The 56,427-nt window shown below is 43.8% G+C and carries 61 protein-coding genes and 1 pseudogene (2 of these 62 running past the window's edge); 47 read left to right on the top strand and 15 right to left on the bottom strand.

The genetic code is table 11. The features are described from left to right. A protein-coding gene (locus C6Y45_RS07035; RefSeq protein ID WP_107584520.1) for a tripartite tricarboxylate transporter TctB family protein crosses the window boundary here: on the bottom strand, window positions 1-971 show its 5' portion. 733 nt of this gene lie to the left of the window's left edge; the window shows 971 of its 1,704 coding nt (coding positions 1-971); its start codon is at window positions 969-971; the stop codon falls past the left edge of the window. A 112-nt stretch (window positions 972-1,083) separates the two neighbouring features. Between C6Y45_RS07035 and C6Y45_RS07030 the strand changes: the two are divergent. From C6Y45_RS07030 to C6Y45_RS17785, 5 genes and pseudogenes are all read left to right on the top strand, one after another. Next, window positions 1,084-2,487 (top strand): annotated as a pseudogene (locus C6Y45_RS07030) (ABC-F family ATP-binding cassette domain-containing protein); the annotation flags it as partial. Between the two features lie 153 nt (window positions 2,488-2,640). Next, a complete protein-coding gene (locus C6Y45_RS18180; protein ID WP_425427861.1) occupies window positions 2,641-2,967 on the top strand; it encodes a hypothetical protein in 327 nt (108 codons plus the stop codon). Window positions 2,968-3,331: 364 nt separating this feature from the next. Next, complete coding sequence (megL, locus tag C6Y45_RS07025; RefSeq protein WP_107584518.1) at window positions 3,332-4,528, top strand: methionine gamma-lyase; 1,197 nt, start codon at window positions 3,332-3,334, stop codon at window positions 4,526-4,528. Between the two features lie 436 nt (window positions 4,529-4,964). Then, window positions 4,965-5,723, top strand: a complete 759-nt coding sequence (locus tag C6Y45_RS07020; protein WP_107584517.1) for a TspO/MBR family protein — start codon at window positions 4,965-4,967, stop codon at window positions 5,721-5,723. Between the two features lie 55 nt (window positions 5,724-5,778). Continuing rightward, window positions 5,779-5,931 carry a hypothetical protein gene (locus C6Y45_RS17785; RefSeq protein ID WP_170098724.1) on the top strand — a complete coding sequence of 51 codons (153 nt, stop codon included), beginning with the start codon at window positions 5,779-5,781 and terminating at the stop codon, window positions 5,929-5,931. A gap of 151 nt (window positions 5,932-6,082) precedes the next feature. Here the strand turns inward: C6Y45_RS17785 and ytvI are convergent, their stop codons facing one another. Then, the gene (gene ytvI, locus C6Y45_RS07015; RefSeq protein WP_107584516.1) at window positions 6,083-7,237 is read right to left on the bottom strand and encodes a sporulation integral membrane protein YtvI; all 1,155 of its coding nucleotides are present in this window, start codon (window positions 7,235-7,237) and stop codon (window positions 6,083-6,085) included. A gap of 72 nt (window positions 7,238-7,309) precedes the next feature. Further along, entirely contained in the window at window positions 7,310-8,428 is a 1,119-nt protein-coding gene (locus tag C6Y45_RS07010) for a glycosyltransferase family 2 protein (RefSeq protein WP_107584515.1), read from the bottom strand. A gap of 124 nt (window positions 8,429-8,552) precedes the next feature. Between C6Y45_RS07010 and C6Y45_RS07005 the strand changes: the two genes are divergently transcribed. The 3 genes from C6Y45_RS07005 (at window position 8,553) to C6Y45_RS06995 (ending at window position 10,301) form a co-directional block, all read left to right on the top strand. Beyond that, entirely contained in the window at window positions 8,553-9,452 is a 900-nt protein-coding gene (locus C6Y45_RS07005; protein ID WP_160058190.1) for a diacylglycerol/lipid kinase family protein, read from the top strand. Between the two features lie 72 nt (window positions 9,453-9,524). Continuing rightward, on the top strand, window positions 9,525-9,668 hold the full coding sequence (locus C6Y45_RS07000; protein WP_107584513.1) for a lmo0937 family membrane protein: 144 nt from the start codon (window positions 9,525-9,527) through the stop codon (window positions 9,666-9,668). A gap of 78 nt (window positions 9,669-9,746) precedes the next feature. After that, window positions 9,747-10,301, top strand: a complete 555-nt coding sequence (locus C6Y45_RS06995; RefSeq protein ID WP_107584512.1) for a carbonic anhydrase — start codon at window positions 9,747-9,749, stop codon at window positions 10,299-10,301. Between the two features lie 141 nt (window positions 10,302-10,442). On the opposite strand, the gene C6Y45_RS06990 is transcribed toward C6Y45_RS06995, so the two are convergent. Continuing rightward, window positions 10,443-11,444 (bottom strand): rod shape-determining protein, encoded by a 1,002-nt coding sequence (locus C6Y45_RS06990; protein WP_107584511.1) that lies wholly within the window; start codon window positions 11,442-11,444, stop codon window positions 10,443-10,445. Window positions 11,445-12,017: 573 nt separating this feature from the next. Here C6Y45_RS06990 and C6Y45_RS06985 point away from each other — a divergent pair. Continuing rightward, a complete protein-coding gene (locus C6Y45_RS06985; protein WP_160058189.1) occupies window positions 12,018-13,298 on the top strand; it encodes a helix-turn-helix domain-containing protein in 1,281 nt (426 codons plus the stop codon). Between the two features lie 368 nt (window positions 13,299-13,666). Here the strand turns inward: C6Y45_RS06985 and C6Y45_RS06980 are convergent, their stop codons facing one another. Next, on the bottom strand, window positions 13,667-14,146 hold the full coding sequence (locus C6Y45_RS06980; protein ID WP_245922603.1) for a small multi-drug export protein: 480 nt from the start codon (window positions 14,144-14,146) through the stop codon (window positions 13,667-13,669). Window positions 14,147-14,512: 366 nt separating this feature from the next. Between C6Y45_RS06980 and C6Y45_RS06975 the strand changes: the two genes are divergently transcribed. Next, window positions 14,513-15,886 carry an aldehyde dehydrogenase gene (locus C6Y45_RS06975; protein ID WP_107584509.1) on the top strand — a complete coding sequence of 458 codons (1,374 nt, stop codon included), beginning with the start codon at window positions 14,513-14,515 and terminating at the stop codon, window positions 15,884-15,886. A 22-nt stretch (window positions 15,887-15,908) separates the two neighbouring features. On the opposite strand, the gene C6Y45_RS06970 is transcribed toward C6Y45_RS06975, so the two are convergent. Together C6Y45_RS06970 and C6Y45_RS06965 are read right to left on the bottom strand one after the other, a co-directional pair. Beyond that, on the bottom strand, window positions 15,909-16,118 hold the full coding sequence (locus C6Y45_RS06970) for a hypothetical protein (protein ID WP_107584508.1): 210 nt from the start codon (window positions 16,116-16,118) through the stop codon (window positions 15,909-15,911). A 211-nt stretch (window positions 16,119-16,329) separates the two neighbouring features. Further along, a complete protein-coding gene (locus C6Y45_RS06965; protein ID WP_107584507.1) occupies window positions 16,330-17,520 on the bottom strand; it encodes a GNAT family N-acetyltransferase in 1,191 nt (396 codons plus the stop codon). 180 nt (window positions 17,521-17,700) lie between these two features. On the opposite strand from C6Y45_RS06965, the gene C6Y45_RS06960 reads away from it, so the two are divergent. Continuing rightward, on the top strand, window positions 17,701-18,699 hold the full coding sequence (locus tag C6Y45_RS06960) for an LLM class flavin-dependent oxidoreductase (protein WP_107584506.1): 999 nt from the start codon (window positions 17,701-17,703) through the stop codon (window positions 18,697-18,699). A gap of 183 nt (window positions 18,700-18,882) precedes the next feature. Here C6Y45_RS06960 and C6Y45_RS06955 read toward each other — a convergent pair whose 3' ends face one another. Next, window positions 18,883-19,155 carry an acylphosphatase gene (locus C6Y45_RS06955; protein WP_107584505.1) on the bottom strand — a complete coding sequence of 91 codons (273 nt, stop codon included), beginning with the start codon at window positions 19,153-19,155 and terminating at the stop codon, window positions 18,883-18,885. Between the two features lie 603 nt (window positions 19,156-19,758). Between C6Y45_RS06955 and C6Y45_RS06945 the strand changes: the two genes are divergently transcribed. After that, window positions 19,759-20,469: a lysophospholipid acyltransferase family protein gene (locus tag C6Y45_RS06945; protein ID WP_107584503.1), complete on the top strand. Its 711-nt coding sequence runs from the start codon at window positions 19,759-19,761 to the stop codon at window positions 20,467-20,469. A gap of 272 nt (window positions 20,470-20,741) precedes the next feature. On the opposite strand, the gene C6Y45_RS06940 is transcribed toward C6Y45_RS06945, so the two are convergent. Next, the gene (locus tag C6Y45_RS06940) at window positions 20,742-21,353 is read right to left on the bottom strand and encodes a YczE/YyaS/YitT family protein (protein ID WP_107584502.1); all 612 of its coding nucleotides are present in this window, start codon (window positions 21,351-21,353) and stop codon (window positions 20,742-20,744) included. Between the two features lie 114 nt (window positions 21,354-21,467). Between C6Y45_RS06940 and C6Y45_RS06935 the strand changes: the two genes are divergently transcribed. Next, window positions 21,468-21,827: a YidH family protein gene (locus C6Y45_RS06935; RefSeq protein WP_160058188.1), complete on the top strand. Its 360-nt coding sequence runs from the start codon at window positions 21,468-21,470 to the stop codon at window positions 21,825-21,827. An 83-nt stretch (window positions 21,828-21,910) separates the two neighbouring features. After that, window positions 21,911-22,243 (top strand): SCP2 sterol-binding domain-containing protein, encoded by a 333-nt coding sequence (locus tag C6Y45_RS06930; RefSeq protein ID WP_107584500.1) that lies wholly within the window; start codon window positions 21,911-21,913, stop codon window positions 22,241-22,243. Window positions 22,244-22,407: 164 nt separating this feature from the next. Here the strand turns inward: C6Y45_RS06930 and C6Y45_RS06925 are convergent, their stop codons facing one another. Then, window positions 22,408-22,551 (bottom strand): FbpB family small basic protein, encoded by a 144-nt coding sequence (locus tag C6Y45_RS06925; protein WP_107584499.1) that lies wholly within the window; start codon window positions 22,549-22,551, stop codon window positions 22,408-22,410. Between the two features lie 449 nt (window positions 22,552-23,000). On the opposite strand from C6Y45_RS06925, the gene C6Y45_RS06915 reads away from it, so the two are divergent. Next, a complete protein-coding gene (locus tag C6Y45_RS06915; RefSeq protein WP_107584497.1) occupies window positions 23,001-23,966 on the top strand; it encodes an MBL fold metallo-hydrolase in 966 nt (321 codons plus the stop codon). 287 nt (window positions 23,967-24,253) lie between these two features. On the opposite strand, the gene C6Y45_RS17425 is transcribed toward C6Y45_RS06915, so the two are convergent. Beyond that, window positions 24,254-24,439: a hypothetical protein gene (locus C6Y45_RS17425; protein ID WP_160058187.1), complete on the bottom strand. Its 186-nt coding sequence runs from the start codon at window positions 24,437-24,439 to the stop codon at window positions 24,254-24,256. Window positions 24,440-24,509: 70 nt separating this feature from the next. Continuing rightward, window positions 24,510-26,012: a BCCT family transporter gene (locus C6Y45_RS06910; protein WP_107584526.1), complete on the bottom strand. Its 1,503-nt coding sequence runs from the start codon at window positions 26,010-26,012 to the stop codon at window positions 24,510-24,512. A gap of 235 nt (window positions 26,013-26,247) precedes the next feature. Between C6Y45_RS06910 and C6Y45_RS06905 the strand changes: the two genes are divergently transcribed. After that, window positions 26,248-26,688, top strand: a complete 441-nt coding sequence (locus tag C6Y45_RS06905; RefSeq protein ID WP_107584496.1) for a hypothetical protein — start codon at window positions 26,248-26,250, stop codon at window positions 26,686-26,688. 383 nt (window positions 26,689-27,071) lie between these two features. Beyond that, entirely contained in the window at window positions 27,072-27,866 is a 795-nt protein-coding gene (locus C6Y45_RS06900; RefSeq protein WP_107584495.1) for a VLRF1 family aeRF1-type release factor, read from the top strand. A 190-nt stretch (window positions 27,867-28,056) separates the two neighbouring features. Here the strand turns inward: C6Y45_RS06900 and C6Y45_RS06895 are convergent, their stop codons facing one another. After that, complete coding sequence (locus C6Y45_RS06895) at window positions 28,057-29,265, bottom strand: MFS transporter (protein ID WP_107584494.1); 1,209 nt, start codon at window positions 29,263-29,265, stop codon at window positions 28,057-28,059. Between the two features lie 150 nt (window positions 29,266-29,415). On the opposite strand from C6Y45_RS06895, the gene C6Y45_RS06890 reads away from it, so the two are divergent. From C6Y45_RS06890 to C6Y45_RS06880, 3 genes are all read left to right on the top strand, one after another. Beyond that, a complete protein-coding gene (locus C6Y45_RS06890) occupies window positions 29,416-29,802 on the top strand; it encodes an OsmC family protein (protein ID WP_107584493.1) in 387 nt (128 codons plus the stop codon). Window positions 29,803-29,937: 135 nt separating this feature from the next. Beyond that, the gene (locus tag C6Y45_RS06885; protein WP_107584492.1) at window positions 29,938-31,287 is read left to right on the top strand and encodes an MATE family efflux transporter; all 1,350 of its coding nucleotides are present in this window, start codon (window positions 29,938-29,940) and stop codon (window positions 31,285-31,287) included. Window positions 31,288-31,370: 83 nt separating this feature from the next. Continuing rightward, window positions 31,371-33,545, top strand: coding sequence for a tetratricopeptide repeat protein (locus C6Y45_RS06880; RefSeq protein WP_107584491.1), 2,175 nt, complete (start codon window positions 31,371-31,373; stop codon window positions 33,543-33,545). A 186-nt stretch (window positions 33,546-33,731) separates the two neighbouring features. On the opposite strand, the gene yfkAB is transcribed toward C6Y45_RS06880, so the two are convergent. Then, window positions 33,732-34,871: a radical SAM/CxCxxxxC motif protein YfkAB gene (yfkAB, locus tag C6Y45_RS06875; RefSeq protein ID WP_107584490.1), complete on the bottom strand. Its 1,140-nt coding sequence runs from the start codon at window positions 34,869-34,871 to the stop codon at window positions 33,732-33,734. A gap of 136 nt (window positions 34,872-35,007) precedes the next feature. On the opposite strand from yfkAB, the gene C6Y45_RS17780 reads away from it, so the two are divergent. Further along, window positions 35,008-35,184, top strand: coding sequence for an SE1561 family protein (locus tag C6Y45_RS17780; protein WP_170098722.1), 177 nt, complete (start codon window positions 35,008-35,010; stop codon window positions 35,182-35,184). Window positions 35,185-35,198: 14 nt separating this feature from the next. Beyond that, window positions 35,199-35,813, top strand: a complete 615-nt coding sequence (locus tag C6Y45_RS06870; protein WP_107584489.1) for a histidine phosphatase family protein — start codon at window positions 35,199-35,201, stop codon at window positions 35,811-35,813. Window positions 35,814-36,045: 232 nt separating this feature from the next. Here the strand turns inward: C6Y45_RS06870 and C6Y45_RS06865 are convergent, their stop codons facing one another. Continuing rightward, the gene (locus C6Y45_RS06865; protein WP_107584488.1) at window positions 36,046-36,396 is read right to left on the bottom strand and encodes a hypothetical protein; all 351 of its coding nucleotides are present in this window, start codon (window positions 36,394-36,396) and stop codon (window positions 36,046-36,048) included. Window positions 36,397-36,627: 231 nt separating this feature from the next. Between C6Y45_RS06865 and rlmD the strand changes: the two genes are divergently transcribed. From rlmD to C6Y45_RS06735, 25 genes are all read left to right on the top strand, one after another. Further along, window positions 36,628-38,022, top strand: coding sequence for a 23S rRNA (uracil(1939)-C(5))-methyltransferase RlmD (rlmD, locus tag C6Y45_RS06860; protein ID WP_107584487.1), 1,395 nt, complete (start codon window positions 36,628-36,630; stop codon window positions 38,020-38,022). A gap of 162 nt (window positions 38,023-38,184) precedes the next feature. Continuing rightward, complete coding sequence (locus C6Y45_RS17420; protein ID WP_160058186.1) at window positions 38,185-38,355, top strand: hypothetical protein; 171 nt, start codon at window positions 38,185-38,187, stop codon at window positions 38,353-38,355. Window positions 38,356-38,746: 391 nt separating this feature from the next. Continuing rightward, window positions 38,747-39,259 (top strand): hypothetical protein, encoded by a 513-nt coding sequence (locus C6Y45_RS06855; RefSeq protein WP_107584486.1) that lies wholly within the window; start codon window positions 38,747-38,749, stop codon window positions 39,257-39,259. A gap of 29 nt (window positions 39,260-39,288) precedes the next feature. Continuing rightward, a complete protein-coding gene (gvpT, locus tag C6Y45_RS06845) occupies window positions 39,289-40,053 on the top strand; it encodes a YtxH domain-containing protein (protein ID WP_170098720.1) in 765 nt (254 codons plus the stop codon). A gap of 33 nt (window positions 40,054-40,086) precedes the next feature. After that, on the top strand, window positions 40,087-40,476 hold the full coding sequence (gvpU, locus tag C6Y45_RS06840) for a gas vesicle accessory protein GvpU (RefSeq protein ID WP_107584483.1): 390 nt from the start codon (window positions 40,087-40,089) through the stop codon (window positions 40,474-40,476). A gap of 20 nt (window positions 40,477-40,496) precedes the next feature. After that, the gene (locus C6Y45_RS06835; RefSeq protein ID WP_107584482.1) at window positions 40,497-40,949 is read left to right on the top strand and encodes a YtxH domain-containing protein; all 453 of its coding nucleotides are present in this window, start codon (window positions 40,497-40,499) and stop codon (window positions 40,947-40,949) included. A 24-nt stretch (window positions 40,950-40,973) separates the two neighbouring features. Further along, entirely contained in the window at window positions 40,974-41,237 is a 264-nt protein-coding gene (gene gvpA, locus C6Y45_RS06830; protein WP_107584481.1) for a gas vesicle structural protein GvpA, read from the top strand. Between the two features lie 158 nt (window positions 41,238-41,395). Next, window positions 41,396-41,674 (top strand): gas vesicle protein GvpO, encoded by a 279-nt coding sequence (gene gvpO / locus C6Y45_RS06825; protein ID WP_107584480.1) that lies wholly within the window; start codon window positions 41,396-41,398, stop codon window positions 41,672-41,674. 2 nt (window positions 41,675-41,676) lie between these two features. Continuing rightward, window positions 41,677-42,708: a gas vesicle protein GvpN gene (gene gvpN / locus C6Y45_RS06820; RefSeq protein WP_107584479.1), complete on the top strand. Its 1,032-nt coding sequence runs from the start codon at window positions 41,677-41,679 to the stop codon at window positions 42,706-42,708. Window positions 42,709-42,730: 22 nt separating this feature from the next. After that, a complete protein-coding gene (locus C6Y45_RS06815) occupies window positions 42,731-43,477 on the top strand; it encodes a GvpL/GvpF family gas vesicle protein (RefSeq protein ID WP_107584478.1) in 747 nt (248 codons plus the stop codon). Next, window positions 43,474-43,716: a gas vesicle protein GvpG gene (locus C6Y45_RS06810; protein WP_107584477.1), complete on the top strand. Its 243-nt coding sequence runs from the start codon at window positions 43,474-43,476 to the stop codon at window positions 43,714-43,716. The genes C6Y45_RS06815 and C6Y45_RS06810 overlap by 4 nt, the downstream gene beginning before the upstream one ends. Before the next feature lie 14 nt (window positions 43,717-43,730). Beyond that, entirely contained in the window at window positions 43,731-44,564 is an 834-nt protein-coding gene (locus C6Y45_RS06805) for a GvpL/GvpF family gas vesicle protein (protein ID WP_107584476.1), read from the top strand. 5 nt (window positions 44,565-44,569) lie between these two features. Continuing rightward, window positions 44,570-44,818: a gas vesicle protein gene (locus C6Y45_RS06800; RefSeq protein ID WP_107584475.1), complete on the top strand. Its 249-nt coding sequence runs from the start codon at window positions 44,570-44,572 to the stop codon at window positions 44,816-44,818. Then, complete coding sequence (locus C6Y45_RS06795) at window positions 44,818-45,114, top strand: gas vesicle protein K (RefSeq protein ID WP_107584474.1); 297 nt, start codon at window positions 44,818-44,820, stop codon at window positions 45,112-45,114. Before C6Y45_RS06800 ends, C6Y45_RS06795 begins: the two co-directional genes overlap by 1 nt. 18 nt (window positions 45,115-45,132) lie before the next feature. Next, complete coding sequence (gene gvpJ / locus C6Y45_RS06790) at window positions 45,133-45,447, top strand: gas vesicle protein (RefSeq protein WP_107584473.1); 315 nt, start codon at window positions 45,133-45,135, stop codon at window positions 45,445-45,447. A gap of 543 nt (window positions 45,448-45,990) precedes the next feature. After that, window positions 45,991-47,022 (top strand): ABC transporter ATP-binding protein, encoded by a 1,032-nt coding sequence (locus C6Y45_RS06785; RefSeq protein WP_107584472.1) that lies wholly within the window; start codon window positions 45,991-45,993, stop codon window positions 47,020-47,022. Then, entirely contained in the window at window positions 46,994-47,995 is a 1,002-nt protein-coding gene (locus C6Y45_RS06780; protein ID WP_107584471.1) for an ABC transporter ATP-binding protein, read from the top strand. Before C6Y45_RS06785 ends, C6Y45_RS06780 begins: the two co-directional genes overlap by 29 nt. 26 nt (window positions 47,996-48,021) lie before the next feature. After that, window positions 48,022-49,701 (top strand): ABC transporter substrate-binding protein, encoded by a 1,680-nt coding sequence (locus C6Y45_RS06775; RefSeq protein ID WP_107584470.1) that lies wholly within the window; start codon window positions 48,022-48,024, stop codon window positions 49,699-49,701. Between the two features lie 204 nt (window positions 49,702-49,905). Next, entirely contained in the window at window positions 49,906-50,907 is a 1,002-nt protein-coding gene (locus tag C6Y45_RS06770) for an ABC transporter permease (RefSeq protein WP_107584469.1), read from the top strand. A gap of 17 nt (window positions 50,908-50,924) precedes the next feature. Further along, complete coding sequence (gene nikC / locus C6Y45_RS06765) at window positions 50,925-51,845, top strand: nickel transporter permease (RefSeq protein WP_107584468.1); 921 nt, start codon at window positions 50,925-50,927, stop codon at window positions 51,843-51,845. 81 nt (window positions 51,846-51,926) lie between these two features. Further along, window positions 51,927-52,130, top strand: a complete 204-nt coding sequence (locus C6Y45_RS06760) for a YwbE family protein (RefSeq protein ID WP_107584467.1) — start codon at window positions 51,927-51,929, stop codon at window positions 52,128-52,130. Between the two features lie 381 nt (window positions 52,131-52,511). After that, on the top strand, window positions 52,512-52,949 hold the full coding sequence (locus tag C6Y45_RS06750; RefSeq protein WP_107584465.1) for a hypothetical protein: 438 nt from the start codon (window positions 52,512-52,514) through the stop codon (window positions 52,947-52,949). 250 nt (window positions 52,950-53,199) lie between these two features. Continuing rightward, a complete protein-coding gene (locus C6Y45_RS06745) occupies window positions 53,200-54,096 on the top strand; it encodes a glycine betaine ABC transporter substrate-binding protein (RefSeq protein ID WP_107584464.1) in 897 nt (298 codons plus the stop codon). 316 nt (window positions 54,097-54,412) lie between these two features. Further along, window positions 54,413-55,459 carry an SIR2 family NAD-dependent protein deacylase gene (locus C6Y45_RS06740; protein ID WP_342752426.1) on the top strand — a complete coding sequence of 349 codons (1,047 nt, stop codon included), beginning with the start codon at window positions 54,413-54,415 and terminating at the stop codon, window positions 55,457-55,459. A 356-nt stretch (window positions 55,460-55,815) separates the two neighbouring features. Then, on the top strand, window positions 55,816-56,427 hold the start of the coding sequence (locus C6Y45_RS06735) for an L-lactate permease (protein ID WP_107584463.1). The gene runs 975 nt beyond the window's last position; only the first 612 of its 1,587 coding nucleotides appear in the window; the start codon lies at window positions 55,816-55,818; its stop codon lies beyond the right edge, outside the window.

The raw sequence follows: 56,427 nt of genomic DNA, 5'->3' as shown, positions 1-56,427 counted from the left end.
TGTTTATAAATACCAAACCATGTATTTCTCTGTTCTGCTATATGCGGTGGATAAACACGGTTCACCCATTCCGGCGTCTCATCAACTTCATACTGCTCCATAGAGCCGTCCTGCGGATCTATGATGATAACGCCATCGACGTCCGGCACCCGGCGGAATTCCGTGAAATGGCCGTAATTCACTATATACCTGGGCTCTCCTTCGTCTGTTAATTCAAATGTTGTGTCTAGCATCACGGCATCCGGATAGGACATACGGACGTGGCGTTCCAGATTTTCATGAAAAAAAGCAGAAGGGACGTAATTCATTTCCGCTTCGACGAGCTGTGGATCCTCTCTAGGATTTTCAGCACTTACGATAATAAAACCAGGCACGTGGTCCGAACGGATCCAGCGGAAAATACCATCGTATTCGATTGGAGTAACCCAGTACAGGGCGTCATCCATGCGCTGGATTCTCGTGTTGCCAAGATTATAAAAAGCTGGGTTATCGAGCTGACCCATCATGATATCCGAGCGGTATTCAGCGTAGCTTCTGGGAACGACCGGAATACTTTCTTCACTTACCGGATCCAGATCTTCTTCGGTGACTTCTTCACCGCCGGCCATGTCATATTTGTTATCGGCAAGAAAAAGCGGCTGTAAAAATATAAACAGCAGAAAGACTGTAAGTATGAGAATTCCGGCACCTGCTCCTATTGCAGCCTGCTTTCTCCTGAAAGTACGTATCATCATATAAATGACGCTGTTATCAATAATCAGCCAGACAGCAATAATCGGTATGTAAGCTGTAATCAGCAGTGTAACGGTCTGATCCAGGAGCCCCATGTAAAAGAGAAACACCCCGTACACCACACCGAGCCCGTATCTTGACGGGATCCATTTCTGGAAATCTTTCCGCTGCCACCAGATTTTATGCAGCGGCAGGAACGTCAGCGCTCCAGCAAGTATGATCAAAATCATTTGCAGCATATATATTCTTCCCCCTTCGTCTATCTCTCTGCTTTTTTACGTTCTCCAAACGGAAATGTTTCACTCTCTCAGTTTTTTGTTACAATAGAAAAAGAATGCACAAAAATGAAGGATGATAATAATGAGTCTGCTCCGCGTAGAGAATTTAGAAAAAACTTATGGTGATAAAGTCCTTTTTAATCGTATCTCATTTTCCGTTGAGAAAAAAGAACGAATTGGACTGGTAGGTATAAATGGCACCGGTAAATCTTCCCTGTTAAAAGCTCTTTCCGGGGTGGAAGGCCTGGAGGGAGGAGAAATTCTTCACGCCAATGATTTTCACCTGGAATATGTACCGCAGGATCCGGAAATAGACGGGAATCTGACTGTCCTGGAAACTGTTTTTTACGGTGATGCTCCTGTAATCAGGGCGATGCGCGAATATGAAGCGGCGCTGGCCGGCCTTGCATCTGAAAGCAGCAGCGAAAAACATCAGGACCGTTTTGCCCGTGCGCAGGCTAAAATGGATGAAGTAGATGCGTGGGAAGCAAATACCCAGGCAAAAACGATTCTTACAAAGCTCGGCATTCAGGATTTCCACCGGAAGGCAGGATCTCTTTCCGGAGGCCAGAGACGCCGCGTTTCTCTTGCAAAAGCACTGATTCAGCCGGCGGATCTGCTGCTGCTTGACGAACCGACCAACCATCTGGATAACAACACTATCGAATGGCTCGAAGGGTATTTAAAGCAGTACAGCGGTGCGCTTATCGTCATTACCCACGACCGGTATTTCCTGAACCGGGTAACAGAAAAAATTATGGAGCTGCATGAAGGAAGGCTGTATGAATATATAGGCAACTACGAACGTTTTCTTGAGCAGAAAGCGGAAAGAGAAAGAACGGAGATCCAGCAGGAGGATAAAAGACAGAATATTCTCCGCAGAGAGCTGGAGTGGCTGAAACGGGGAGCTAAAGCCCGTACTACGAAGCAGAAAGCAAGAAAGCAGCGGGTAGAAGCTCTTCAGGAGGAGGAAGGACCAACCCATAAAGGCTCTCTTGATTTTTCCATAGGGTCTAAAAGGCTCGGTAAAAACGTGATTGAATTGGAACATGTGTATGCCTCCAGAGGCGGGGAAACGGTGCTCAGTGATATAAGTTATCTGGTTAACCGGCGGGACCGTCTCGGTATTATCGGTCCTAATGGGGTCGGGAAAACGACACTGCTGCACCTTCTTGCCGGCAAAATTACACCTGATGCAGGAGAAATCAGCATTGGAGAAACGGTGCGCATCGGCTATTATACGCAGGAGCATGAGCCAATGGACGAAAGCCTGCGCATGATCGACTATATTAAGGAAACAGCAGAAGTAGTCCGCACAGCTGAAGGAGCTGAAATCACAGCGGAACAGATGCTGGAACGGTTTTTATTTTCAAGAGCCAAGCAGTGGACGCACATCCGCAGACTTTCCGGAGGGGAAAGAAAACGTCTCTATTTATTGAAAGTGCTCATGGAAGAACCAAATGTTCTTTTCCTGGATGAGCCGACAAATGATCTGGATACAGAAACCCTCTCCATACTGGAGGATTACCTGGAACAGTTTCCAGGTGTCGTAATAACTGTTTCACACGACCGCTATTTTCTGGACCGGGTCGTAGATCAACTGCTTGTTTTCCGTACGAAAGGCGGACAGGTGGAAAGGTACTACGGAAGCTACAGTGACTGGCTGGAGGAAGAATCAGTAAAAATACCCGAAGTTAAACCTGTAAAAGAAGCCGGCCCGCAGAAAACGAAAAAGAAAAAACTTTCCTACAAAGACCAGCAGGAATGGAATACAATCGAAGAGGTCATAACAGAACTTGAAGAAAAAATAGAAAAGCTCGATGAGGAGATTGCAGCAACAGGCGCTGATTTTGATAAAGCGAGGGACTTTTACGAAGAAAAGCAGCGTGCGGAAGATGAGCTGGAGCAGAAAATGGAACGATGGGAAGAGCTCTCTCTTCTTCAGGAAGAAAGCTGAAAAGTAATCAGAGGAAGAGCCTGACAACTAAATACAGGTTTCCAAGAAACTATGCAGCAGTTTATGCTGCATAGTTTTCAGGTTGTTTATAGAGTGTTTTTATACATGCGTGGACATTTCCCTGCTTTCGCCGGGGAGTGCAGGAGAAAGCTGTACGCTCAGAAGAATAATTATTCTGAAACCAAGCCTTAATCAACACTCTGGAAACTCTGCAGCTGCTATCTTTTTTATCCCGTGGAAGAAACAATTGTCACAGGAAGCTTCCAAAATATATTCATAGAATATTTTCCCAGTAACTTCTCTCCTTAAGACATTTTAAGGTATACTGTAAATGTAAGCGCTTTATTTTATAGGAGGAATTATTATGAAAAAAAGAGAGCTTGAAACGAGACTTATTCATGGGTTCTTCGACAGAAAAAGTCAGCACGGAAGTCTTACGCACCCGCTTTATCAAACTTCAACATTTGTTTTCGACAGCGCTGAGCAGGGAGAGGCGCGGTTTGCCGGGGAAGAAGACGGTTATATGTATTCCCGTCTCGGAAATCCGACCACAGCGGAGTTTGAAAAGAAAATGGCTGATCTGGAAGAAGGGGAGGAGGGAGTCGCTTTTGCTTCCGGAATGGGGGCTGTTTCTGCTGTGTTAATGCATCTTTTAAAAACTGGAGATCACGTCCTCGTATCCGAAGGTGTATACGGATGTACATTCGGATTTCTTGAAATGGCAAATGAAAAATTCCAGATAGATTTTGATTTAATGCAGATGGACAGCGGGGAAGCAATCCAGCACATGATTCGTCCGGAAACAAAAGTAATTTATGTGGAAACACCAATCAATCCGACGATGAAACTTGTCGATTTGGAAATGGTTATCCGTACGGCAAAGAAAAATAACTTAAAGGTAGTAGTTGATAACACTTTCTGCTCTCCCTATCTTCAGCAGCCTCTGAAAATGGGAGCGGATTATGTCATTCACAGTGCTACAAAATATATCAGCGGTCACGGGGATGTTATAGCTGGAGCAGCCGTAGGGCCGGCTGAAGAAATGCAGAAAATCCGTATGACGACACAGAAGGATGTTGGAGCAGTACTTGGCCCGTTCGACGCCTGGCTGCTGCTGAGAGGTCTCAAAACACTGGCTGTTCGTATGGACAGGCACTGCGATAATGCAAAAATAATTTTTGAAAAGCTTAAAAAGCATTCCCGTATTCACAACATCATTTACCCAGGAGATCCGGATTTTTCGGGGCACCTGCTCGCGGGCAGACAGATGAATAATTACGGGGGACTGATCAGTTTCGAGGTGGAAGGGGGGAAAAAAGCAGCTCAGCGATTCATGAATGGACTGAAGGTTGTGCAGACAGCAGTCAGCCTCGGAGACGCTGAATCTCTCATTCAGCACCCGGCTACGATGACTCATTCTGTAGTGCCGGAAGAACAGAGGAAAAAAATGGGGATTACAGATTCGCTCGTCCGGCTGTCTGTCGGCCTGGAAAGCCCGGAGGACATCTGGGAAGATATTGAACAGTCCCTGGAAAAAACCTTTGCTGAAGAAAAAGTGTGAAACCTCTGAAAGATTGTAAGGCACTTGTGGTGCTGATATATAAGATGAAAAATACGGGATGGACAGTACGGAAAAATGTTCGCAGCCGTACTAGGAAAATAAACCTGTCAGTCTTCTGTCTGACAGGTTTATTTTAATCTGCCCCGGGGTAACCTTACCCGGCAGCCGGGACTGGAAGTCATCCACAGGGGGCCTGAAAAATTCCTATAGAAACGAAGGTGGACGTTCGTTTTACCTATGCTTCATTTCAGACAGTTTTAATTACTTATTTAACGAAGGAAGTTGTTGCAACAAATATTTGGCCGGTTGATTGTATAGGTATATAAGCACGGGTATATTCATCAGAAGCGAAGTCACGTATGACTTTTTGATTAAGGGAGGCTGCTTTAGGGTACATAAAGGAATAATTAAACAAATTGAGAAAGGTGGACCAAACATGATCAGACAATATGCAGTAATAAATTTAGCTGTTTTAATTATTGTAGTAATCATCAATGCACTGGCAAACACCCTGCCATTAAATAATTTAACGACAGGTCAGCTTTCTGAAAGGGTTAATGTGCTATTCACCCCTGCGGGATATGTATTCAGTATTTGGAGTCTCATATACTTAACACTGTTCCTTTGGGCAATAAGAGGCCTGTATACGAGAAGAGGAGCAGATCTGGAAGTGATAAGCAGGATCGGGTTCCTGTTTGCCTGGAGCGGCCTTTTTAATGTTCTCTGGCTTTTTTTATTCCACTTTGAATTTTACATTCTGACTATAATTCCAATGGCTGCGCTGCTTGTGACGCTGAGCTTTATTTACTATCATATTGACCGTACAGAGGGGGTCACCCTCTGGACAAAGCTTCCATTCTCCATATATGTAGGCTGGATTTCTGTAGCAACAATTGTCAATATCGGTATTTTCTTTAACTCCACCGGCCTCCAGAACGGTTTTATTTTTTCTAACGTCACCTGGACAGTTCTGGTTTTATTCGCAGGGGGAGCCATAGCCTATGCGTTTATGAAAATTTTCCGTGATGCAGTGTACGCTCTTGTGTTTGTCTGGGCTTTTATTGGCATTGCTGTCGAAAGAACCGGGGAATATTTTTCGATCGCATTTTTCGCAGCTCTCGTAGGAACCGCCCTGCTTGCCTACATCGTTTATTACGTTTTTCATAATCGAAAAGTACTTGAATTTGAAGCTTAAAGTAATAGTGAAAAGGGTATAGATAATCAGGGAAACAAAGAAGGAGGGAGCTTCCGTGGAAATTAATAAGCATGAAGTCCTTAAAATAGTAGAAGGACTTTCGGAAGACGAACTAAGAATTGTATACACGTTTATTCAGGAATATCGCATTGCGGAAATGCAGGAAAAGCGGGAAGAACGATTTCTAACTGTGAGTGAAAATAACTAAAAGCAGATGCTCTCTTCTCTTTCATTTTTTGATTGATTTTGCAATCATTGAAGATGTATGCCTGACTGATTACTGAAAAGACAGCCGGTAAACTGTGCCGGCTGAACCCTTTTATTCATATATGATTTAAAAATAAGAGCCGGCCGTATGGTCAGCTCTTATTTTTTGTGCGTAAGGGTGGAGCAGCTTCTTCTTTAAAGCCATGCTGGATAAATGAAAGCAGATCGTCGACTACGCCTATATCTTTCATGATAACGATAATCACGAGAACGAAAGGACCAATAAATACACCTACAACCCCAAAAAGCTGAAAACCTGCAAAAAGAGAAATTAATACAGCGAGTGCATTCAGATTCATGCTTGTAGAAAGTACTTTAGGTTCAATTGCCTGTCTGACGAGAACTGTTACTCCGTATACGACAGCAAGACCTATCCCCATGCTCAGATTGCCGGTGAAAAACATATAGAGCGTCCACGGAATAAGAATGGTTCCTGAACCAAGATACGGAAGGATTTCCGCTACACCAATTATAATTGCAATCGTCAGGGCGTTTTCAACCCGCAGTATAAGGAGACCGGCAAATACGATGAAGGAAGCGATAAACATAAGAACTACCTGGGCCCGTAAAAAGCCGAAGACCCGGTATTGAAACATTTTCTTAAAAGCTTTGGCTTTTTCAACAGCCGGATCGGGAGTATGAGCATATATATAGTTGAATATCCTTTCCCAGTCTTTCCCTATGAAGTAAAAGCCAATAAAAACAAAAACAAGGACGACGATGGAGGCGGGTACGAATATGACGATCTGCGTCAAAGTGTTGGTGAGTCCCTGACCGCCTTCTGTGAAAGATTCTGCTATCCGTGTACCCAGTGTTGTAATACCATTGTTTAAAGCGTTCTGCTGTTCCGGAGTAAGAGAATCAACGGCACCTGTCAGCTGCTGCCAGAGAGGAAAAATGGACTCATTGAAAAAGCGCTGAAGATCCCGGGAAGTTGATTCAATCCATTGGGGAACAAATTCCGATATACTTCGGACACCAAATATAATCAGAAAGACAAGTCCTGTTAAAGCCCCCCCAAGGGCACTCAGACCGATAAGCAGAGCTATGATTACTGCGATGGTATTCGGAAGTCTGATTCTCTTTCGGAGCCATCTGATCATTGGATAAAACATCCATACGAGAAGAGCGGCAATCCAGAAAGGATAGGAAATACTGAATATCCAGGTAATTAGAAAAACGATGACAGATATGAACAAAATTACGAAAAGCAGTCGGAGAATGACCCAGGCATGATGTTTTGTCAAAACCAGCCCTCCTCTCTAAAATACAGTAACTGGATGTTTATTTTATTTTACCAGAAAGCCTGAGGAAAACGATTATTTTTTGCGTTTCAGTTCTTTCAGAGAATAAGTTGTACCTCTCCAGTCAATGCCTCCACGCCGCAGGGCTTTGTAGGCAGAGCGGAGCAGACAGTATATAAATAAGAGGGCGGCCAAAGGAAGAGTAAAATAAAAAAGGGGAGAGTCCCCTGCAAATTTTCTATTATAAAAATACATTGCTGCGTACACAATCAGAATGAATGCATAAATAAGAGCGGAGGGAAAACCGGCAGCAAACAGCGCAGCAAACGGAAAAATATGCAGCAGGAAGATAACTGTAGAAAACGTTAAAACGAGAGCGGTGCTGTACCGCATAAAAGCAAATAAATTTTTTTCGAGTCCATTAATAACTTCGGGAACAGATTCGTACCACTGAACAAATACAAGGCCCATTCCAAAGGCAAGCTGCTGACGGTAACCCGCTTTCACCAGTATTTTCCCCAGTTTTAAATCATCGTCTGGAGCTGACTTTACAGCTGCGTGTGTACCGATGGCTTCATAGGCCTCCCGACGCAGGAAATTAAAAGCCCCCACACCGGCATGTTTCAGCTGAATAAAATTCCATATTCCAATGATGCTCCAGTAGTAATGAAAAGCCCGATAGGGAAGAGTACCTCCTTCATTCTGCGGAATCAGGGGAAGATGATCCAGATTGTTATTTACGGCGTGGGAGGCAGCGTACTTTAAAGCCTCTGGGTGAAAAATAATATCCCCATCCGTAAACAGCAGCCAGTCGCTCACCGAATTTTCAGCACCTATATAAAGCGCATGGTTTTTACCAAGCCAGCCTTCGGGAAGGTTCTGGATCGTCTTTAATGTAAGCCGGCTTCCGGCAGGATGATTTTTTTTAACATCCTGAAGTATCTCTCCTGTCTGGTCAGTCGACCGGTCATTGACGATAACGATTTCGAGGTCAGGATAGTCAAGTGACAGAAACGAATCAGCTGCTTCCCTTATTCTTTTTTCTTCATTTTTTGCAGCAGCAATAATAGTAACGGAAGGGAGCTGCTTTTGTATTTCTGTTTGACGAACAAACGGCATTCGGCGGATACCTGTGTACCACTGAATACTTATTACAAGCACAGCCGTCAATGTTATTAAGCTGATCCATGTCATGTTACCACCTCCTGGATGCCGTATATTTTACCATGTGGATACAGGGAATGAAAAAAGGATGATTGCCAGTTATTAAAGAGTGGAATGGAGAAGAAAGGACGTATTAATGAGAGGGGCGGAACGGATGATTAAACGGGGCCTTTTTGTTTACAACCAGTCAGCCGGAAAATCCCAGAATGGAAAACCTTTAGCAGAAATTCTGGATATACTTAAACAGGGAACGGAAACACTTCTCGTGCATGAAGGAAAAGACCCGGAAGAAGTAAAAGAATTTTTAGAGGATGAAGAAAATCTGTTTGATTTTGTCTGGATTTTCGGAGGAGATGGGTCGGTTCATTTATGCGTAGACAGCCTTCGCAGAAGAAAAAAGGTTCCGGGAGTCGGGATTCTGCCGGGAGGAACCTGTAATGATTTTGCGCGGTCTCTCGGGCTTCCTATGGATCCGGTACAGGCTGCAAAAGTTACGATGGAGCAGAACCTCGTCTGGATAGATCTCGGCTGTTATAACGGAAGGGCATTTACCAACTTTGCAGGGGTCGGAATAATTGCTGACACCTCCGAAAACATAGATGAAGGAGCTAAAGAAAAAATTGGACGGGTCAGCTATTTCATGAGTGCCTGGCAGACGATGCGTGATGCAGAAACTTTTTCATATACGCTTACAGCCGATGGCGAAAAAATAAGCGGTGATGCTGTTATGATTCTCGTCTGTAACGGCAGATTTATTGGTACGGTGGGCCTTCCTTTTCCAACGATAAATATGGGAGATGAAGTACTGGACATAGTTATTCTGGAAGACGCAGGAGCCATGTTATTCCGCGAGTGGCTGCATAGATCCGGCAAAAAAGAGCCTGTTTGGGATACAGAAGGAGTTAAACATTTTCAGGCTGGTTCCATCCGTCTGGAAACTTCTCCGGTAAAAAAGCTGGATACCGATGGGGAAATAGAGGCAGAAACCCCTGTAGATATTGGTGTGCTTCCAAAAGCTCTGGCATTTGCCTGCGGACAGGATGAGAGGTTTTGAAGTAATAGAGATAGGAAATAGTATTCCTAATAAAATTTTGTATATTTAATGATAAGTAAGGAGGTAAAAGCCATGCTCTGGACAATTATTTGGATTATTATAGCCATATGGCTGATCGGTTTCGTACTGGATCTTGTGGGAGGCCTCATTCATATCCTGCTTGTTATAGCTCTGGTAGTATTTATCGTTCGAATGATTCAGGGAAGAACGAAGTAGCTTATTTAATGAAATCTTGTCAAAAACTCCCTCTCATGAGAAACTAAGAAAAATTGAGTACATGAAGGAGAGAAGGAAATGAATGTAAAAGATCTTGAAAATGCTCAGAAACAATTTAAGGAATCCCGTGTAAATGAAAATAAAGAGTACTTTCAGCATTTATCCAAAGGCCAGCAGCCGACTTTTTTCGTGCTCGCCTGCTGTGACTCCAGAACTGACCCATCGACCGTTACCGGCCAGCCGCTTGGGGAGCTTTTTATTCACCGTAATATTGCCAACCAGGCGCCTTCGGAGGATAGTGGGTTTCAGGCAAGTCTGTTTTATGCTCTGCACGTACTGAAAGTGGACTATGTGCTGGTTCTTGGCCACACCTTCTGCGGTGGAGTGCAGGGAACAAAACAAACCGGACATCCGGACTCTCTGGAAAGATGGCTGAAATACGTCAGAGAGTCTGTAGATTCCTGTGAAAAAGGCACAACAGCGGAGGACGGTGAAACCCTGGAACGCCACAATGTGAAAGTTCAGATTGAAAATATAAAAAAAGCAGATACTTACACAGAACTGGATAGAGAAGTTCCGGTGCTCGGGGCTTTATTCCATATCGAAAACGGCGATCTGGAATGGATTGAGTAAAAAAAGCGGGACGGCAGAGGATATACCTTCTGCCGTCCTGCTTTTTACTTTATAATGAGTCCATCCGACAGCCCGACTCCTTAAAGTGGAAGCTGCAAATAAAACTTTCTTCCAGATGTTTTTTCGAAAAGCAGAGATAAGCTATAGTGACTCCCCTGATTCAGATAAGTTGAAAGAAAGGGAGGCGCCTTTCACTGCAGCTTCAACAGGGCAGGGAGAAAGCTGTACAGGTATTTGCATTATGTCGGACATCCAGGATGCCAGCCCCGGAAGCAGAGCTCCGCCCCCGCATAAGACAACTCCCCGGTCGAGCAGCTCTCCACTGGTTTCCGGAGGTAAAGACTGTAGTGACCGGAGCGCGGTATGCAGAATTTTTTTCAAAGGAGCTTCGTATATTTTCTCGAGAATTGATGGTTGAATTTCAACCGACCGGGGGAGGCCGGAGACAGCATCAATTCCCCGGATAACATAACTCTCGGACTGGTGAAATCCCGGAGCAGAACCAATTTTAAGTTTGGTCTCTTCTGCCGTGGAAGGAGAAATGAGAAGGTTATAATTTTCACTCATAAATCTGCTGAAAGCTTCATCCAGATCTCTTCCCCCGGTGCGGGCAGTGTGAGAGAGGATAATTCGTCCGGCCGCCATTACAGCTGCCTCCGATTTCCCACCGCCGATCGATACAATCATATGAGCCTCTGCTTCCTCCGCAGCAATGCCTGATCCTAGAGCTGCTGCCAGTGGCTCCTCGATCAGACGAACCCTGCCGGCTCCGCTTATATATAAAGCTTTCACCACTGCCCGTTTTTCCACGTCGGTTGCTCCGGTGGAAATACATACGGCTGCTTCCGGCTTTCTTGAAAAAAGACTGCGGCTGCTTCCTGTTTTGTTCAGTATGTATGCAAGAAGTTCCACAGCTGACTTCTCATCAGCAATAGTTCCGCCTTTAATCGGCTGGACCGGTGTGAAGCTGGAAGGTTTTTGTTGTATGAGACGCAGAGCTTCCTGTCCGAAAGCAGCCGGCTCGGTTCCTCCTTCAAGAATAGCAGCAAGGGACGGCTCCAGAATAAGCTCCTCTCTGCCTTTCCGGCATGCCATCATAGTGACAGTGCCTAAATCTATTCCAATTTGGGGTCTGTTAAACATAACTGCCTCCTGTAATGGTTAAGAATAAGAGTGATAAAAACAGCGGATCTCACATGTTGTTTACTAAGAATCATTCGTAAAGAAAAGTATTTACTCATTTTAATTATAAAGGTCTCTTTTCGTAATCAAGTAAAAGAATTGAAATAAAACCTGACTAAACCTTGAACAACGATAGGATTACTTATAATATAAAATTACAGGAATAAACACGTTGTCCTATTAAAAATGACCGGGTATAGTAGCTTTAAAGGATATTAAAACAAGTTTAATAAATATTATACAGCCAAATCAATTTCATAAGTGAAGTTTTTAAATAAAAACGAATGATATGGATGGTTTCTATTAAACTTTTTGTTTAATAAAAGACCAAAGCAGAAGACGGGTACTCCCGATGGGTTCAGCGCATGCTGCAGATTCTCTTATGCAGGCTTTTTTCCGTGTAAGCCTGCCCCCCCCCTAAGGAAAGCATCCATCTGAAGATTAAATCATTCTCAACGCAGGAATACCCTTCTTAAAACGACAGATGAACTGGTTCGAGTGAAAGAATAATAAGTCAGGATGGAGAGAATATATATGCTTGGGAAGCTACTGAAACATAACCGTATCAAACAACGCAAAAAGCAGGAGGAAATCTGCAGCGGTATTTGTTCGGTATCTTATTACAGTAAGATTGAAAACAACAAGATTATCCCGGCGGAGGACGTACTTATGAAACTGATGGAACGCCTTAACCTCAGTCGTTCGGATCTGAAAAAAATGGATCACCAGGAAATAAAGAAGAAACTATTGAATTGGCATATATCTATTATAAAAGGTAATGTGGAAGATACTGTAAAGATGCGTACAGATCTTTCTGAACAGATTGACTATTTTCAGGATCAGGATCTTCATCTGCTCTATCTGCTTTTTGAGGCGAGACTGGAGGTTGCTAACGAAAATATTACCCGGCTTGAAAAAATTCTGGAAGAGATATCTAACTTTTCTCTCGAAGAAGCAGCCGAAGATATAAAATTTTATTACGAAAAAACATTAATGAGCATTTATATATTTTATGAGAAGTACGATAAGGCCAGGGGGCACGCATGCCATGCGAGTGACTACAGTGAAACAATCGTCCTGCCCGAGGAAGAAATGGCCGATATGTACGTTTCCATCGCTAAAATTGCCCTTCAGGTTGGAGATTATTCCATTGCAATGGATGTAGCCGGAAGAGCTATTGCGGTTTATGACCAGCAGTATAATCTCGAACAGAGTGGAGCATGCCGAGTTATACTGGCTAAAGCTTTTCGAAAGGTACATAAATTTTCGAGAGCAGAAAAAGAGCTTGAAAAAGCAGAAACTATCGGGCTGCAGACAGAAAACCGAAGGCTGCAGGCTCAGGTTCTGCAGCACCGGGGAGAGCTTTATGCACAAATGGGAAAACAGATGGAGGCTGTGCGCTGTTTCCAGCAGAGTTATCGTATGCGTGAAGGAAGGGACCGGCTTATAACAATTTATAAAATACTCCAGCAGTTTGAAAACATTGGTTCGGAGCAGGATATTTTAAGCTGGGTTGACCATGGAAAGGAAACTATCGCAGACATGCGCAGCGGTCAGGGTATTATTCCCTATGATGAGCGCTTCGAATGGATTTTCCGTTATTATTCCCTTGCCTATGACAAAAAGGAACGGGACGATTTTGAAGAAGAAATGAAAGAATTTATTATTCCCTTTTTTACCGATCTGGAAGATTGGAAAGCAACTGCTTACTATACCGAAAAACTGGCAGCCTGCCTCGAAAAAGAAAAGAGATTCGACGAAAGTGTTCACTGGTACAAAAAGTCTAATGAAGCTTTTCGCCGGTGTCTGAAGTAACCTGAAAATTTGTATGTAACAGCAAGAGAATTCTCCGGAAGTCCGTGCAGGATAATTGTGCAAATCATCATTCTGTCGGGTGCATAAATCTCTCCTTTATAGAAGAAAGAACCTCTTTTATTTCCCTGCTGGAGCTGAGGCAGGCATGCACCGAAAGCGTTTTGCGGAGGCGGAAGCAAAAAAGCGCCTATATATTTAAAAACATTTTTTCAACAGCCTGACCCCCCGTGAAATTTCACGGGGGCAGCTTATTGGTTTAATCCTTGGTATAACCCTTATTCCGGCGGTTGCATACAAAGGTCCTCTACCTCCAGAACCCTTTAGGAGATTTTCCTTATGCATGCAAAAACTGCATTCAGATGGTGTAGTTAAAAAACTTTCTGAATCCAGTCGATACTTAAAACACTTGCTATAGTGAGAAATACTGTCCAGAGCATAAGGCTCAGCCCCATCCACCATGCAGTCCGGTGCTTTCCGGCCTGCAGTGATAAAGCTATAACAACTGCAAGGTGAATCCCGGTAAGAGCAGGGCCGAGAGCTGCAAGACCGGGCAGACCATATTTGTGAAAAAGACGCTGTGCTTTTAAGCTGCGGCTTTTTTTCTTTTTGTGCCGCCTTTTTCGTCTTTGTAAAACTTTCCACTTCCGATATGTCCGGGTGCGCTGAAAAATATGGAGCACGTAAATGATAAATAAAACAGGGAGAAAATTTCCGGCGAAAGATAATAAAGCTACGACAAAAGGATCGAGACCCATTCCTATTCCGAGTGGGATCACGATAAGTATTTCCAGCCAGGGGGTTGCTGCCATAATAAAAATAAGCGTATACTGCCATAATAGTTCGAGCACGGGCGACCTCCTGTATTTGAAATGCGGGGCTGAAGGTAATTTGTATGTCAATTCCACACTAAATTACGCTGGCAGAGAATATTTGAAAATGTCCTTCAGTTTTCGGCAGGGCTGGTCACGAGAGTTGGGCCTCCGCACGGAGAGTTGATAAAAAAATGCTAACATAAACAGGATAATACTACCATTAAGGCAGTCGAAAGAAGCTTTTATGAAGGTGTGACTGCTGAATTATGATATGATAGAAAACGAAACAATGGACGTACAGCAGTCTTATGGGCAGGTAACCCTTAGGAGTATTCCCTGCCGATCTCACTGCAGGAACCAGCGATAATATAACTTTTAAGACAGCAGAGGACGTGAAATTCTATGGAAGAAATGGTGCAGAACCTTGTGAACAGCCAGAAGGCCTACTTTTACAGCGGTGCCACCAGAAGTGTAGCTTTTCGTAAAAAGCAGCTTAAACTTCTTAAAGAAGCTGTAAAGAAAAAAGAACACGAAATTATGGACGCCTTAAAGAAAGATTTAAATAAAGGAGAATTTGAAGCATATCTTACAGAAGTCGGCTTTTTTTACAGCGAGCTGAAAGATATAGAAAAAAACATGGACTACTGGGCCGCTCCTCAGAAGCAGAAAAGTCCGTTGTCCCATACCGGAAGTACAAGCTACATATATAAAGACCCTTACGGGGTGACGCTGATTATCAGCCCTTGGAATTATCCATTCCAGCTGGCTCTGACCCCGTTGATCGGGGCGATTGCTGCGGGAAATACAGCAATTATAAAACCGTCGGAATTTACGCCTAACACGAGCATGGTTATACGGGATCTGATAGCTTCAACCTTTGCTGAAGAATATGTGGCGGTAGTAGAAGGGGAGGCAGATATAACTAAAGCTCTTCTTGCCCAGAAGGTGGACTATATCTTTTTTACCGGAAGCAGAGAAACCGGAAAAAAAGTGATGGAGCAGGCTGCAAAAAATCTGACACCTCTTACACTGGAACTTGGCGGAAAAAGTCCAGCTATCGTTACAGAAGATGCAGATTTAAAACTGGCAGCAAAGCGGATTGTATGGGGGAAATTTATGAACGCCGGGCAGACGTGTGTAGCACCGGATTATGTTCTCGTTGATGAGTCTATCCGCCGGAAATTTTTGAAACTCATCATCCAATTTACGAAAAAATTCTTTGGACCCGAAGTCCGGGGAAAGCGTAGTTATCCAAGAATTGTTTCTGAAAATCATGTGGACCGGCTTGCTGCACTGCTGGACAAGAATAAAATATCCTACGGCGGCGGATACGACCGGGACAGCAGAAAAGTAGAACCGACGATTATGATGGATGTACAGATGGAAGATGCTGTAATGCAGGATGAAATTTTCGGCCCCATTCTGCCAATTATGTCTTACCAGTACGAGCATGAAATTCTGGATATCGTCAGACAGAGACCTAATCCGCTCGCTCTGTACCTTTTTACAGAAAACAAGGACACAGAGGATATGGTTTTAAATAATCTTTCCTTTGGCGGCGGATGTGTGAATGACACAATTATGCATATTACCACCCCTTACCTTCCATTTGGAGGTGTTGGGGAAAGCGGTCACGGAGCCTATCATGGTAAAGACAGCTTCGATACTTTTACACACAGGAAAAGCATTCTTAAACAGACGACGAAGTTTGATCTTCCAGTCCGGTATAATCCTTCGCAAAGCACCATAAAAACACTACGTAAACTCTGGGAATAACAAAAAGCCTTAAGCGTTCTGCTTAAGGCTTTTTACTTGGTTTATCTTTTTCGTTGTAAAGAAAGTAATTCATTTTCATTATCAGGCGGAAGAAAAGGGGAAGGCCTGCCCAGACGACGAGAAGCATAAGCAGCCCGTAGGTTAAAGCATAGGCCGGGCCGCCTTCTACCCAGTAAATAATAAAAAATACGGGAGAAAAAACCGCCGGAACGAAAAAAATAAAAGCCGTCACCCAGTAATAAAACCGGAGTGAGCTGTGGGAAGGGACAGGGCCGTACAGTTTTTTGAAAAAGGCAGAAAATAAATGTTTCAGCTTCAGCAGCTCCTTTAAGCAGAAAGCTTAGTTATAGTTCGTAATCAATTATACAGCATACTCTGCTGACTGTCGGACAAAGTAGAAGATGTACCTCCCTTTTTAAACCTCATGAACATTTTTCAGCTGCTCAAAAAAAGTCATAGAAAGCAGGTGACCCGGAGGGAACAGCACGTGCGAGAAGTGCCGTAGAGTCCTCCGGACCGGAAATAAGGCCTTCCTCCCATAAGCGATGTGCAGTGTAAGTTCCAAAAAGCAGGGCGGACAGTGTGTTGATGCTCATATGAAGTCCTTCATGAAGTAGTTTCGGTAAATCTTTTTCCTCCTGCATCTGTCTGGAATAGGAACGGATGCGGTTAGTTTCTTTATCCTTGGAAATAATATAAGTTCGTTCGTTCCACGTACAGAAATGGTCAGAAATATGCAGAATGATATTTTCATTTTTCTGCAGCTGGAAAGGATATTGTTCCAAAAGGGCTGTACAATCGACAATTCGAGCCATGAAATAGGAAGAAACTTCTCTTTTTACTTTAGGGTCCGGCAGAAGATGCGGAGTCATTTCGTGGGCGGGCAGTTTCAGGGAAATATTATCAGCCATAGAATCATGATTGGCAATAAACGAAAACAGGCCTTTCCTTGCGTCCGGATCAAGCCATATGAGTTCTTCAATATTCATATGGTGATTTTTGATATCGTAAATCATATAGCCTCTGATTTTATCATTTCTATAATAGGCAACGACATCGCCTTTTTTACGCTTGAAAACGGATTTGTTCCACCACTCTCCACCCCGTAAAAGCGGTCCATTATATTTTTCCGCCCACTGATGGTACACAGGCGCAATTATTTCTTTGTTTTCTGTGAGCCGCCGGCACAAGCCTTCGTGAGATTCCTGTTTCGGAAACTGATGCCGTTCCATCGTAATGACTTCCTGATCGGCAAAAAGCTCCCACCCGAAATGACGGTAAAAAGGGATGGAAAAAGGATAAAGCAGGGAAAGCACTTTCCCACTGTTCCGCATATCTTCGAGAGCGTGGTGGAGGAGGAGGGTAACCAGACCTTTTCTTCTGTACTCCGGCCAAGTGGCAACACCGGAGACCCCTCCTGCTGAAACAGGAGTTCCATGCAGAAAAATTTGAAGTGGAAGAATAGTAAGTTTTGAAAGCAGATCGCCTTTCTCCTCTGCCACCCAAGTATCCGATGGATTCATATCAGCAATCCGCATTCTTCTTTCTGTGTCCGTTAATTCATACTGAAAAGCGAATTCTGACATGCGGACGGCCTGCTCTGCCTCTGATGGTTTTAATCTGCGGATAATCACGTGATTCCCTCCCTGATAATACCGGCCGATGAACGAGTGTACGTTAATCTCCCGGGTTTAATACATATCTGCTATTATCATAACGAAAAAACGTGGAAGTGAATATGAAGAATTAATGAAAAGCAGAAAACTGGACTCTTCGGCAGGCGATTATTCATACTGATAGTCGAAGGGAGTGGTATGGAAATGAAATTAAGTATTCTTGATCAGACTCCTGCTGCAGAAGGAATGACAGCTTCGGAGGCATTAAAACATACAACAGAACTTGCCCGCAGAGCAGAAGAGTGGGGGTATCACAGGTACTGGGTATCAGAACACCATGACTCCAACTCTTTAGCAGGTACAAGTCCGGAAATACTGCTGGCACATCTTGCTGCACATACGAGCCGTATCAGGCTTGGTTCCGGGGGAGTGATGCTCCCGCATTACAGTGCTTTTAAAATAGCGGAAAATTTTCACCTGCTGGAAGCTCTTCACCCTGGTAGAATTGATGCCGGAATGGGAAGGGCTCCGGGAGGGATGCCGAGGGCAACACTGGCACTGAGCGAAGGGAAGCCGAGGAGAGCGGAGCGTTTTCCCCGTCAGATCGATGACCTGCTCCGCTATCTCAGGTTTGAAAAAATTCCGGACTATGCATATGGGGAAGCTGTAGCCGGTCCTGTGACAAATACAATTCCACCAGTCTGGATCCTCGGCACAAGCGCCGGTAGTGCCGGGCTTGCAGCAGAAAAAGGCCTTCCGTATAATTTTGCTCATTTTATAAATGCTGAGGGAGGGGAAGAAGCTGTTGAAACGTACAGGAAGCAATTCCAGCCTTCAGAACAGCTGAAAGAACCATGGAACATGGTAACGGTCTTTGCTGTCTGTGCTGACACCGATGAAGAAGCCGACTATATCGCTTCCAGTCTCGATTTATCTCTATTGTCAGTGGAAAAAGGGCTCGGACTAAAAGGAACACCTTCTCCGGAAAAAGCTTCCCACTATCCTTACGAAGAATACGATCTCGCAAGAATCCGGGAAAACAGAAAGCGTATGATTGTAGGAGGGCCCGGACAGGTTAAAGACAGGCTGGAAAAGTTCGCTTCAGCCTATCAGACCGATGAACTTATGATTTGTACTATCACCTTTAATCCGGAAGACCGGCTGCGTTCGTACGAATTATTAAAAAACATGTTTTAGATAATTTTCGAGAAATTATTAATAATAGAAGCTGTATTTGCTTGTGAGGACGGGCGTCCCAAAAAGTTGAAAGCATGGGCATAGCATAATACTTTATAAACAGTATTAGAGCCTGTCAGGCTATGGCTGACAGGCTTCTGAGCGTATACAGGGCATTTTTGTGTGCGGGAGAAGGGAGCTGCTTTAATGGAGAATAGAAAATTTTTTCTCTTTTTCTTCTGTATCCACCGTGACTGCAATAACATCTTCTACTTTCGCCGGATACTGCGCCTCTTTTAAAGACTGAATAAAGCTGTCCAGGCTGTCCTCATTTCCCTGTACTTCAAGACGGACATTTCCATCTGTTTCGTTTCTTACCCAGCCGGTGAGTTTTCTTTTTTTAGCCTCCATCTGTGTGAAATAGCGGAAGCCGACTCCCTGGACCCGTCCGGTAACGGTAATATCATACCGTGGCATGAAAATCACTCCTTTTTTAATCCTGGTGGGTAATTTCCCTCAATTATAAAATTTCACACGTCTGTTAAAGGGACTAACAATAAACCTATATACTTCATAACAGCCTTTTTATATAATATTTGTGTTTGACATTTTTATAATGAATGACTTAATGGTGTCTGCTTCCGTATCTGTTTATTGGAACTGAACACACTCAGAAATAACACGGAGCTTTAACAGAGCCATTTCTGCAAAAACATTGCACCATGAGGAATGAGAAGATCTTTTTCCAGTAAGAGTATCTCCTATTTAAACAGGTGGAACGAAGCCTGTTTATACTTTGTCTTTTTACCGTAAGCTGTAGTGGACATGAAGGGGATTCCAGAGCAAGGACGAGCCGAAGATCCGTTCAGAAGGATGGAATTAGCTGAGGGCGGCCCGCTTGGAAAGCCTCTCCATGGAAACGGAAGCAGACGTTCATTTTTTATTTTCAAGGCAGCCATTGAAAAAAGACGTTTTTACTACCGCTTATCAACCAGCGGGGTATATTTGACGGTCCATGGGATGACTGGCAGTACCGAAATATTTATACATTGAAACGATTAATCGAAAGAGGCTGATTGTATGCTGCGAACGTTAATTTGGTTCACTTATTTTTTTCTTTATCTGCTTATTGTCTCACCATCTCTGCGGAAAGCCCGGCAGCTTCAAAAAAGGGACGGAAAAGCTGCTGATAAATTTGTACAGCAGAAGGCGGAAAGATGGGCGCGGAGACTATTTCACCTGGCTGGAGGGAAAGCCAATGTTTACGGAAGGGAAAATATACCGGAGGAAGAACCGGTGCTGTTCGTCAGTAACCACCAGGGGAATTTTGATATCCCCCTTCTGCTTCATACGGCCGGCCGCAAAATAGGCTTTATTTCGAAAAAAGAAGTGAAGCGTATTCCGCTTATTTCCTCCTGGATGGAACTGCTGGGGTGCGTTTTTATTGATAGAAAAGACAGAAGACAGGCTGTTCAAATGCTTCGGGAAGGAGCAGACAATTTAAGAACAGGCAGCAGCCTCGTGATTTTTCCTGAAGGAACGCGCAATAAAGGAGGAACAACGGGTCTTTTTAAAAAAGGAAGCTTTAAAATGGCACAGCTGTCGGGCGTGGCGATTGTACCAGTTTCCATCAGTGGATCCTATAAAATGATGGAGGCGAACAATGGGAAAATGAAGCCGGCAGAGGTCAATATTACGTATGGTAAACCGATGCGGGACCACATTGAAAACAGGATTTCTCTGGATGAACTGGCAGAACAGATACAAAAAGAAGTCGAAAAAAACATTTGACTTTTTGTTCTAAAAAGATTATGATAATAGAAGTGCTTTATTACCGCAGGCTCGTTACGGGCGGAAAAGTTAACTCTGGAATCTGAAAAAGTAACGTAAGACCGGCGCGGTCAAGGAACCGTGAGGATGAAAGAGAGGAAGGGCTTTCGTTGAGACAGCTTACCTTTACCAGTATAGATTTTTACCGCGGCATAGAACCGCCCAACGATATAAAACAATAGGAAAGTACAATAAAAGCAGGCTCCCTCAGTGGGACGCCTGCTTTTTCCAATTCAGCCGGTATATTTCATGCGCAGAGAAGTAATCGGCTTATGAAAAAATTGAATAAGCGGACCAATTCCGAAGGCTACAAGCAGGGTGCCGGCCCCTATAGGTCCCCCAATAATAAAAGCAACGACCAGAATAGACAATTCTAAAAAGGTTTTGGAAAAAGAGAGACTTTTTCCCGTAAGGGTATGAAACACAATCATTGAGTTATCGATTGGATTCCTTCCAAAAGAGGATTGAAGATAGGAAGCGATACCTGCACCACAGCATGTTATTCCAGTCAGCAGAAGAAAAATCTGCAGAATGAGAGAAGCAGGAACTGTACCGGAAAGAACGATAAGCAGCCAGAAATCTATCAGCAGGCCGATAATAAACATTGTTATAAGAGCAGAAAAATCAGGTCGTTCTTTTAAAAGAGCTCCGTTAATAAGAATAAGAACAAAACCAACGATGAACGTCCAGCTGCCGACAGTAAGGCCGAGATTCCAGGCAAGCGCTACAAAAAATGCATCCCACGGGCCTGCACCGAGACCGGCTGTTATAATGAGACTGATACCGAAAGAAAGAAATATAAGTCCGGCAAGGTAAAATAACCCTATAATATAAGTGTTTTTCATAATCAAACTCCTGTCATCCATTTCGTTAATACCAATAATAAACCTTATCATGAAACACCCTTATATTCCAGAATGATTTGTTATTAATACCTCATGGACAGAAAGGATGGCTGCATGGCTGACAAAAACGACGCATTTTATATTCAGCAGCATCTTGCGAATGAAAGAACTTTCCTTGCCTGGATAAGGACAGCTCTTGCTATGAAAGGAATCGGTTTTCTCGTATTCGGGGTTGAGCTCGTAATTAACAGCGGAAACGGAGCCGGCGGTCCGGTGGCAATTGGTGTCAGCATGATCTCGTATGCTGCCGGGATGGGAGTGCTGATTTCAGGAACAGTGCTGTACTTCAAAAACCGGCGTTCTATTAACGACCAGAAGTTCCAATCTGCTTCAGGGACAATACTCACTGCTGGAATTCTTGTTACAATCGTACTTTCAGCACTGCTTTTTTATGCCTTATTTGTTTATTATTGACTGCTATACTTAACAGGCAAATTAATATATAATAAAAAAATGAACAGGCATTCATTTTAAAAACGTACCAGGGGGAAAAGAATATGACAATTGCTGAAGCACTTGCAGGATTTACAGACAGGATGGAGAAAAACCCTGAGCACATCAAAGATTTATCCTACGTTTATGAATTTCATATTACTGATGAGAAGAACGGGGTCTACCAGCTTCATATTGATGAAGGAAAAGCTGCCTACTACGAAAAGGCAGTGGAGGAGCCCAAGCTCGTCATGAAGATGGATAAAACCCACTTTTTAAAGCTGGCTCACGACGATTTGAATGCTGCAATGGCATATATGAGCGGCAGGCTGAAAATAGACGGTGAGATTTCCCACGCTCTGAAGTTTCAGTCGCTGATTAAAAAGTACCAGGTTTAAGCAGATTACTGTAAGAGAAAAGGGTCTTGCTGCGAAAAATCCTTTATAAACTTCTCCTATACAGACCGAAGCGGTCATGACATGAATGTCATGACCGCTTTTAAAAATAAGAGAACACTTTAAAAAAACTGACCTGAGAAAAGGTCAGCTTTTACTAAAACATATTATCGGTAATTTTCTTCCCGGCGCTGCTCATGTTTAGCATCAAGCTTTGCTTCTATTAAAGAGATTGCTTTTTGATCCTGAAGAATTTCTTTTTTGTTCTGTTGAACGAGTTCATCAAAACTAGTGCGTATAGGTTTTCGCATAGCCCATCCATCCTTTGCTGAATAAATAATGTCCACTTTAGTATACATGAATTCTGAAAAATTTAAATAATTAAATTAATCAAATTGTTACAAATTTTAGAACGTTTTAATAAAAGTACTATCAAAATTGATTTTTGATACGCTGAAAATATTCAGTCCGATAAAAAGCTCTGGGGAGGGCGCTTCTGACTGCGTCTGTCCTTCCGTCCGGGAGAACAGCCGCAGGTGTCTCGAAAAAGCACCTGGGCACCGGTTTTACGGAATAAAGAATACCCTTCTATATAAAAACGAAGCGGTAATCGACCCGTCGAAGAAGGAGAGTGGAGGACAGGGCGCAGCCTAACCGAAAATCTCTTCCACGACAGGCCGGTTGACAGCAAAGTTCCTCTCCAGTTATCAACAGTGAACATACTCTAATAAATTAAACATTAATAAAGGGAGGATAAGTTATGAAAATCAATACAAATCAGAATGTTATACATCAAATTACCGTTCCCACGCCTTTTCTCGTAGGAGATGTCAATGTTTTTGCAGTTCAGGGAAAGCAGAATATACTTATTGATACAGGACCTGATACTCCGGAAGCCGTGGAAGCACTTACAGAAGGGCTTAAAGAAATCGGTCTTGCACTTGAAGATATTGATATCCTGATTCTTACCCACCATCATCCGGACCATATCGGTTTAGCTTATATGTTCGAATCGACAGCCATTACTGCGGGGCACAGGAAACTTCAGCCCTGGCTCGAAAAAGATATGGAACACTACAGCAGAATTCATGACTTTTTTCAGGAGTTTTTGACGGAAAACGGGATGGATAAACGCTGGATAGATAAAATTCAATCTCAGCGGGACCATTATGTAAAGTATTCCCGTCCGGTGCAGCTTAATTGCATTTTGAAGGAAGGAGATCAGTGTCCCGGGATGCCGGGATGGAACGTTATTGAAACTCCAGGGCATGCACAGTCGCATATAGCACTTATGCAGCAGGAAGACAATGTAATGATTGCGGGGGATCATATTATCGGCCATATTTCCTCGAATGCAATTATTGAAGCACCGTATAAGGAAGAGAAAAGCCGCCCGAAAACACTCCTTCAGTACCGGACTTCTTTAAAGAAGTGTACGGAAGCCTCAAAAGTATTTGCGGGGCATGGAAAATCAGTCGATGATCCCGGAGCCTTAATAACGAAGCGGCTGAACGAGCAGGATTCCAAAGCAGAAATGTTTTTAAGAAAACTTGGGAATGAAAAGAAATCAGTGTTTGAACTATGCCGGGAGGTTTATCCGGAGATCCATCGTAAACAGCCGGATCTCACCTTTTCAGAAACACTGGGACACCTCGACCTGATGGAGGCAGAAGGAAGAACCGCAGCAAAGAAAAAAAATGGTGTTTACCTTTATGAAAAAATTTAGCTCTTCTATTGCAGTTTCAACGAAAGTAACCAACAAGCAACAAAAATGCTCATGATAAAACATGTCATGAGCATTTCAGCGTGTTGATTAAGTCTTGATTTCAGAATATATATTCTATGAGTTATATATATCCTGCCCTTACCGACGAAAACTTGCCGTGGGGCTGGTCCTCAGCTGTTTTGCCCTCCGGCTTTGAAAAGGATCTTCCGACTTCGCTTTATCCCACCGGCGTCCCCGCCGGACGTTCCGGAGGAAAATGCCTCTCCTGAATGGAAGAAAGGACGGAATCAACACGTTGTTAGAAGAGAAACCTTCTTTTTATTTTCCTGCTGGAGCTGCAGCAGGCGACTCCGAGGCGAGCTAGGACGAGCTGAAGATCCATTTCTTCCGAGCATTGGAAGGAAGAAATTAGCTGAAGCCGGCCCGCCCGGAAAGCGTTCTGCGGAGGCAAAAGCAGGGAAATGTCTACGCATGTATAAAAAACAATTTATAACGCAGCCGGAATTACGTTTAGTATTCCAGCTGCATGAGGGGAGACTTTTTTTACGAAGCCTTCTTCTTGCGTACTTCGGTAAATTGTTCGTGATATAAAGTTTGAACCACTTTAGGAGCCAGCCACAACGTAGGAAGCAGCAGCAGCGACACAGGGACGGCTGTGAAAACAATGAAGGACTGCAGGGCATCCACACTTCCTTCGCCTAAATAGAGCAGCACAGCAGCTACTGTTCCCATCAACGCAGCCCAAAATACTCTAAGGGCACTTGATGGGGTCGGGCTCCCGGTCACTGCCATAGAAATAGTGAAACTCATAGAGTCACTTGTTGTTGCCACGAAGATAACCGTAACGAGCAGGAAGGCCGCTGCAAGTACAGTGCCGAAGGGCATTTGTTCTACGATGGCTATCATAGCAGCAGGCATTCCGCCGTCATCCAGTGCTCCGGAAACGGCGCCTGCTTCCTGAAGCTCATAAAATATACCTGAACCGCCGACTACTGAAAACCAGAAATTTGTAATAACGGGTGCTATGATCGCAACAGCAGTGACAAGTTCACGAATTGTACGGCCTCTGGAGATTCTGCTGATGAAGATAGCCATCATCGGAGCATAGCCGATAAACCATCCCCAGAAAAACAGTGTCCAGAATGAAAGCCAGGCTGTGTCACCCCGGTACAGGCTGAGCTCGAGAAAATCCCGTGTATAAACGCCGAAAGTACCGATAAAAGTATCGATAATGAAAGCGCCCGGACCGAGGATTAAAACGAGCACGACAAGTAAAAACGTCAGTACGATATTCCAGCGGCTCAAAAACTGTATTCCACGGTGTAAACCTGTCACCGCAGAAATTGCGGCGATAGAAACAAGACCGAATACTATGAGTAACTGGGTCATGAAGGTGTTAGGTACCCCAAATACAGTTTCGAGCCCGTATGCTGCCTGGAGTCCTAAAAATCCGATGGGACCGATAGTGCCGGCAGCAACAGCTATAATGGAAAAAGCATCGGCCGCAGTTCCAAGAGCATTCTTTTCTGCAATCTTCGGCCCAAATATAGGGTAAAGAAGCGTTCTTGGTTTCAGGGGCATTCCACGGTGGAAATGTCCATACATAATAACGATGGCAGCGAGTGTTCCCAGGATAGCCCAAGCAAGGAAGCCCCAGTCAAGGAAAGACTGCGCCATGGCGGGAACAACAGCTTCCATCGTTCCCGCTTCTCCGTCATACATAGGCGGCGTTTCGAGAAAATGGTACATAGGCTCCGCTGCAGCCCAAAAAACACCACCGCCGGCCAGCAGCGTACACATAATAATAGATATCCATTTAAAATTACTCAGCTCGGGTTTGTCAGTACCTCCGAGCCTGATACGTCCATATTTGGAAAAAGCGAGATACAGAGCAATTAAAAAAGTTGCAAGCATCAGTACCTGCCAGAAAGCTCCGAAATATGTCGTAGAAAAAGCAAATGACATATCCACAAAAGCACCAACAGCCTCTGTATTAATAAAAGAAGCCAGTACAAAGGCCATCAGCAGGCCGCCGCTGATCACCATTACCGGCCAGTCAATTTTTTGTTTTGAATTCAAATTTAGTCCTCCTACAATATTTTCTTTCAGAGCTGTTACAGCTCTGTGATGTTTTTAAAGTTTTAAACACAATTGTAGACAATAACAAGAAATAAATTAGAAGGCAAGAGTTAATTTTTTTTGTTTAAGGGTAAAGGAAAAAAGGAAGATATCTTGAATAAGAAACATAAGACAGGCAAGTAAAGAAATGGAGGGTCCAATAATGGGAAAAAGTTCGAAATTAGTATTAAGCGGAACGATAGCCGGTCTTGTTGCCGGGGCAGTAACGGTGGCTTCAAACCGGACAGCAAGGGAAAATACTAAGAGGTTTGCTACGAATTCCTCTACTCAGATTAAGCAGGTAATTACTCTGGCCAGAGAAAACCGGGAGGAATTTGTGGAACATCTCCGGTCTTCCGGAGAAAAAATTTCCCGCGTAGCTGACCATGCTTCTGATGATATGAAACAGCTGATGGAAACTTCACAAAAAATGAAGTCTCACTTCGATGAAGTGAAGCATGTACTGCAAGACGTTAACAATGAATGGAAAGGTATGCTCCAGGAAGTCCAGAGTTCTTCAAAACGTCTGGACCAGGGGCAGGGTGAAGTGCCTATAGAGCATCTGCCGGAAGGCGGAACAGATTCAGAGAATACTGAGAAATAAAAAACGGCAGAATACCAGCTCCTGGTCAGGGAGTACACGGTATTCTGCCGTTTTTTTACTGCAGGCGGCCATAAATCTTTGTGTGGATAGATGTATTAGGTGTTGGATAAAGGAAACTGTGCTCCAGTCCTGCCGGATCTTCTGATCTCCTTCTTTAAACGAAGTTTCCTATATTAAAAACGAGCTACAGATGCTCTTCTATCAACAAGGAGGTTTACTAGATCCATATGTATAAAGATCTTTCCCCACCTCAGGGCCTGAAGGCCTTCCGGGAGCAGGCGATCTTATAACAAATGCAGCGCGGTACATAAAAAGAAGTTTCGAAGGAAGCAGGAAAGGTAAATATCTTAGTATATTAATATCTTAGGAGGTATGGTGCACTTATGACATTAACCAGCGAACTCAAAAATCTAAAAGACATTGAATGCCCAGATGGAAAGTGTGTACTTTCTGTTTACTTAAATACCGACCCGGCAGACCAGGACCAGCAGAAAGGCGAGTGGAAAATCCGCCTTAAGAATGGTCTGAAACGAATCGAGGAATACATTGAAGCCTCAGGAACAAAAGAGGAATTAAAAGCGTACAAAAACCTGAAGAAGCAGGTGGACGATGAAATTGCCGGAAACCGATCCCGGCTAGCAAAATCTATTGTTATTTTCGGTTCTGACCATGAAGATTTATGGAAAGTTCATTACCTTCAGGTTCCTGTGGAAACAAACTTTTACTGGGAACCTAAACCTCAGCTGGAAGAGATTGAAAAAATCCAGGAGGAATATCCTCGTTCCGGTATCATCATGCCGAATAACGACGAAGTACGTATTATCAGCACGTCTCTTGGAGAAGTTCTGGACGAGTGGAACTATGAATTTGATTCCAATAAAGAAGAATGGAGCCTGAATGAAGGAATAGCTTCCGGAGATCGTAAGGCTTCAGGTGCAAGCCATGTAGATAAATTCCAACAGCGCTTTGAAGAAAACAAGCACCGGTTTTATAAAGATATGGCACAGAAGATTGAAAAGATGAAAAAGACTAATAAATGGGAAGTGATGTATATTGTCGGAGAAACAGAAATGGCCCGCTCATTCGAGGATGTGCTTCAGACAAAGCCAAACGGTAAAGTGACGAAAAACCTGAACAATGCAGAAACTTCAAAAGTGCTCAACGAAGTGTTCAAGTAAACAAAATGCAGTCCTGAATCAGAGCTTTAATAACAACGAAGTTGCGGGATGAAGGAGCTGCTTGTAAAGAAAAAAGATCATGATACACGTTTGAAACCCTGTCAGGCAGAAGCTGACAGGGTTTTTATCCGGTGGCCCGTTCCCCTTAAATTGAGGGAGCGTGCTTTTGTGAGCCACTGATTTTCGCTTCTTAATAATCCGGGGAAGAGGAAATGCGGCTCTCCCGGCTGCTGCCGGCATGCTTCTGCTGAAAGTGAAAAATCAGGCCGGCTCCCGCAGCGAGAGTCAGCATGCCGCTGATGGAGTAATAAACGGCCCCTCTGCCGGCAATATCTATTAAAAAACCTCCGATCACCGGGCCTGTCATGCTTCCAAAGGCGAAAAGCACAGCGGTCATAACCGTCCCGGTTGGAAGCAGTTCGGGCGGGACAAGATCAGCAAGGTAAGCAATACCGAGAGAAAAAAGAGAACCGAGAATCATACCTGTCACAACAAAAAAACTGAACAGAAGTACCGGCTGGTGCTCAATAAGCGGCATGAGAAGAAACAAAAAAGCACCTGATCCCATCAGCCATAGAAGCATCCTGCTTCTTCCAAATTTATCACTCATCATACCGAGCGGAAGCTGGGTTACGAGGCTTCCAAAAACAAAGCCCGGCAGAAGAAAAACAGTTGTTAGATGAAGGTCAATCCCCATTCTTATGGCATAAACAGGATAACTGCCGTGAAGTGTCGCTTCCAGATATCCATAGCAGAATCCGGGGAGAAGAGCAAACCAGGCGAGTTTTATTACTTTCCGGTAGCGCTCGTAAGTTCCCGTCCTGGAAGCTGTTTCAACTTCACGGGCAGGATATTCATTTCGCAGGAACAGCATACAAATAAAAGCGAGAACACTCATAGCTGCCGAAATTAAAAAAGGAAGAAAAGTGTTTACCTCAAGCAGTCTTGTCGTCATAGGACCGAGTCCAAAACCGAGGCCGAAAGCAAGACCATAAAGTGCAAGCTGTCTGCCGCGTTTTTCGGGTGAACTGGTCGTGCTGATCCAGACCTGCGTAGAAAAATGAATTAAATTATCAGCAACCCCCACAACCATCCGCAGGACAAACCAGAGCCAGAAAGCGTGCCAGAGAGGGAAGATCATTACGGAAATAGTTACAAGCAAAAGACCCGTTAAAATGACTGGTTTGTACCCATACTGGCGGACCGGTCTTTCAATGAAAGGTGAAACAAGAATAATACCTATGTAAAGAGCTGCCGCGTTAAGGCCGTTGGCCGAAGGTGCAATGCCGGCGTCTTCCAGCATAACGGCGAGTACCGGGAGAAGCATTCCCTGGGAAAAGCCGGCGATTAAAACCATTCCGACGAGTACCCAGTAACGGAAAACCGGGTTGTTCTCCATAAACAGCTTCCTCCTATCTGTTAATCAGAGTTGTAAACAAACTATCTTTTATTGTAAACATAGAAATTTCATATGCAAACAGGTTTTACGTGACGAGTCCTGAATCTTTCCGTAAAATGTAATACGAATACTACAAGAGGGGGAATTAACGTGGATTTTAAATGGAAAGGTGACTATTTTGAAACAGACCTGGAATTTGGGACGCTGCGTATCAGTGGGAACGAAGAACATGGGTTCCGTCCCTATCAGCTGATGGTCAGTTCCATAGCGGTATGCAGCACTTCAGTATTGAGGCAGATACTGGAAAAGCAGCGCATGACTATTGAAGATATAGAGGCTCATGCTGATGTAACACGTGACGAAGAACAGGCTAACCGTATTAGTGCGATAGCTCTTCATTATAAAATAAAAGGTCAGGGTCTCTCTGAAAAGAAACTGGACAAAGCTGTTGTTCTTGCTGCGAAAAACTGTGCTATGGCCCAGACGGTAAAGGGAGCTGTTGATTTAACAGAAACTTACGAAATTATTCCGGAATGATCTTTTAACATCCGGAAGGTGATGCAGCACTGCCATCTGAAATAGTTTCCTGTCGTTTTATGAATCGAAGAGAAAAATAAGGCAGTTACAAGCTGACCTTTGTTTATTTTTATAATCTTCAGGAGAGGAATCCGTATGACATCTAAACAGCATGACTTTACAGAAGGCAGTATCATGAAAAAAATGATTCTATTTTCTTCGCCTATTTTTTTAACGAATATTCTTCAGACTTCCTATCAGGTGATTGATTCACTCTGGGTGGGGAACCTGCTGGGGCCGGAAGCTCTCGGAGCAACGGCAGTCTCCGGAATTGTTATTTTTACTATCTTATCTTTTATTATTGGATTGAATACAGCGGCACTGACAGTACTTTCCCAGTACAAAGGAGCTGAGGATAACGAAGGTTTAAAAAAGGCTCTGAATGCTTTTGTTGTAATCCTCGGTCTTCTTGCCCTCCTGCTCGGGATCATCGGTTTTGTGGCAGCGGAGCGGATTCTGATGTGGATGGGGACCCCTGATGGTACGCTTCCGCTGGCTGTAACGTATTTACGTATTAATTTTGTCGGGATACTTTTTTTATTCGGGTATAATTTCATCGCTACAGTGCTCAGGGCTCTCGGGGACAGTAAAACTCCGGTCAGGTTCGTGCTGCTTGCTGTGCTGCTGAATGCGGTGCTCGATCCTCTGTTTATAGCAGTACTGGATATGGGAATTGCAGGGGCGGCCTATGCCACCATCGTTTCACAGGGAACGGCGTTCATTTACGGATTAATTTATTCTATTACCCGTGCGGATGTACCGTTTACTGTTCCTCAGATTCCAGGTAAAGAACAGGCGAAAAAGATTTTTAGACTCGGACTGCCTTCCGGAATGTCCATGATGGTGATCTCAGGCGGTGTGCTGGCCATTATGACTGTAGTGACGAGCTTTGGAGAAGAAGTCACAGCAGGCTTTGGCGCGGCGCAGCGCCTCGACAGTCTGATTATGCTGCCCGCGCTTACCCTTGGATCGGCGATCAACAGCATGGCAGGTCAAAATATAGGTGCTCAGCTCTGGGAGCGAGTGAGTGATATTACTAAGAGCGGACTTCAATTAATTGCGGTAGTTTCTCTGGCTCTGAGCACAATTGTTTTCTTCAGTGCAGAGTGGGCCGTGGCGATGTTTGTCCAGGATCCGGAAACCGTAGCTTTCGGTACGATGTATGTACAGACGGTGGCTTTCTTTTATCCTTTCCTCGGCATTAATTTTGTTCTTAACGGAGTAGTGCGGGCAGCCGGAGCGATGTTTCAGGTCTTCATACTGAATATTATTTCGTTCTGGATTCTCCGCTTTCCACTTACTTATTTGTTTGCTGAACTGTACGGTGAGAGAGGGATCGGCATAGGAATGGGTCTTTCGCTCGTATTGAGCGCTGCTATTGCAGCTGTTTACTACCGTTTTGGCAGATGGGATAAAATTGATATCATGGAAAACAAAAAAAAATAAAACATGAAGCTTCTAAAATCGTTTATAATAAGTAACAACTATGATGGGGCTGACAATCAGCTGCTACTCGGAGGGATACTTGCATGGAGAAACAGGAAGCGTTAGTACAAAAAATGTATTACAGATATGTTTTGAATGAAGAAGAACAGCAGTACCCGGTTAAACAGCTTGGACAAAAAATGACAGAGGCAGCGGAGAATGAATCTCTGCTTGCAGAAATCCGTTTCGGTCAGGGAGAGATCTACTACCATTACGGCGATGTGGAAGCAGCTATTTACAAATGGGAGCACGTAACGGGAGATATTAAGCCCTGGGCTTTCAAAAATATTGGAGATGCTTATTACGATCTCGGATGGTTTGATCAGGCAAAAGAAACTTACACGGGGGTAGAAACAGAGGAACTGACACTGCAGAGCGAACTGACACTGCAGCTGCTCTCCATCTATGCGGAAGAAAAAGACCGGGGGATGGTTTACGAATATCTTAATAAAGCTCTGGACATAAATCCGGATTATCCCGGTGTAACAGAGCTGGCGAGAACGTTATATGAAGATTACGCAGATTGGCAGAAAGCAGTGGACCTGTCCGTGAAAGAAGGAGAAAGAACCGGTGAAAGCAGCTGGTATGCCCACCTTTTAAATTACGTTCGAAACGGTCACACTACCACTTTTGCACCGGAGTATTTCGAAAAACCGGCCCGTCTGCTTGTTGAGCTCGATCACTCACTGTTTCAGGAACTGATTGGAGAACTGACAGAAGCGTATAGAAACACGGACAAATACTTATACTGGATAGGGACAATGAATTCCATCTTCGGATCTCTCGAACTTGAACAGTATTCCGGATGGGAAATGATGGCGGCACTGCACCACGATGTGTATCTTGACCTGACAGACGGAGCATATCTCGAGGAGGAGATGGAAACATTAATGCCGGAGCTTCTCCGCCATTGGGAGCTGCTCGCTTCCGGACAGAATACTGTCTTGGCACTTGCCGCTCAATCAGCCTGGGAAGAAGTATTTCCTGAAAAAGAATCCGTTATTACAGGAGCGGGGGCAGAACAGTATAACCCGGAACTGGCTGCCGGTGAAATGGTACGGCTCCTGGAAGCAGTGCTTTCCTGGACAGAAGCAGAGTCACTTGATACTGAACTTATCTTCGATCCCCTCGAAAGAGAAATAGGTTCTCTGGAAGGAATGCAGGATCTGCTGGATCGTTCAGAAGGCCGCTCTTTCGATCGAAGTACGTGGATAGCCCGTTTGAAACAGGATCCGGAATTCGCGTCGCGAGCGGCTGCCAGTCTCTCTGTAGGCATTCAGGGGCTTCTTGGAAGGCTCGTTGAAGAGCAGCGCGCCGTTGAATACAGTCTGGAAGAGTCTATCCGCTTCTATGAAGATATGCTTGGACAGTTCAGGGAACTCCTGAGAACATTGGAGTCAGAGCGTATGCATCAGCAGACGGAAATCGTCGAGTCCTATCAGACAATGAAGCAGATGCAGAAGGAACAATTTGAATCCAGCGTCCCGTCTATTATTAAAGAGGCTTCCGACGTGCTTGAAGATGAGGAAAAAAGTGCAAAGCTTCTTCATGAAGATCTAAATACAGCGATGAACACGAGGCTCCGGGCTTACGTAGATGAGGAACTTTTTCCGATATTCCGCCGTTCCCTTCAGAGCTGGCTGAAAGAAACTGAACAAAAATTTCAGGCTTCCCAGTCGTTTCTCGATGAGAAAAACGCGAACATGAATGAAGCGATAGGAGAAGAGGCCCTTCAGCTGCAGCTTGATTTTGAACTTCTCCACGACTGGAAAAGAGATTTGACACGTATGATCAACCGGACGGAGCTTCCGGAAGAAAACATTATGTCCCGTCTCGAGCCGAAGCAGATGCTTCTTCGTAATGTCGGCAAACTGTTTGGTGATATGCAGCAGAGCAAGTCGTTTGTGCAGCAGCAGTACCGCCGCTATTTGGAAAATGGCGACTTTGAAGGCGTGGCGGAAGTTCTTTCCTATAAACTTTTCTTTGAGTTTGATCTTTTTGACCGGGCTATTCGTGCCGACGTCGACACGACTTACACCGATCTGATTACTCACCTCGAAGAAATGATAGAAACGTATACACAGCACCTGGAATCTACGAAAAAGGAATTGGCTAATCACAAAGAAAACCCGGCTCATTTCTACGATCCGCTTAAAATTTTCGATATGCGTCAAAAGCAGTGCGAACGACTGCTTGGAAAAAGTATAGAAGCATCCTAATTAAGCAGAGTGTTCAGGCTGCTAATAAACTATTTTGTGTCTAAGCGTACGATGGATCCCTTCCACCGGGCACAGGAAATATGTATTCGGGCCCTGGAATAAGGAATCCAACAAAAGAATTTAATCAGCAAGCTGAAAAGCCTTCATAATTCTATGAAGGCTTTTTGTATTGCGGGGCTGTAGAGGCTAGATGCCCGTGTCGTGCCGGGGAAGGTTGGCACTTCGTTTCGTAAAGTCAACATCATCGTAGTACGCATTTTTCACGAGTAGATTCGGTCCGAGACAGCTGACAGAAGTGCAGTGGCAGGAAAGGGAGCGGGCCGTCTCTGTATTCTGCCATTCAAGGAAAGCCTGAGGGAGGGATTTTTCGAAAATTGTGCCAAGATTCCCATCCTGATGAAAGTCGGTGACATGAATAGAGCCATCGAAAATGTTTATATTTAGGCGGGATCGTCCATCCGGATCATTCCGTACAGTGAGATTTTCAGACTGGTGAAGACGCTCCAGCAGACGTAGGTCATCTTCACTGCTGCTGCAGGCAAAGAAAGGGAGCGTGCCGAACAGCATCCAGGTTTTTTCGGATCTTACGTCGAGGAGCCGGTGAATACCTTCACGTATTTCCTTTAACCCGGCAGTTTCGAGAGCACTCGCAAAGCTCGTAGGGTACATAGGGTGAATTTCATGTCTGCCGCAACCCATGCTGAGAACCTGCTTATGTATGGCTTCCAGGTGGGGGAGTGTTCTTTTGTTAAGCATCGTTTCCGCAGAAATCATCACGCCTCTGCGGCTGAGTGCCCGACTGTTTTCCACCATGCGGTGAAAATACTTTTCCCGGATAGAACGGGTCGGCTTTTTATCCATCATAGCAAAACCTATCTCCGCAAAGTCATCAATACTGCCGTAATTGTGTGAAATATGAAGGACGTCAAGATAAGGCACAATAAGCTCGTATCGTTTCAACGGCATAGTGAGATTGGAATTAATCTGGGTTTTTGCGCCGCGTTCATGGGCGTAACGAAGCAGCGGAACAACGTATTCTTTAACGGATTTCATTGACATCATCGGTTCCCCGCCTGTAATGCTGAGGGCGCGAAGATGGGGGATTTCCTCCAGTTTTTCGATGAATATATTTACCGGGAGCGGGTCCGGATCTTCTGTCTGCAGAGAATAGCCTACTGCACAATGTTCACAGCGCATATTGCATAAATTAGTAGTAGTAAACTCTATATTGGACAAAACCGGCTTTCCAAATTCTTTTATATCCTGGTAGGCTTCCCACGGATCCTGCAGGAGGTTCAATGTTCGGGGATTAAGTTTCAATTTCATCATCCTTTCAATACAAAACTAATCATAACAGTGGAGCTTTAAAAAAGAAATTAAGTATCAGTTTTAACAGAAGCGTTGCCTTCTTTTACGATTCTGTTAGAATTGATTATTGGATAAAATCGAAAGGAGTTGTGTGATGAATTATTCTAAAGAAAATAAACTGCAGACACTGCAGGAACGAATGGAAAAACTCTCGGAAATGCTCGATTCCCTGGATCCGGAAAGAACAGATGTAGAGGATATTGACCGTCTGATCGGCATGCTGGATGATCTTGAAAATCAGTGCCGGCAATATCGCCGGGACTTTGAATAAAGGGAGATGGCAGGATGACCGTGATCTATCTCGTCCGTCATGGGCAGTCTTCAGCCAATATTAAGCATATTATACAAGGGCAGGCAGACTACCCGCTGACAGAACTGGGAATAGCACAAGCAGAAGCTGCTGCTGATTTTTTCGAAACAGTGGAGTTGAATGCTGTGTATTCGAGTGATCTTCAGCGGGCATCCCGTACTGCAGAAATCCTTTCAAAAAATCATTTTCAAAAACTGCGCTTAACAGAGGATCTCCGGGAAGTATTTCTAGGGCCTCTGGAAAAGCGTCCGCGTGCAGATATACTGAAAGAGCACCCACAGATTGCTACTAAAGGAATAGCTGCTGCGGGTATTGAGGGTACAGAATCGTTTGCGCATCTTACAGAGAGGTGTGCCCGCCTGCTTACCCACTGGAAAAAACATCATAAAGATGAAGCAGTTCTTGCCGTATCCCACGGAGGATTTATAGGCATACTTCTTATGTACCTGATTGCAGGGGAGGACTGGCCCCGTTGGAAAAAGCCTTTTGTTATAGGCAACACCGGTATCTCAAAAATTGTTATTAACGAGCAGGGAGAGTCGGAATTTCATTTTATAAACAGTACGGGTCACCTTCAGAGGATGAAATAAAGCACTTTCACAATGCGTAAAAATTTATGCGCATAGCCTGCTGAGGTTTCAAACAACCTAATAACAGAATGAATATAAAGGGCCTGCCCATGATGAGATATGGGAGGCCCTTTACATGTTTATTATTCAAGGGCTGATTTGCGGGTACGCTGGGGGAGTGGGACCAGGGCAGTCGGGTCATAGCACTGGTTATTAAATCAGGGGAGGCTTTCGTTAGTTTCCGCGCAGCAGATTAACCGCAGGTTCTGCCCAGAGCTCTGGCGAGGTCACGGAGCTTTTGTTCGTCCTGATCGCTGAGAGTAGAGGAATAACGTACATATAGACATACGGAAAGGCTGTCATTATTTATTCTTCCTACAGGAAAAGTTTTTACGTTTTCATGTTCAGAGAAGCAGGAGCTGGTGTCATAACTGGAAGAAACGAGAAAACAATCGTCTTCCACAGAATATATACCGCACCATTCAACCTGAGGCACGTATTCATACAAAAACAACGCTGTATTTTCCATCAACCGCTCAGCGGGTACTTTTTTATAAACATCTGCCATCAATTTATAAGCTACAATATCTGTAGAAGTCGTCAAAAAGTATCTCTCCCTTATTAATTCATCGTTGAAACACTACATAATTCTAACAAAAACTTATAAGGTTTTGGGCAGGTGAATGAGAATAGGCAGCTGGTATGGTAAAATAAGCCGAAATAAGCACTTTTCAATTAAATTTTTAACAGGGAAATAAGAACCGATATTACTGCCGGACGGAGAAATAGAAAACCACATTTTATATTCAATTATTCTGGAAGAGGAGCAAATAATATGAAAGATACAAAACAGGTTACTATTCAAAAAGGCCAGAGATTTCCTCTGACGATAAAAAGAATGGGAATTGACGGGGAAGGAGTCGGATTTTTTAAACGGCAGGTTGTATTCGTTCCAGGGGCTCTTCCCGGGGAAGAGATTGTTTGTGAAGCTGTAAAAGTATCTCCTAAATTTGCGGCCGGTAAAATTGTGAAAATCCGGCGTGCTTCAGAAGGAAGAATAAAAGCACCCTGCCCTTATTTCGAGAAATGCGGGGGGTGCCAGATTCAGCACCTTTCGTATGATCATCAGTTAAAAGAGAAGAAGGATCTTCTCCGTCAGGCGTTTGAAAGGTACACGAAAATTCCACTGAATAACCTGGATTTCCGCGATACGATAGGAATGGAAAATCCGTGGCGCTACCGGAATAAAAGCCAGATGCAGGCAGGGATGAAAAATGGAAAGGTGACTGCCGGACTTTATGAGCCGGGAAGCAACAGATTAACTGATATTGACGAATGCATTGTTCAGCATCCGCAGATTGACAAAGTAACGAATATCGTAAAGCAAATTGCACAGGATTTGAAAATCTCCATCTACGATTCGAAAAAGCATAAAGGGTTTCTGCGGACAATTGTCACAAGGGTGGGATTTAACACCGGGGAATATCAGCTGGTGCTGGTAACTTCCTCGAAAGATTTTCCTGAAAAAGATCTTTTTCTAAAGGAACTCAAACAAAGACTGCCTGATATAAACTCAGTTGTACAAAACGTAAATCCTGAAAAGACACCACTTGTATTTGGTGACGAAACTATCGTACTTGATGGAGAAGATCAAATTATGGAACAGCTGGATCATCTCACCTTCAAACTTTCAGCGCGTGCTTTTTTTCAGCTGAACCCAGAGCAGACAATTAAACTTTATAATGCAGCTAAAGATGCAGCGGGACTTACCGGCAGGGAAAAAGTTGTAGATGCATACTGCGGAACCGGAACAATCGGACTCTGGATCGCGGACAGAGCTGGAGAAGTACGTGGAATGGACATTATTGATTCCGCGGTTAAGGACGCAGAGAAGAATGCAGTAAGAAACAATATAAATCATGCGTTATTCGAAACCGGATCAGCTGAAACAGTTATGCCCCGCTGGGAAAAAGAAGGCTGGCACGCCGATGTTGTCATAGTCGACCCACCAAGGACCGGTCTGGATAAAGAACTGATGAAAACACTGTTAAAAACAAAACCGGAACGTATCGTTTATGTATCATGCAACCCTTCAACACTTGCCAAAAACGTAACAGAGCTTTCGGCAGGTGGTTATACGCTTGAAAGTCTCCAGCCGGTGGATATGTTTCCGCACACTTCCCAGGTGGAAGCTGTTGCTCTGCTTATCCGCCCCCGTAAAAAGAAATAGCTGCAGGCTGATCGGAATTCACTGTGTATAATCTAATGGAAGGAATTTATTTATATTTGACGAATAAAATATTGTATTAAAACATTTATCCTGCCTGACGAAGCTTCTAACACAACCCGTTCGGACTGTTTCAGTTTTGAGCGGGAGAAATGAGGGATAATAATGCTGCAGGAAATCCTGCTCATCTTTTTTGTTGGTCTTGCCTTGATGCTCCTGTTTAATTTTGCCGGACGCCGGTTTGTGCCGGGAATGAGACAGTCGCCGCTGCAGCTGCTGCTCATATCAGTCATTCAGGCTGTACTTATTGTTATTTTAATTGTTTTTCTATTTTAACCTATTGAATGTTCAAATCCGTCTTCGGCTGCAGAAAATACGTATTCAATCGATAAAATAACAATTCCAGCAAAAAAAATTAATTAACAAGCTGGGCTGGTCCGATTAGATTATCAGACCAGCTTTTTTTGAGCTGATATAGAGTCATTTAAACCATCTGTAAGGTAAATGTATGGTTTCGACCCCTGATGCTCATAAAATCACAATGTTTGTAATAAAAAATTAAAGAAATGCAGGAGTTTGTGAAAAAACCGAAAATGGCGGATGAAACTTTAAAATAAAGATGTAAAAGTAGACAATTAGCTTTAAAAAGTAAAAAAACAGGTTAATGTAACGATATACGTGGTATAGGGAGTAAGAGTATAGTTCATAAATTGTGAGGAGGATCAATATGACTGAAGAAGAAAAAGATCAGGAAGAACTGGAAAACAATGAAGAAGTTGAGGAAAACGAAGAGGAAGAAAACGAAGAAGAATCAGATTCCTTTGAGTTTGACAGAAATTATGTTCTGGCCGGTTCCATGATCGGTGCAGGAATCGGGTACCTGGCTAAAAGTCAGGCTTCCAGAAATGTACTAAAAAAAGCGATGCAGTCAGAAACAGCGAGATCCATAGGCTCCGAAATTGGTAAAACGGTTCAGGAACTTGTGATGGAACAGGTACAGACTAACCTGAAACAATCCGTTAACTCCTATCTCGAGCCAAAACAGCTTGCAGCTACTGTTTCACAAAAACTGATTGATGCAGGAAAAGAAAAGTTTTCAGAGGGATCTTCAAATAAGAAAGAAAGCTCCGGTAAATCAGGAAAAGGAAATAAAGAACTTAACCAGGTAAAAAAAGAAAATGAAGAATTGAAAGAACGGCTCGATAAAATGGAAAAAATGATGTCGAAAATGGACAAGTAATCCAACTAACAGTACAGGAGGTTTTTTGAATGGCTAAAAGCAAAAAGAATGTAAACAAAAAACGCAGTGAAGAAGAACAGGAACAGCTGGAACAGGAAGAGCAGGAACAGGAAGAGCAGGAACAGGAAGAGCAAGAACAGGAAAGCAAAAAGAAAAGTAAAAAAAGCAGCAAAGAAAAAGGAAGTAAAGATAAAAGCAGCAAAAAGCCGGGAACTCTCAAATCTACGTTGACAGGTGCCATCATCGGTGGAGCGGCAGGCTATTATTTCAGTCCTAAAAACCGTCATAAAGTGGCCGGTATGCTTGAAGACATGGACACCGATGAAATGAAGGATATGTGGAGGGACAAAAGTGAATCCCTCGCGGAAAAGTTAAAGGAAAAAGCCGGAAATACAGGTACTTCCCTCAAAGATTCCGCAAAAAGTCTTTTCACAAAAGGAAAAGAGGACGAGGAAGACGAGGATGAAGACTACGAAGACGAAGATGAAGAAATGGATGAGGACGAAGAAGAGGATGAGGAAGAAACCTCTGATCTTGAAAAGGAAAACGAACAGCTTCAAAGCCGCATAGATGAACTCGAAGAAAAAATGGAGAAATTTATGAAGGGTCAGAATGAAGAAGACGAGGAAGAGGAAGAAGAGGAAGAGGAAGAAGACCAAGACGAGGAAGAAGAAGAGCAGGAAGACGACGGTCAGGAAGAAGAAGACGAAGACGAGGAAGAAGAAGAATATTCCGGACAGGAAACAGAAGTAGAAGGAAAGGGAAGCCGCAAAAAAAGCTCTTCCAAAAAGTAATTTTTAAGGAAGGCTAAAGAAGGGGTCGACATTATGCCAGGAATAAAAAAAGAAAAAGATGTTATTTTACAGCTCCTCATTGAAGCGGTAAATGAATATGAAGATTACGAAGTACCAGTGACGTTGAATGTCAACGGAACTCTAGTAAGCGGCACCCTCCAGTCAGCCGAAGATTATTTTAAGGAAATGCTTGAAGTGTTTGATGAAGACTCCGATGCAGACAAACACGTGTATGAGCAGCTGAAAAAGGCAACTGACCAGCTGAAAAGCGGGGAAGAACCCGAAATTAACTACATCCACGTGAAAGATGCAAAAATGTTTGATGAATCTGGGGCCGCTGCTCCTTCAAAAGGAGAGGTAACATGGCGGGGCAAGCTGCACGAAGTAGACGGATTTTTTATAGGAAAACTGAAGGAATCCTAAATTTTTAGGGAGGTGAAGCTATGGCAGAAGAAGAAGCCTCCATGGGGAAAAAAATTAAGAAAAAAGCAGAAAAAGCAAAAGAAACAGTAAAAGATGAAGCAGAAGAAGAAGCTAAGGATTTTGCCGATGATCATCCCCAGGCTAAAAGCGCAGCAGCCGCCGCGGGGATCGGTAAAAAATTCTATGATACGTTTGAGCAGGCCCGGGAGGCCAAAGATGATATTAAAGAAAGTTTCGAAGAAGTCGGCGATAAATTAAGTGAAACAAAAGAAAAATTTAAAGAGCGCGCTGAAGATGCTGAAGATGAACTCGAAGACCAGATGGAAAACGCGAAAGAAGAAGTTAAGGACAATGCGTTCACACGGGATAAAGATGATGATGACGGCATTAAATCTGTCTCAGACATCAAAGGGTACTCTGGCGTTAAGGGGGCCAGCAGTATCAAGGGCGCATCCTATATTAAAAAACCCTAAAATTTTAAAAGGAGAGATGTAGAAATGGGTATTCAGAAAAGTACAGATTCATCCAGTCTCGCAGAAGTTATTGACCGTATTTTAGATAAAGGAATCGTTATCGACCTTTATGCACGGATTTCACTTGTAGGTATCGAGCTTATTACAATTGAAGCACGTGTAGTTATTGCCAGTGTCGATACGTGGCTTCGATATGCAGAAGCAGTTGGTCTGCTTCGTGACGAAGTGCAGGGTGAAATTGATGAAGATCTCTCTGAAGGCAGCAGAGAGCAGTTGAACTTCGCGTAACAAACAAAACTGCCAGACAGGCTGAAGAAGTATATGCAGAAGGGTCCTGCCGGCAGCTTATCCGGAGTTATACTTCCTCCGGATAAGGGCCGGCTGTCCTTTTTTTCAGGATAAAGGGAAAGTCAGTTCACATTTCAAATTCAAAAGGTGGGATTTTGGTGAAAACAGAAGACTTGATTACTTCAGTGAAAGACTATTTTAAAAGCTATTTATATCCAGTACACCGGATAACAGCAATCAAGAACAGAGATGAAGGCTGGGAACTCGGTGTGGAAGTCATCGAAGAAAAAGAATATATGCAGCGTTATGGACGGGACCAGCTGATCGGCACGTATCTCGTACACGTAAATGAAGACGGAGATGTGTCATCTTTTGAGAGAACTTCACTCCGGCGCAGAACTTCCACAGCTGTCCATGGCGAAGAAGAGGCTGATTAATTATGAGTGCACAAAATCAGACATCATCCAGAAGAACTGCCGCCCAAAAAAATCGTGAGAATTTAAACAGAAAAAGAAATCAGTCACAAAGATCCGCTCCGGCTGCCCGAGGACCGCAGGATCAGAAACCACCTGAAAAGAAAGAAGAAAAGAAACAGGGAAGAAAAAATTATGTAGAAACAGAAGAAACGAAGCGACTTATTAAAAGAGCTGACCGCTGCCTGATGAGTGGATATCCGATTCACCTTACGGGAAGATCCGGGGCAGGTAAAACGGCTCTGGCTCTCGAAATTGCAGCGCGGAGAGACCGTCCTGTCACAGTTATTACCGGTAACCACGAAATTACGAATGAGGACCTTCTAGGTGGAATTACAGGACTTACGAGTACAAAGCTCGTAGATAATTTTATCCGCCAGGTTTATAAAAAAGAAGTAAACATTAAAGAAAACTGGACACCGGGCAAGCTGGTAGAAGCAGCTGAAAAAGGCCACACGCTGATCTACGATGAATTTTCACGATCGCGTCCGGAAACCAATAACTTGTTTCTATCCATTCTTGAAGAACGGGTTATTCCACTTTATGGAACAAAGCAAAATAAATCCCATGTTCCTGTCCATCCTGAATTTAACATCATTTTCACATCGAATCCTATTGAGTATGCAGGTGTATTTGAAAAACAGGATGCACTGATGGACCGGCTCATTACTTTAGAAGTAGCTTACACTCAGCGAACGACGGAAAGCATTATTCAACATAAAGCTGATGTGAAGCAGAAAGAGGCTAAAGTCGTATGGGGTGTTCTTAAAAATCTTCAGGAAGAAGTGAAGGAAGCAGAAGGTCTTTTAAGTATAAGATCAGCTTTAATGATTGCGACGATTGCTCAAAAAGCGGAAATAAGCATTAATCCGGAAGATGAAGAATTCACACAGGTCTGCCAGGATGTGCTGAGTGGAGAAGTGATACGGTTTGAAGGAACCGATACGTTTGCAAAGGCATCCCGCTTAGTTAAAAATGCGGTACAGAAAACGAAATAATCAGTAGATAGGGGGCTGCTTTATGGGATATTACCTTTTTGCAGTAATTCCGGAAGCGGTGGAAAAGAAGTTTGAACCGGTCAGCCTCGGAGGTGGAAAGCGCGAGGTTTTTTCGATTCCTTATAAGGATGTGGCTGTGGTGGTGGCACAGGCTCCAGTACAGATTTATGAACCGAGCCGTAAAAACGCGAAAACTCATCAGGATACAGTGAGCAGCGTAATGAAAGAGCATACGGTCATTCCAGTAAGTTTTGGCAACATTGTGGAAAGCAAGGAAGACGTAAAGATTTTCATGCAGAAACTTTATGATAATTTCAAAAAAATCTTTCCGAAAATAGAAAATAAATTCGAAGTAGGGCTGAAGCTTGTCGGTAAAAAAGAATGGATGCAGAAGCAGGCCCACAGCAATCCGAAGCTGAAACAAATGAAAGCAGCTCTGGAGGATAAGTCGAAAGCGGCCGGATATTACGACAGAATGGCCCTTGGAGAAGCTTCTAAAAACTTTATAGGTTCCATTCACCTGGAATTTGAAAAAGAAATTTTTGAACCTCTGGCTAAAATAGCCGATGCAGCTAAATCGAACGAAGTTATTAATGAACGAATGCTTTTAAACGCTGCTTTTTTAATTGATAAAGATAAGGAAGAAGCTTTTGATAAAAAGGTGAATGAACTTTATGAGAAGTGGAAAGACCGCATAGACTTTTCCTATTCCGGTCCGTGGCCGGCTTACAACTTTATTGATTTAAAAGTAAAGGCAGGTGCAACATGATTCTTAAACTTTTTACCTGGCCGATTGACACAGTCAAATTTGTTGGTGAAAAGGTAAAAGAAGAAGTTGATAAAGAGCTTTACGATCTTGAAACGATTCAAAAGAAACTGGCCCGCCTGCAGATGATGCTGGAGCTTGAAGAAATATCGGAAGAGCTTTATGAAGAGGAAGAAGAAGAACTGCTCAGACGGTACCGTGCAGCAGTAGAAATGCAGCAGATGGAAGAAGAGGAAAGATAGACAGGAGGACTCGTATGGGACAGCTGTACTACGTGTATGGATTTATACCGGACATTCCGGAGCAGAATTTACCAGAGCTTCATGGAATGGATCGATTTTCCCCGGTGGAATATCCATTAGTGTATGGATTACGCACTGTGTGCTGTCCTGTGCCGGAAGATGAGTTCGCCGAAAATGCTTTTCAGACAAATAAGCAGAACACAGAGTGGACAAAAGAAAATGCTTTCCACCATCATCAAGTATTGAATGAACTTCTGAAGAGTGCAGTAGTGATCCCTCTCCCTTTCGGCTCTGTTTACGAAAATTATGAAAGCATGAAAAGTACTGTTTCTCCACACAAGGAAAAAATCAAGAAACTTTTTCGTGAATTGAGAGGGACGGAAGAATGGACCATAAAAATCTATGCTGACCGGAAAAAATTTGATGATGCCTTTGTTAAAAATGAAGATGAAATTAAGAAAATAAAAGAAGAAATATCCGACATGCCAAGGGGCCGGCAGTATTTTGCACTAAAAAAATTGGACGAGGAGCTGCATAAAAGAGGACGAGCAAAAGTGTCCGAACTCTGCAGTGATCTTCATGAATCACTTAAACCACTGACAGCTGAAGTACAGGAAAAAAAAGTATGGAGAAAAAATTTAAGCGTGCGGCGTGAAGAAATGGTATGGAATGGAGCATATTTGTTCAACAGTCATTCAACGGCAGAAAAAGCACTTGAAATCATTCATGAGTTTCAGGATAATGCTGACAGGAAGTATCCGGGATTAGCAGTGGAGGCGGCCGGTCCATGGCCATTTTACCACTTTGCTGAGATTCAGCTGTCTGAAACTAATGAAGAAGGGGGATAGGCGATATGCCTCGCGAACTGCAGAAAAATGATGAAGTATCCCTTCTTGATGTTCTGGATGCTGTTCTTGAAAAAGGAGTTGTGCTGCGAGGAGATATCATGATCTCAATTGCAGATATTGACCTTGTTTATCTCGATCTGCGGATTCTTCTTACTTCTGTAGAGACATTGATAGAAAGTACAGAAAAAAGTGCATTAGAAAGAGAAGAAGCAGAAAAAGCTGAGGAATTATCGGAAACAGGAGGAGAGAAATAATGGAAAAAGCACCGGAACTATTATCCAGCAACCCGGGAAAAGTATCTCTTGATCCAGAAAAAGCTCAGGAAGGACTTGCCCAGCTGGTTCTTACCGTAATTGAACTTCTTCGGGAGCTGGTGGAACGTCAAGCTATGCGCCGTGTAGAAAGTGGTTCCCTTACTGATGAGGAAACAGAAAGACTTGGAGAAGCCCTTTACAACCTGGAAGAAAAGATGGAAGAAATGAAAGAATATTTTGGTCTGACAGATGAAGATTTAAATATCGATCTTGGACCACTCGGCAACCTGTTATAAAATAAGGGAGGATTTTTCATGTCAACTCAAGATCCGGTAAAACATCCTACCGCGTCCAACAGTCTGGTTGATGTCCTGGAGACTGTCCTTGATAAAGGGGTCGTCATCGCAGGGGACATCTCTATCAGTCTTGCAGACGTGGAACTGATTACTATTCGCATACGCCTGCTCATCGCTTCGGTGGACAAAGCGAAAGAAATCGGGATGGACTGGTGGGAAACAGATCCTTATTACTCCTCAAAGGGTATGGAAATGCAGCGTGAAAATCAGCAGCTGCAGGAACAGATACAGCGCCTGGAAGAGCGTCTCGATGAAGCGGAAAATAAATCCTGACTGTCCAGTGTGTAATGTCAGACAAAGTAAAAAATTCCTTCAGCTGATTTCTCTGGAGGATAAAATAAAAAGCAGATGAAAAAGCTTCCTGCCAGCAGTGTAAAATTTGATGCTGTCATAAGGAGGCTTTTTTGCTGTTTTTATACGACTCCTTTAAAGCTGTGTACCAATAGAAAAAGACATGCGGCTCTTTATATATACCTGCAACGGAGTTTTTTCGTAGTCAATGATGCACTTAAACAAAGTTTCTATAATGGAAGAGCTTAGCTGAGTACTGTTATTGACATGAAGGTAAAAATAAAGAAGTTATCCCACGATAATTCAGAAAAACATAGAAGTAGATAATCTTTGTATACATAGGTGTGCATAAACATAATGGCACCGTAAAAAAAACAGGAAATCCCATAATTTTATAAAATTTTGTAAATAATAATTGATTATTCCCGAATAGTGTAGTAACTTTTTCATTAAGGGTCTAATTTTTTCGAAAATTAGAAATGTTGCTACATAATGAATTGAACATGTCAAAACCGGGGGGAAGACATGAAAAAACCAGTTTTGGAGGTTAACCATCTCCGTACACACTTTTTTACAGACAATGGAGAAATTCCTGCTGTAGACGATGTGAGTTTTCACATAGAAGCAGGAGAAGTTCTCGGAGTTGTGGGGGAATCAGGCTGTGGAAAAAGCGTTACTTCCCTTTCGATCATGGGGCTTGTACCGAATCCGCCTGGAAAAATTGTCGGCGGGGAAATTATATACCGGAGCGAAAAAACAAATTCTGAAGAAGATCTCGTTACTATCAACCGGAAAAAAATGAGAGGAATCCGCGGCAATCAGCTCTCCATGATTTTTCAGGAGCCGATGACTTCCCTCGACCCGCTGTTTAAAATCGGATTTCAAATAACGGAAGGACTTAGAAAACACCGGAAACTTTCAAAAAAAGAAGCACATAAAAAAGCTGTAGAGATGCTTCAGCTCGTCGGAATTCCGCGGCCGCATGAAATAGTAAATGAATACCCACATCAGCTTTCCGGTGGAATGAGACAGCGGGTGATGATTGCAATTGCGATGTCTTCAGATCCTGAAGTGCTGATTGCGGACGAACCGACTACTGCACTGGATGTGACGATTCAGGCTCAGATTCTGGAACTGATGAAAAGGCTGAATGAAGAAAAAGGCACAGCTATTCTTCTCATCACTCACGACCTTGGCGTCGTAGCGGAAATATGTGATCGGGTCGTAGTCATGTATTCAGGAAAAGTGGTGGAGCAGGGAAGTGTGAGAACAATTTTAAAAGACCCAAAACATCCTTATACCCAGGGATTAATCCGGTCTCTTCCTAAAATAACAGAGAGGGATGAACGCCTTTATTCCATCCCTGGAAATGTCCCGAAGCCTGGAACTATTCTGAAAGGGTGCCGGTTTGCACCTAGGTGTCCACACGTATTCGACCGGTGTATTCAAGAAGATCCGGAACTCCTGCAGCTGGAAGGGGAACATTTATGCCGGTGCTTCCTTTATGCAGAGGAAGGGGGCGTAAAAGATGACCGTGAAACCACTGTTGGAGGTTAAACACTTAAAGAAATATTTCCCCATTAAAGGCGGGGTATTCGGCCGTCCTGTTGGTGAAGTTAAAGCAGTGAACGATGTATCATTTGAAGTTTATGAAGGAGAAGTGCTTGGCATCGTAGGAGAGTCAGGATGCGGGAAGTCCACTACCGGCAAAGCGCTGCTGAGGCTTACGGAGCCATCAGATGGGGAAGTGTTATTCGAAGGCCGGGATGTTACAAAAATGTCTTCAGAAGAAATGAGGAAAATGCGCAGGGACATGCAGATGATATTTCAGGATCCGTATGCCTCCCTCAATCCCCGTCACAACGTCGGGAAAATTCTTGGAGAACCGCTGCTCGTTCACGGCATCGGAGATAAAAAAGACCGGGCAGAGAAAGTAAAGGAAATTTTAGAGATCGTCGGACTGAGCGGTGATCACGCATCACGGTACCCTCATCAGTTCAGTGGAGGACAGCGTCAGCGTATCGGGATCGCCCGTGCCCTCATTGTCCGGCCGAAACTGATTGTGTGTGATGAGCCGGTTTCTGCACTGGACGTTTCTGTTCAGTCCCAGATTTTGAACCTCATGGAAGATCTTCAGGAAGAGTTTAAGCTCACTTATATTTTCATCGCTCACGACCTCAGTGTAGTGAAACATATAAGTCACAGAATCGGAGTTATGTATCTCGGAAAAATGGTTGAGCTCTCTTCAAAAGATAATCTTTACCGTGAACCGCTTCATCCGTATACTCAGTCTCTGATGTCTGCTGTTCCGGAGCCTGATCCTGATCTGAAAAAAGAGAGAATTATTCTGGAAGGCGATGTACCAAGTCCTTCGAACCCGCCGTCGGGATGTCCGTTCCACACGAGATGCCCAAAAGTAATGGACATGTGTAAAACTGACGTTCCGGAATTCCGGGAAATAAGAGATAGCCATTTTGCTGCCTGTCATTTGTATAACGAGGAAGAACCGGCAGGACAGCAGATAAAATAAATAACATTAAAAAAGGGGGAAATGGAATGAAAAAGGCACTGTTTTTATCAATTGCTGCAGGGACAGTATTGACGTTTACAGCTTGTGGGGATAATGGTGGCACAGACAATACGGAAACAGATAACAACGCTGCGGAAACAAACAACAATGAAGCAGGTAACGAGGGTGGGGAAGAGGCATCTCAGCCGGCAGAGGATCAAACACTGATTTTCGCCCGCGGCGGCGATTCCGTGAGCCTTGACTATGCAAGTGTTACAGATGGAGAGTCTTCCCGGGTTACTCAGCAGATTTATGAAAGTCTTCTGTCGTTTGATGAAGATTCATTTGAAATTGGTCCGGGACTTGCTGAAGACTGGGAAGTCGAAGATGACGGACTCCGTTACGTATTCCAGCTTCGTGAAGGCGTAACTTTCCATGACGGAACAGAATTCAATGCAGAAGCAGTAAAGCTGAACTTTGAGCGCTGGGCAGATCCGGACCATGAATATCACTTTGCAGATGAAGGCTATGCCTACAGTGTCTATGGTACACAGTTTGGCGGGTTTGAAGGAGATGAGGGGCATGTTATCGAGGAGATAAATGTGCTTGGTGATCATGAAGTGGAATTCGTTCTTAACGAAACACTCGGTTCTTTCCTTCAGAATATGGGGATGAGCTACTTTGCGATGACTTCTCCGGCAGCATTCGAAGAGTATGGAAGTGCCATCAATGAAAACCCGGTAGGTACAGGACCTTTCCAGTTTGTGAGCTGGTCAAGAGATGACAGTATCGTACTGGAAAAATATGAAGATTACTGGCAGGAGGATCTGCCAAAGCTGGATCAGGTAATTTTCCAGGTTATTCCGGATAACTCTGCCCGTCTGACCGCTCTGCGCTCTGGAGAGATTGATATTATGGACGGCCTGAATCCGGACGATATCGATGCGCTTGAAGGAGAAGAAGGAATTCAGATGTTCGAACGTGCAACGAACAACATCGGTTACCTTGGATTTAATGCAGATAAAGAGCCATTTGACGACCCCGAAGTACGACGGGCACTGAATCACGCCATAGATAAGGAAAACCTTATCACCCTTCTTTATGCTGATATGGCAGAGCCGGCTAAAAACCTTATTCCACCGGACTATCTCGGGTATAACGATGACATCGAACCATATGAATATGACCCGGAACTCGCAGAGCAGATGCTTGACGATGCAGGACATGCCGGACTGGAAATTGATCTATGGACGATGCCTGTAGCCCGTCCGTACATGCCGGATCCGGAGCGGGCAGCAGAGGTAATGCAGGCAAACTTTGCTGATATCGGCGTAACAGCCAATATCGTCAGCATGGAGTGGGCCACATACCTTGAGCAGACAGAAGCTGGTGAGCATGATCTGTTTATGCTCGGCTGGTCCGGTGTAAACGGAGACCCGGATTACTTCTTTGGTAACCTCCTGCATTCCGACGCTATTCCTGGAGGGAACCGTAATTTCTACCGTAATGACGAAGTAGATTCCCTGCTGGATCAGGCAAAAACAAGTATCGATGAAGATGAGCGTGCAGAACTGTATGAAGAAGCTCAGGAAATTATTCATGAGGATGCACCGATGATTCCGCTTGTTCATTCTATTCCAGTACTGGCAGGAAGTGAAAACGTTCAGAACTACGTTCCGCATCCGCAGACAAGCGAACCTTTAACAGAAGTAGAAATCAGCGAATAAACGTGAAAAGGGCAGAAAGAGGCAGAAGCTCTTCTGCCCTTTTTAAATGTAATGTCACTGCGGGATTTAAAACTGTACAGATGCGTCTATGGGTGCCGGCATAGCAGTAAGGAGTCTGTACCGGCCTGGTGGATGGCGTTTCTAAATCCTGAATAGAAAAATAGCAATGCTACATATGTTTTTAGAAGCGGGAGGGGGAAGACGATGCTCGCCTATACGATAAGACGGCTTCTTATGCTGATACCTGTACTTATTGGAATGTCATTAATTACGTTTTCAATTATTCATTTGATACCGGGCAATCCTGCCCAGACAATTCTTGGAGAACAGGCTACACCGCAGGCAATTGCCCAGCTTGAGGAGCAGCTCGGTCTGAACGAACCTTATCTTGTGCAGTATTTTGACTATGTGGGAGGACTCCTGCAGGGAGATCTGGGGCAGTCGCTCCGGACGAATGCCGACATTTCCAGTGAAATATTACCGTTTTTGGCTGCAACCATTGAACTGACAATTTTTGCAATGGTTTTTGCAGTGATTGTGGGAGTGAATGCTGGAATTATAAGTGCATGGAAGCAGAACTCCCTGTTCGATTATACAGCGATGCTTATAGCTTTAATCGGGGTATCGATGCCTATTTTCTGGCTTGGTCTCATGCAGCAGTGGATTTTTGCCCAGGAACTTGGGTGGCTGCCCGCTTTCGGCAGATCAAATCCAAGAGATCCTGTAGAAACAGTAACCAACTTATATTTAATTGATACACTCCTTTCGGGCAGGCCGGATCAATTTTGGAATTCATTCAGACACCTCGTACTTCCAGGACTTGCACTTGGAACAATACCGATGGCTATTATTGCGCGTATGACTCGTTCGAGTATGCTGGAAGTGCTTCGTTCTGATTATATCCGTACAGTGGAATCAAAAGGGATTCACAAGATGTCTGTCGTATACCGGCACGGTTTCAAAAATGCGGTCATACCTGTACTTACAGTAGTCGGTCTGCAGACCGGGACGCTTCTTGGAGGAGCAATACTGACAGAAACAATTTTCAGCTGGCCGGGAATTGGGAGATACGTATTTGATGCTATAGGAAATCGGGACTATCCGGCTATCCAGTCCGGTATCCTCGTAATAGCCACTATGTTCGTATTTATAAATCTGATCGTGGATCTGCTTTACAGCTACATTGATCCACGCATTAAATATTAAAGGGGAGGCAGACTGATATGGAACCTACCAGCCCATCTAAAAATTCACCTTTTCCGGGCCCGGAGCATCAGGAGCCGCAGACGTCCGTCCCTGCCGCTGCTTCCCCGTGGAAAGAAGCATTCCGCCAGCTGATTAAAAACAAGCTGGCCATTGTAGGAATGATCATTATTGGTTTTTTTATCTTCATTGCTATTTTTGCGCCGTTGTTGACGACGTATACTTATCAGGCGATGAGTGCAGCGGACAGACTGCAGCCGCCCTCTTCCACCCACTGGTTTGGTACCGATGATCTCGGCAGGGATATATTTACCCGTATAGTGTATGGAGCAAGAATCTCTCTTATGGTCGGCTTTTTCGCGGTAATCGGCGCTTTGTTTTTCGGCTCGCTGCTCGGCATAATTGCCGGATATTTCGGCCGCTGGATCGACATGATTATTTCAAGAATATTTGATATCATGCTTGCCTTTCCAAGCATACTTCTCGCTATTGCGATCGTAGCTATTCTTGGCCCGTCGCTGCAAAATGCCTTAATAGCTATAGCTATTATTAATATTCCTATTTTCGGACGTCTCGTCCGCTCGAAAGTTATTTCCATCAGGGAAGAGGAATACATTCTAGCGGCTAAAGCCCAGGGGATGAAGAGCGGCCGGATTTTGTTTCACCACGTCCTTCCAAACAGTACGGCTCCTATTATTGTTCAGGCAACCCTGGGTTTTGGGACAGCCATCCTTGAAGCGGCGGCACTTGGGTTTCTCGGTCTGGGAGCGCAGCCTCCAACGCCGGAATGGGGGAGGATGCTGTCAGACTCGAGACAGTATATACAGAGTGCACCGTGGACCGTGCTGTTTCCTGGTCTCTCCATTATGCTCGTAGTACTGGGATTTAACATGATTGGAGATGGGCTGAGAGATGCTCTTGACCCGAAGATGAAAAGTTAGTCTTACGTTCTCTCAGGAATTTCCGTATACTGATAGAAGCGTCGGAAAATTAAAGTTATATACGGAAAGGGGTTTAGGAAAATGCCCGGAACGAAACGTTCATCAATTAAACCTGGCATGAAAGTGAAAGTGGTCCAGAAACAGGATCAGCGGACTGGAAAACTGACAGAAGGAACAGTAGAAAAGCTGCTCACCAAATCCAATGAGCACCCCCATGGAATAAAAGTTCGTCTGGCGGATGGTACAGTAGGCAGAGTGAAAGAAATTGATTCTGAAAACAGCTGATTGAACAAAAAACCTCTGCTTTTAATGAAAATCTGGAGAGGGAGGAAAGAATATGAACAGTTATATGGAAAACATGAAGCAGTCAGCAGAAAATTTTTCGATCTTCGACATAGGGGTACTGAAAATCTGTCTATTTGCTTTAGGAATATTGTCGGGAGTATATTTTTACCGATTTTTTTCTACTAAGACGAAATTGGTCTGGGCTGTATATATTTCTTCCTTTGTTTATGTAATGTACAGAGCATTACGCAATCTCTGTTACTGCAGACAATAGTCATTCAGCACCGGGATGCTCTCCCGGTGCTTTTTGCATACTAAGAAAATAATGTCCTACAGCGGGATAGAAACGGACAAGAAGGGCGGGATGCCCGGGAGGTACAAATGAAATTTTATTTTGACAATAAATCATCCTGGAAATGGATGGGGGCACTCTGGCTGTCAGCAGCAGTGCTGACATTATGGCTTGGAACAGCAAGGCTGCAATACGCCGGATTTGGCTGGATCGAAGCTGCCGCATTTGCGGCAGGTGTTTTAGCATTACTTTTAGGTGTTTATTTCTTAAATATGAGGCGCGTAGTACTTTTTTATATTGATAAAGAGGGATTACAGGCACACGAAGGACCGGGACGAAAAAGAAGAAAGCTTTACTGGGGAAATATTCAATATATAGTATGGGAAGAAGAGAAGTTTGAAATTATTCGAACGGACGGCACGTTGGAAACTTGGCAGAGTGATTTTCTCAGTAAAGAAAATAGAGACCGTTTTAAACACGAAATAGCTGTATTTATCCCAGTACACGAAAAACAACGGCGGGCATAATTCAGTGACCTTCCCGTTAGAGAATATGTTCATTAAGACAATGTACTGTGTTTTGCTCATATCAGGAAGATCCATGGGATTTCCATCCATAAAGTCAAATTGAAAGAAAACAGGCGGGAAGGTGAGTTACATCCTTTATCAGTCCTTTGCTTCCCGGTGTAAAGGCAGGACAGCGTTTGCAGAAGAAGACTGCTTATAATATAATTGATCAGGTGAATTAACTTAGAGAATGGAAGGAGCAATACACATAATGAAGCGGACACCTTTCCTTGTAAGCAGCATTATTATCTCTTCAGTCCTGCTTAGTGCATGCGGAGATAATGAAAATACGGGCAGTAATAATGACGAAAACAACGACAATAATGCATCCGGAGAAAATGGGGAAATTGAAATCGGTCTGAACAACTGGGCTGAAAATATTGCAAGCTCCAATCTGTGGAAAGTAATTTTGGAAGAAGAAGGATACGATGTTACTTTAACGATGTCGGAAAAATCACCAATCTGGGTTGGAATTGCCAATGGGGATCTTGATGCGACGATGAACGTATGGCTTCCGACAACAGATGAGCCGTATTATGAAGAGCACGAAGATAATGTTGAAATTGGAGAAAGCTGGTTTGAAGGTACAGGTCTCGGCCTGGTCGTTCCGGAATATGTGGATATCAACAGCATTGAAGAACTTAACGAAAACGCAGAAATGTTCAACGAAGAAATCGTCGGTATTGACGCAGGAGCCAGTCTTACAGCGCTCACAGAAGATGCAATGGAAGTGTACGAACTGGAAGAGTATGATTTCCTGATAAGTTCGGAGCCGGCTATGATTTCGGAGCTTGATTCAGCATACAGCAACGAAGAGCCCGTGCTGGTCACTCTTTGGAATCCTCACTGGACATTTTCAGATTATGATCTGAAATATCTTGAAGATCCTGAAAATGTTTACGGGGAACCGGAAGAAATTTATTATATGACAAGATCCGGCTTCCGTGAAGATCATGAAGAAGTAGCTGAGTGGTGGGACAACTGGGAAATGGATGATGAAACCCTCGGTGAACTTATGACTTATATTAATGACGTGGAAGACGAAGAAGAAGGAGCCCGGCAGTGGGTGGAAGACAATCGTGAACTCGTTGACGAATGGACTCAGTAAAAAAGTTTTAAAAGCGGCTGTCTCTATGAACCTTTAGAGACAGCTTTTTTTATTGGAGTATTATAAGATATTTAAGCCTGGTACACCTGCTGCGCACTGAATTAATGATTTCACTTGAAAAGACTGACAATCGCCTTCTTTATTTCCAATCAGCACAACTAATACGGGCACAGATTCTCTTTCAGATTTTCACGTGACCGCTGCATAAATTCCAGCCAGAAACTGCAGAAGGAAGGTTCCTTTCTTAAAATAGGAGCTTTCAGTCTTCTTTTTCAGGGTAGTATACTGATAATATGTTCCAAAAGGAGGGAGACTTATGAAGAATAATACGTGGGAGACATTGGCTGCTTACGGATCTGAGGCTGGAACTATTGAAATCCAGGGAAGCGGGTATAAAGAGAAAAACGTGAAATACCGCAGGATAATCACTTATATGGAAGGCAGCAGCACGGAAAAAGAAACAGCCGAAAGTCTGGAGGAACTTTTCAAACCGCTGGGGGAGGACTGGCTCCTGCACTTTCCTCTGTATGTTGATCCAAAAATTAAAAAATTTATAGGATCACGCCTTATGCAGTACCCATTTAAAACCCACGCTGCTTACGAAACATGGCTTCAGTACTGCTTTGAGAAAGAGGATACACATATCGTAAAACTTGCAGGGGCAGTCGCACATTCCAGTAAAACAGTTGTACTTACCGGAGCCGGAATGAGCACTGAATCAAACCTGCCTGATTTCCGTTCGAAAGAGGGATGGTGGCAGAAAATTGATCCAACATCAATTGCTGTGCCGGAAGCGGTAGAAAATAATTATTCTGTGTTTACAGATTTTTATAGTGAAAGGATAAAAGCTCTCGAATCGACAGCCCCCCACGCCGGACATTATATTCTCGCTGAGTGGGAAAAAAGCAACCTGATTCATTCTGTAGCGACTCAGAACGTTGACGGACTTCATAGAAAGGCAGGAAGCAGAGCTGTCTACGAACTTCATGGAGCGCTTGATCAAGTAAAATGTCATACGTGCGGTATGGAAACTGATATAGACGATTTTCTTCAAAAGAAACCATGTGTCTCTTGCAGCGGCAGACTCCGGCCGGGAGTAGTCCTTTTCGGAGAGCTTCTGCCGGAAGAAGCCTGGACTGGAGCTTTAAGAGATATCGAAGAAGCTGATCTCGTTATTGTTATTGGCACGAGCCTGGAGGTCTACCCAGTAAACCAGCTTCCCCGGATGACAGAAGGAAAAACGATATATGTAAATGCGGAAACAGAGAATGAGCATGGAAGTTTCGATCTGCTTGTCGAAGGAAAAGCTAAAGCAGTGCTGGAAAAAGCAGAAGCGCTTCTGCGGACCATGTCGTTTTACTAAAATTTGTTTAAGCTGCATGGCTGCACGAAAAAACACCCGGACTGTTCTGCCTCCTTTCAGCAGGCAGAATCTGCTGATTTTTTCGCGCGCCTGACGTAATGATCTAAAGCCCCAGAAAAATACAACTGTATCATACTCATCTGCTCAAATTAGTACAGAAAAAAATAATTTCTGATTGATTATAAGGCAGTCATAAATCTGTCATATATATATGGGGAAAATTATATACAACAGGATCAAAATTTACTATACTGAAACTAGAAATAAGAGCACTTATATATTTTTTAATAATAATTGTGAATTACTGAGCATGATGAAAAGGGAAGATTTTATAACTGTAAAAGGAGCGTTTCATTATGATGTTTATTACTGCCTTCAGCGTTATTATCGCACCGTTTATTTTTCTCGTGCTGCTCCGGCTTCCTGCGAAAACCGGGATGCTTTACAGTGCACTGATTTTTATTGGCCTGGCATACTTTACATGGGATATGGAACCGCTTATTTTATCAGCTTCTATTCTGGAAGGATTTCATCAGGCAGTAACAATATTGTTTATACTGCTTGGAGCAATTGTATTGTTAAATACGCTCCGGGAAACAGGAGCGGTTGCCCGGATTAATGAGGGATTCAGAAACATTTCACCGGATATGCGCGTACAGGTAGTCATAGTGGCTTTTTTGTTCGGCAGTCTGATTGAAGGAGCAGCCGGCTTTGGAACCCCGGCTGCTGTTACAGGCCCTCTCATGGTGGCTCTCGGATTTACACCGCTGGCAGCAGCAACTCTTGCGCTTATCGCTGATAGTACCGCTGTTTCCTTTGGTGCAGTCGGAACACCGGTAATTATCGGACTCGGTGGTCTTGAAGAGGCCGGGCCGCAGTTTTTTCAGGATATTGCGGTTAATATTACGTTTATGGACATGTTTGTAGGGACTTTTGTTCCGTTTCTGCTTATTGCTGTACTTACTGTC

It is taken from the genome of Alkalicoccus saliphilus, from assembly GCF_003044065.1.
Lineage (GTDB): Bacteria > Bacillota > Bacilli > Bacillales > Salisediminibacteriaceae > Alkalicoccus > Alkalicoccus saliphilus.
Note: the sequence above shows the minus strand (reverse complement) of the source record. Positions and strands in the feature narration are given on the sequence as shown.

Excerpts from the sequence above, each read along its gene's own strand:
- megL (WP_107584518.1), top strand. The coding sequence starts at position 3,332 with ATGAAAAAAAGAGAGCTTGAAACGAGACTTATTCATGGGTTCTTCGAC.
- C6Y45_RS07020 (WP_107584517.1), top strand. The coding sequence starts at position 4,965 with ATGATCAGACAATATGCAGTAATAAATTTAGCTGTTTTAATTATTGTA.
- C6Y45_RS07010 (WP_107584515.1), bottom strand. The coding sequence starts at position 8,428 with ATGACATGGATCAGCTTAATAACATTGACGGCTGTGCTTGTAATAAGT.
- C6Y45_RS07005 (WP_160058190.1), top strand. The coding sequence starts at position 8,553 with ATGATTAAACGGGGCCTTTTTGTTTACAACCAGTCAGCCGGAAAATCC.
- C6Y45_RS07000 (WP_107584513.1), top strand. The coding sequence starts at position 9,525 with ATGCTCTGGACAATTATTTGGATTATTATAGCCATATGGCTGATCGGT.
- C6Y45_RS06995 (WP_107584512.1), top strand. The coding sequence starts at position 9,747 with ATGAATGTAAAAGATCTTGAAAATGCTCAGAAACAATTTAAGGAATCC.
- C6Y45_RS06990 (WP_107584511.1), bottom strand. The coding sequence starts at position 11,444 with ATGTTTAACAGACCCCAAATTGGAATAGATTTAGGCACTGTCACTATG.
- C6Y45_RS06985 (WP_160058189.1), top strand. The coding sequence starts at position 12,018 with ATGCTTGGGAAGCTACTGAAACATAACCGTATCAAACAACGCAAAAAG.
- C6Y45_RS06975 (WP_107584509.1), top strand. The coding sequence starts at position 14,513 with ATGGAAGAAATGGTGCAGAACCTTGTGAACAGCCAGAAGGCCTACTTT.
- C6Y45_RS06960 (WP_107584506.1), top strand. The coding sequence starts at position 17,701 with ATGGAAATGAAATTAAGTATTCTTGATCAGACTCCTGCTGCAGAAGGA.
- C6Y45_RS06955 (WP_107584505.1), bottom strand. The coding sequence starts at position 19,155 with ATGCCACGGTATGATATTACCGTTACCGGACGGGTCCAGGGAGTCGGC.
- C6Y45_RS06945 (WP_107584503.1), top strand. The coding sequence starts at position 19,759 with ATGCTGCGAACGTTAATTTGGTTCACTTATTTTTTTCTTTATCTGCTT.
- C6Y45_RS06940 (WP_107584502.1), bottom strand. The coding sequence starts at position 21,353 with ATGAAAAACACTTATATTATAGGGTTATTTTACCTTGCCGGACTTATA.
- C6Y45_RS06935 (WP_160058188.1), top strand. The coding sequence starts at position 21,468 with ATGGCTGACAAAAACGACGCATTTTATATTCAGCAGCATCTTGCGAAT.
- C6Y45_RS06930 (WP_107584500.1), top strand. The coding sequence starts at position 21,911 with ATGACAATTGCTGAAGCACTTGCAGGATTTACAGACAGGATGGAGAAA.
- C6Y45_RS06925 (WP_107584499.1), bottom strand. The coding sequence starts at position 22,551 with ATGCGAAAACCTATACGCACTAGTTTTGATGAACTCGTTCAACAGAAC.
- C6Y45_RS06915 (WP_107584497.1), top strand. The coding sequence starts at position 23,001 with ATGAAAATCAATACAAATCAGAATGTTATACATCAAATTACCGTTCCC.
- C6Y45_RS17425 (WP_160058187.1), bottom strand. The coding sequence starts at position 24,439 with ATGCGTAGACATTTCCCTGCTTTTGCCTCCGCAGAACGCTTTCCGGGC.
- C6Y45_RS06910 (WP_107584526.1), bottom strand. The coding sequence starts at position 26,012 with ATGGTGATCAGCGGCGGCCTGCTGATGGCCTTTGTACTGGCTTCTTTT.
- C6Y45_RS06905 (WP_107584496.1), top strand. The coding sequence starts at position 26,248 with ATGGGAAAAAGTTCGAAATTAGTATTAAGCGGAACGATAGCCGGTCTT.
- C6Y45_RS06900 (WP_107584495.1), top strand. The coding sequence starts at position 27,072 with ATGACATTAACCAGCGAACTCAAAAATCTAAAAGACATTGAATGCCCA.
- C6Y45_RS06895 (WP_107584494.1), bottom strand. The coding sequence starts at position 29,265 with ATGGAGAACAACCCGGTTTTCCGTTACTGGGTACTCGTCGGAATGGTT.
- C6Y45_RS06885 (WP_107584492.1), top strand. The coding sequence starts at position 29,938 with ATGACATCTAAACAGCATGACTTTACAGAAGGCAGTATCATGAAAAAA.
- C6Y45_RS06880 (WP_107584491.1), top strand. The coding sequence starts at position 31,371 with ATGGAGAAACAGGAAGCGTTAGTACAAAAAATGTATTACAGATATGTT.
- yfkAB (WP_107584490.1), bottom strand. The coding sequence starts at position 34,871 with ATGAAATTGAAACTTAATCCCCGAACATTGAACCTCCTGCAGGATCCG.
- C6Y45_RS17780 (WP_170098722.1), top strand. The coding sequence starts at position 35,008 with ATGAATTATTCTAAAGAAAATAAACTGCAGACACTGCAGGAACGAATG.
- C6Y45_RS06870 (WP_107584489.1), top strand. The coding sequence starts at position 35,199 with ATGACCGTGATCTATCTCGTCCGTCATGGGCAGTCTTCAGCCAATATT.
- rlmD (WP_107584487.1), top strand. The coding sequence starts at position 36,628 with ATGAAAGATACAAAACAGGTTACTATTCAAAAAGGCCAGAGATTTCCT.
- C6Y45_RS17420 (WP_160058186.1), top strand. The coding sequence starts at position 38,185 with ATGCTGCAGGAAATCCTGCTCATCTTTTTTGTTGGTCTTGCCTTGATG.
- C6Y45_RS06855 (WP_107584486.1), top strand. The coding sequence starts at position 38,747 with ATGACTGAAGAAGAAAAAGATCAGGAAGAACTGGAAAACAATGAAGAA.
- gvpT (WP_170098720.1), top strand. The coding sequence starts at position 39,289 with ATGGCTAAAAGCAAAAAGAATGTAAACAAAAAACGCAGTGAAGAAGAA.
- gvpU (WP_107584483.1), top strand. The coding sequence starts at position 40,087 with ATGCCAGGAATAAAAAAAGAAAAAGATGTTATTTTACAGCTCCTCATT.
- C6Y45_RS06835 (WP_107584482.1), top strand. The coding sequence starts at position 40,497 with ATGGCAGAAGAAGAAGCCTCCATGGGGAAAAAAATTAAGAAAAAAGCA.
- gvpA (WP_107584481.1), top strand. The coding sequence starts at position 40,974 with ATGGGTATTCAGAAAAGTACAGATTCATCCAGTCTCGCAGAAGTTATT.
- gvpN (WP_107584479.1), top strand. The coding sequence starts at position 41,677 with ATGAGTGCACAAAATCAGACATCATCCAGAAGAACTGCCGCCCAAAAA.
- C6Y45_RS06815 (WP_107584478.1), top strand. The coding sequence starts at position 42,731 with ATGGGATATTACCTTTTTGCAGTAATTCCGGAAGCGGTGGAAAAGAAG.
- C6Y45_RS06810 (WP_107584477.1), top strand. The coding sequence starts at position 43,474 with ATGATTCTTAAACTTTTTACCTGGCCGATTGACACAGTCAAATTTGTT.
- C6Y45_RS06805 (WP_107584476.1), top strand. The coding sequence starts at position 43,731 with ATGGGACAGCTGTACTACGTGTATGGATTTATACCGGACATTCCGGAG.
- C6Y45_RS06800 (WP_107584475.1), top strand. The coding sequence starts at position 44,570 with ATGCCTCGCGAACTGCAGAAAAATGATGAAGTATCCCTTCTTGATGTT.
- C6Y45_RS06795 (WP_107584474.1), top strand. The coding sequence starts at position 44,818 with ATGGAAAAAGCACCGGAACTATTATCCAGCAACCCGGGAAAAGTATCT.
- gvpJ (WP_107584473.1), top strand. The coding sequence starts at position 45,133 with ATGTCAACTCAAGATCCGGTAAAACATCCTACCGCGTCCAACAGTCTG.
- C6Y45_RS06785 (WP_107584472.1), top strand. The coding sequence starts at position 45,991 with ATGAAAAAACCAGTTTTGGAGGTTAACCATCTCCGTACACACTTTTTT.
- C6Y45_RS06780 (WP_107584471.1), top strand. The coding sequence starts at position 46,994 with ATGACCGTGAAACCACTGTTGGAGGTTAAACACTTAAAGAAATATTTC.
- C6Y45_RS06775 (WP_107584470.1), top strand. The coding sequence starts at position 48,022 with ATGAAAAAGGCACTGTTTTTATCAATTGCTGCAGGGACAGTATTGACG.
- C6Y45_RS06770 (WP_107584469.1), top strand. The coding sequence starts at position 49,906 with ATGCTCGCCTATACGATAAGACGGCTTCTTATGCTGATACCTGTACTT.
- nikC (WP_107584468.1), top strand. The coding sequence starts at position 50,925 with ATGGAACCTACCAGCCCATCTAAAAATTCACCTTTTCCGGGCCCGGAG.
- C6Y45_RS06760 (WP_107584467.1), top strand. The coding sequence starts at position 51,927 with ATGCCCGGAACGAAACGTTCATCAATTAAACCTGGCATGAAAGTGAAA.
- C6Y45_RS06750 (WP_107584465.1), top strand. The coding sequence starts at position 52,512 with ATGAAATTTTATTTTGACAATAAATCATCCTGGAAATGGATGGGGGCA.
- C6Y45_RS06745 (WP_107584464.1), top strand. The coding sequence starts at position 53,200 with ATGAAGCGGACACCTTTCCTTGTAAGCAGCATTATTATCTCTTCAGTC.
- C6Y45_RS06740 (WP_342752426.1), top strand. The coding sequence starts at position 54,413 with ATGAAGAATAATACGTGGGAGACATTGGCTGCTTACGGATCTGAGGCT.